45 protein-coding genes and 1 tRNA gene (2 of these 46 cut by a window edge) are annotated in these 57,671 nt (G+C 38.1%); 27 read left to right on the top strand and 19 right to left on the bottom strand.

Annotated features, from left to right (window positions below):
* Positions 1–1,145, top strand: the 3' portion of a protein-coding gene (locus MM214_RS09125; RefSeq protein WP_241294570.1) for a RagB/SusD family nutrient uptake outer membrane protein. It extends 799 nt beyond the left edge of the window; 1,145 of the gene's 1,944 nt are visible here — the last part of the coding sequence; the start codon falls outside the window, past its left edge; it ends in the stop codon at positions 1,143–1,145.
* A gap of 161 nt (positions 1,146–1,306) precedes the next feature.
* Positions 1,307–4,210 (top strand): glycosyl hydrolase 115 family protein, encoded by a 2,904-nt coding sequence (locus MM214_RS09120; protein WP_241294568.1) that lies wholly within the window; start codon positions 1,307–1,309, stop codon positions 4,208–4,210.
* Positions 4,211–4,343: 133 nt separating this feature from the next.
* Here the strand turns inward: MM214_RS09120 and MM214_RS09115 are convergent, their stop codons facing one another.
* On the bottom strand, positions 4,344–5,375 hold the full coding sequence (locus MM214_RS09115) for a LacI family DNA-binding transcriptional regulator (protein ID WP_241294565.1): 1,032 nt from the start codon (positions 5,373–5,375) through the stop codon (positions 4,344–4,346).
* A 573-nt stretch (positions 5,376–5,948) separates the two neighbouring features.
* Between MM214_RS09115 and uxuA the strand changes: the two genes are divergently transcribed.
* The 4 genes from uxuA to xylA all read left to right on the top strand — a co-directional run bounded on the left by uxuA (position 5,949) and on the right by xylA (position 13,180).
* Complete coding sequence (gene uxuA, locus MM214_RS09110) at positions 5,949–7,166, top strand: mannonate dehydratase (RefSeq protein ID WP_241294563.1); 1,218 nt, start codon at positions 5,949–5,951, stop codon at positions 7,164–7,166.
* Between the two features lie 185 nt (positions 7,167–7,351).
* Complete coding sequence (locus tag MM214_RS09105; RefSeq protein WP_241294561.1) at positions 7,352–10,156, top strand: glycosyl hydrolase 115 family protein; 2,805 nt, start codon at positions 7,352–7,354, stop codon at positions 10,154–10,156.
* A 17-nt stretch (positions 10,157–10,173) separates the two neighbouring features.
* Positions 10,174–11,670 carry a xylulokinase gene (locus MM214_RS09100; protein WP_241294559.1) on the top strand — a complete coding sequence of 499 codons (1,497 nt, stop codon included), beginning with the start codon at positions 10,174–10,176 and terminating at the stop codon, positions 11,668–11,670.
* 196 nt (positions 11,671–11,866) lie between these two features.
* Positions 11,867–13,180, top strand: coding sequence for a xylose isomerase (xylA, locus tag MM214_RS09095; protein WP_241294557.1), 1,314 nt, complete (start codon positions 11,867–11,869; stop codon positions 13,178–13,180).
* A gap of 83 nt (positions 13,181–13,263) precedes the next feature.
* Here the strand turns inward: xylA and MM214_RS09090 are convergent, their stop codons facing one another.
* From MM214_RS09090 to MM214_RS09075, 4 genes are all read right to left on the bottom strand, one after another.
* Complete coding sequence (locus tag MM214_RS09090; protein ID WP_241294555.1) at positions 13,264–13,446, bottom strand: hypothetical protein; 183 nt, start codon at positions 13,444–13,446, stop codon at positions 13,264–13,266.
* A gap of 294 nt (positions 13,447–13,740) precedes the next feature.
* Positions 13,741–14,613, bottom strand: a complete 873-nt coding sequence (locus MM214_RS09085) for a diacylglycerol/lipid kinase family protein (RefSeq protein ID WP_241294553.1) — start codon at positions 14,611–14,613, stop codon at positions 13,741–13,743.
* A gap of 65 nt (positions 14,614–14,678) precedes the next feature.
* Positions 14,679–15,704 (bottom strand): phosphatase domain-containing protein, encoded by a 1,026-nt coding sequence (locus tag MM214_RS09080; protein ID WP_241294551.1) that lies wholly within the window; start codon positions 15,702–15,704, stop codon positions 14,679–14,681.
* A gap of 93 nt (positions 15,705–15,797) precedes the next feature.
* Positions 15,798–16,823, bottom strand: coding sequence for a LacI family DNA-binding transcriptional regulator (locus MM214_RS09075; protein WP_241294549.1), 1,026 nt, complete (start codon positions 16,821–16,823; stop codon positions 15,798–15,800).
* Positions 16,824–17,066: 243 nt separating this feature from the next.
* Between MM214_RS09075 and MM214_RS09070 the strand changes: the two genes are divergently transcribed.
* The 8 genes from MM214_RS09070 (at position 17,067) to MM214_RS09035 (ending at position 30,007) form a co-directional block, all read left to right on the top strand.
* A complete protein-coding gene (locus tag MM214_RS09070; RefSeq protein WP_241294547.1) occupies positions 17,067–20,168 on the top strand; it encodes a SusC/RagA family TonB-linked outer membrane protein in 3,102 nt (1,033 codons plus the stop codon).
* A gap of 11 nt (positions 20,169–20,179) precedes the next feature.
* Positions 20,180–21,547, top strand: a complete 1,368-nt coding sequence (locus tag MM214_RS09065) for a RagB/SusD family nutrient uptake outer membrane protein (RefSeq protein WP_241294545.1) — start codon at positions 20,180–20,182, stop codon at positions 21,545–21,547.
* A 41-nt stretch (positions 21,548–21,588) separates the two neighbouring features.
* Complete coding sequence (locus MM214_RS09060) at positions 21,589–23,034, top strand: CBM96 family carbohydrate-binding protein (RefSeq protein WP_241294543.1); 1,446 nt, start codon at positions 21,589–21,591, stop codon at positions 23,032–23,034.
* A 96-nt stretch (positions 23,035–23,130) separates the two neighbouring features.
* Positions 23,131–23,898, top strand: coding sequence for a 6-phosphogluconolactonase (locus tag MM214_RS09055; RefSeq protein WP_241294541.1), 768 nt, complete (start codon positions 23,131–23,133; stop codon positions 23,896–23,898).
* Between the two features lie 147 nt (positions 23,899–24,045).
* Positions 24,046–25,602: a family 20 glycosylhydrolase gene (locus MM214_RS09050; RefSeq protein WP_241294539.1), complete on the top strand. Its 1,557-nt coding sequence runs from the start codon at positions 24,046–24,048 to the stop codon at positions 25,600–25,602.
* Position 25,603: 1 nt separating this feature from the next.
* Complete coding sequence (locus MM214_RS09045) at positions 25,604–27,103, top strand: sodium:solute symporter family protein (RefSeq protein ID WP_241294537.1); 1,500 nt, start codon at positions 25,604–25,606, stop codon at positions 27,101–27,103.
* 85 nt (positions 27,104–27,188) lie between these two features.
* Positions 27,189–28,340, top strand: a complete 1,152-nt coding sequence (locus MM214_RS09040; RefSeq protein ID WP_241294535.1) for an N-acetylglucosamine-6-phosphate deacetylase — start codon at positions 27,189–27,191, stop codon at positions 28,338–28,340.
* 56 nt (positions 28,341–28,396) lie between these two features.
* Positions 28,397–30,007, top strand: a complete 1,611-nt coding sequence (locus MM214_RS09035; protein WP_241294533.1) for a beta-N-acetylhexosaminidase — start codon at positions 28,397–28,399, stop codon at positions 30,005–30,007.
* Positions 30,008–30,015: 8 nt separating this feature from the next.
* Here the strand turns inward: MM214_RS09035 and MM214_RS09030 are convergent, their stop codons facing one another.
* The 7 genes from MM214_RS09030 to sucC form a co-directional block, all read right to left on the bottom strand.
* On the bottom strand, positions 30,016–30,717 hold the full coding sequence (locus MM214_RS09030; RefSeq protein ID WP_241294531.1) for a VIT1/CCC1 transporter family protein: 702 nt from the start codon (positions 30,715–30,717) through the stop codon (positions 30,016–30,018).
* A 230-nt stretch (positions 30,718–30,947) separates the two neighbouring features.
* Complete coding sequence (locus tag MM214_RS09025; RefSeq protein WP_241294529.1) at positions 30,948–32,165, bottom strand: hypothetical protein; 1,218 nt, start codon at positions 32,163–32,165, stop codon at positions 30,948–30,950.
* A gap of 325 nt (positions 32,166–32,490) precedes the next feature.
* Positions 32,491–32,892: a hypothetical protein gene (locus MM214_RS09020; protein ID WP_241294527.1), complete on the bottom strand. Its 402-nt coding sequence runs from the start codon at positions 32,890–32,892 to the stop codon at positions 32,491–32,493.
* Between the two features lie 142 nt (positions 32,893–33,034).
* Complete coding sequence (locus tag MM214_RS09015) at positions 33,035–33,448, bottom strand: hypothetical protein (RefSeq protein ID WP_241294525.1); 414 nt, start codon at positions 33,446–33,448, stop codon at positions 33,035–33,037.
* 187 nt (positions 33,449–33,635) lie between these two features.
* Complete coding sequence (locus MM214_RS09010) at positions 33,636–34,127, bottom strand: OsmC family protein (protein WP_241294523.1); 492 nt, start codon at positions 34,125–34,127, stop codon at positions 33,636–33,638.
* Positions 34,128–34,407: 280 nt separating this feature from the next.
* A tRNA-Arg gene (locus MM214_RS09005) sits at positions 34,408–34,481 on the bottom strand.
* A gap of 168 nt (positions 34,482–34,649) precedes the next feature.
* The gene (gene sucC, locus MM214_RS09000) at positions 34,650–35,861 is read right to left on the bottom strand and encodes an ADP-forming succinate--CoA ligase subunit beta (protein WP_241294521.1); all 1,212 of its coding nucleotides are present in this window, start codon (positions 35,859–35,861) and stop codon (positions 34,650–34,652) included.
* Positions 35,862–36,001: 140 nt separating this feature from the next.
* On the opposite strand from sucC, the gene MM214_RS08995 reads away from it, so the two are divergent.
* The 5 genes from MM214_RS08995 to MM214_RS08975 all read left to right on the top strand — a co-directional run bounded on the left by MM214_RS08995 (position 36,002) and on the right by MM214_RS08975 (position 41,849).
* A complete protein-coding gene (locus MM214_RS08995; protein ID WP_241294519.1) occupies positions 36,002–36,658 on the top strand; it encodes an ABC transporter ATP-binding protein in 657 nt (218 codons plus the stop codon).
* 211 nt (positions 36,659–36,869) lie between these two features.
* Positions 36,870–37,676 (top strand): DMT family transporter, encoded by an 807-nt coding sequence (locus MM214_RS08990; RefSeq protein WP_241294752.1) that lies wholly within the window; start codon positions 36,870–36,872, stop codon positions 37,674–37,676.
* 290 nt (positions 37,677–37,966) lie between these two features.
* Positions 37,967–39,544: a glycerol-3-phosphate dehydrogenase/oxidase gene (locus tag MM214_RS08985; protein WP_241294517.1), complete on the top strand. Its 1,578-nt coding sequence runs from the start codon at positions 37,967–37,969 to the stop codon at positions 39,542–39,544.
* A gap of 31 nt (positions 39,545–39,575) precedes the next feature.
* Positions 39,576–41,072, top strand: a complete 1,497-nt coding sequence (glpK, locus tag MM214_RS08980; RefSeq protein ID WP_241294515.1) for a glycerol kinase GlpK — start codon at positions 39,576–39,578, stop codon at positions 41,070–41,072.
* A 39-nt stretch (positions 41,073–41,111) separates the two neighbouring features.
* Positions 41,112–41,849 (top strand): MIP/aquaporin family protein, encoded by a 738-nt coding sequence (locus MM214_RS08975; protein ID WP_241294513.1) that lies wholly within the window; start codon positions 41,112–41,114, stop codon positions 41,847–41,849.
* A gap of 7 nt (positions 41,850–41,856) precedes the next feature.
* Here the strand turns inward: MM214_RS08975 and MM214_RS08970 are convergent, their stop codons facing one another.
* Positions 41,857–42,591 (bottom strand): hypothetical protein, encoded by a 735-nt coding sequence (locus MM214_RS08970; protein WP_241294511.1) that lies wholly within the window; start codon positions 42,589–42,591, stop codon positions 41,857–41,859.
* Positions 42,592–42,881: 290 nt separating this feature from the next.
* Between MM214_RS08970 and MM214_RS08965 the strand changes: the two genes are divergently transcribed.
* The 7 genes from MM214_RS08965 to MM214_RS08935 all read left to right on the top strand — a co-directional run bounded on the left by MM214_RS08965 (position 42,882) and on the right by MM214_RS08935 (position 51,626).
* Entirely contained in the window at positions 42,882–44,363 is a 1,482-nt protein-coding gene (locus MM214_RS08965; protein WP_241294509.1) for a nicotinate phosphoribosyltransferase, read from the top strand.
* A complete protein-coding gene (locus MM214_RS08960) occupies positions 44,356–45,270 on the top strand; it encodes a ribose-phosphate diphosphokinase (RefSeq protein ID WP_241294507.1) in 915 nt (304 codons plus the stop codon). Before MM214_RS08965 ends, MM214_RS08960 begins: the two co-directional genes overlap by 8 nt.
* Before the next feature lie 124 nt (positions 45,271–45,394).
* A complete protein-coding gene (locus tag MM214_RS08955) occupies positions 45,395–47,314 on the top strand; it encodes a nucleoside-diphosphate sugar epimerase/dehydratase (protein ID WP_241294505.1) in 1,920 nt (639 codons plus the stop codon).
* A gap of 234 nt (positions 47,315–47,548) precedes the next feature.
* Positions 47,549–50,323 carry an aconitate hydratase AcnA gene (gene acnA, locus MM214_RS08950; RefSeq protein WP_241294503.1) on the top strand — a complete coding sequence of 925 codons (2,775 nt, stop codon included), beginning with the start codon at positions 47,549–47,551 and terminating at the stop codon, positions 50,321–50,323.
* A gap of 105 nt (positions 50,324–50,428) precedes the next feature.
* Positions 50,429–50,944 (top strand): DUF4920 domain-containing protein, encoded by a 516-nt coding sequence (locus MM214_RS08945; RefSeq protein WP_241294500.1) that lies wholly within the window; start codon positions 50,429–50,431, stop codon positions 50,942–50,944.
* Positions 50,945–50,956: 12 nt separating this feature from the next.
* Positions 50,957–51,388 (top strand): hypothetical protein, encoded by a 432-nt coding sequence (locus tag MM214_RS08940; RefSeq protein WP_241294498.1) that lies wholly within the window; start codon positions 50,957–50,959, stop codon positions 51,386–51,388.
* A 1-nt stretch (position 51,389) separates the two neighbouring features.
* The gene (locus MM214_RS08935; RefSeq protein ID WP_241294496.1) at positions 51,390–51,626 is read left to right on the top strand and encodes a hypothetical protein; all 237 of its coding nucleotides are present in this window, start codon (positions 51,390–51,392) and stop codon (positions 51,624–51,626) included.
* Here MM214_RS08935 and MM214_RS08930 read toward each other — a convergent pair.
* The 3 genes from MM214_RS08930 to MM214_RS08920 all read right to left on the bottom strand — a co-directional run bounded on the left by MM214_RS08930 (position 51,623) and on the right by MM214_RS08920 (position 53,491).
* Positions 51,623–52,093 carry a GNAT family N-acetyltransferase gene (locus MM214_RS08930; RefSeq protein WP_241294494.1) on the bottom strand — a complete coding sequence of 157 codons (471 nt, stop codon included), beginning with the start codon at positions 52,091–52,093 and terminating at the stop codon, positions 51,623–51,625. The two genes, MM214_RS08935 and MM214_RS08930, sit on opposite strands and share 4 nt — an antisense overlap.
* The gene (locus MM214_RS08925; RefSeq protein WP_241294492.1) at positions 52,093–53,010 is read right to left on the bottom strand and encodes an HAEPLYID family protein; all 918 of its coding nucleotides are present in this window, start codon (positions 53,008–53,010) and stop codon (positions 52,093–52,095) included. Before MM214_RS08925 ends, MM214_RS08930 begins: the two co-directional genes overlap by 1 nt.
* Positions 53,011–53,113: 103 nt before the next feature.
* Complete coding sequence (locus MM214_RS08920; protein WP_241294491.1) at positions 53,114–53,491, bottom strand: hypothetical protein; 378 nt, start codon at positions 53,489–53,491, stop codon at positions 53,114–53,116.
* A gap of 119 nt (positions 53,492–53,610) precedes the next feature.
* On the opposite strand from MM214_RS08920, the gene MM214_RS08915 reads away from it, so the two are divergent.
* Complete coding sequence (locus MM214_RS08915; RefSeq protein WP_241294489.1) at positions 53,611–54,015, top strand: DUF983 domain-containing protein; 405 nt, start codon at positions 53,611–53,613, stop codon at positions 54,013–54,015.
* 266 nt (positions 54,016–54,281) lie between these two features.
* Here the strand turns inward: MM214_RS08915 and MM214_RS08910 are convergent, their stop codons facing one another.
* The 3 genes from MM214_RS08910 to corA form a co-directional block, all read right to left on the bottom strand.
* Positions 54,282–55,520, bottom strand: coding sequence for a glutamate-5-semialdehyde dehydrogenase (locus tag MM214_RS08910; protein WP_241294487.1), 1,239 nt, complete (start codon positions 55,518–55,520; stop codon positions 54,282–54,284).
* A gap of 1 nt (position 55,521) precedes the next feature.
* A complete protein-coding gene (gene proB / locus MM214_RS08905) occupies positions 55,522–56,595 on the bottom strand; it encodes a glutamate 5-kinase (RefSeq protein WP_241294485.1) in 1,074 nt (357 codons plus the stop codon).
* Between the two features lie 82 nt (positions 56,596–56,677).
* On the bottom strand, positions 56,678–57,671 hold the 3' portion of the coding sequence (corA, locus tag MM214_RS08900; RefSeq protein ID WP_241294483.1) for a magnesium/cobalt transporter CorA. 5 nt of this gene lie beyond the right edge of the window; the window shows 994 of its 999 coding nt (coding positions 6–999); its start codon lies off the right edge, out of view — the gene reads right to left on this strand; its stop codon occupies positions 56,678–56,680.

Below are 57,671 nucleotides of genomic sequence, written 5' to 3'. Positions count from 1 at the left end.
CCATTAATAACCCAGGACCATTTTCACTTCAGGAAACATTTTATGATGTAAATTTGGCTCAAAATGATAGAAATAGCGAATTGTTGCTCTATGCTGATCATACAGAAGATAGTGAATTTTATAATGGGGCCAGTCTTGTATGGGGTAATGGAGCAGCCCCTGAAAATTTTGCAGGATGGATGATGACATGGAATTATACTGTACTTAGAAGCAGTTCTTCGGCAAGTAATTGGGTAGGAAACATAGAATCCGTCAGGAGAGAAGCAATCCAAGCCACGGGTAGGCCATGGACAAGGATGGCTCCAACAATCGGTGTGATTACGAATACCTTTGCAGATAAAACCAATGACTCTAGGTATGATGGTACATTCACTACGGTATATAGGGCCAACACGGATAGGACACCAGTGATTAGTGGGCCGATGTATAATGCTAACTTGATCCAAGTACAGCCTGGTGATGCTATTTTGACCTTCTTAAATGATGAACCAGATCAGGCTATTGACTATCCTTCTCCTTCTAGTTTGGGTGGGAATATTGGTGCAGGAATACTACCCGATAGATCTGACTTTGTGATTTCACCTAGTGGAATCAGCAGAATAGTATACCCTGGTCTTTGGAAACTAGGGCCATACAGGACCGATAGTGGGATGGGACTAGGTGAGCCTAATGCTGGTAGCACAAGACCTTTCAATATTGCCAAGCTTTCAGAGCTCTATTTCATTGCTGCGGAAGCTGCTGTACAAGGTGCTACAGGCCCAATGAGTCCTCGTGATCTGATCAATGTGATCAGAGCAAGAGCTGGTGTATGGCGCTGGGATAACAATGGAAATGCTGAGAAAATCGAAGACAATAGTGCTGAGATGGTAGCTGCTACTCCTGCTGAAATTGATATCAACTATATCCTCGCAGAGAGATCTAGAGAATACTACGGTGAGGGATACAGGTGGTATGACTTGATCAGAACTCAAAAATGGGAAGAACTGGCAGGTACTTATCAAATTGGTGGGATGAGTTATAGCGATCGTACACCTCAAACCATTACAAGGAACATTCGTCCTTTCCATTATCTAAGACCGATTCCTCAAGTTCAAATTGATGCCATGACAGGTGATAGAACAACCTATCAGAATCCGGGCTATTAATGAATTTATTTAACAGATTAAATATCTAAAAATAAGCCAAAAACCAGCTATTCTATCAAAAGCTGATTTGACAAATTAATAAGGAAAGTGAGCTGAAGTAATTTAGCTCACTTTTTTTAGATTTGATTCATGGAATATGTCTTCAATAAACTCAACCTATTATGATTAAAAAATCTATAATTGTTTTATTGCTTCTTTTGCCTGAACTTTTGTTCTCTCAAGTTGATGTCAAGTTTAATGTCAGCGATACAGACCAGTATTTTGAAATCTTCAATAAAAATGAAGCCGCCAAAATATGGTTTGATGACAATGAAAATGTTCTTATAAAAAAAGCTAGTGAGTTTTTGAGTGAGGACATTGAAAGAGTAACAGGCGTTTTGCCAGCAGTTACAGGTATGGCTGCCATTTCTGATTTAGGGAAAATTCAAGCAAAAAATGTAATCATCGTCGGAACTGCTGAAAACAGTACCTTGATCAAAACATTGGTAAAGGACGGGAAAATACAGACCAAAGATCTTGATGGACAATGGGAGCGATTCAGAATACAGACCGTTGAAAATCCATTTCCCGGCATTGATCATGCTTTAGTGATCATAGGAAGTGATAGACGTGGTGCTGCTTATGGTGTATTTACGCTTTCGGAAAAAATCGGAGTATCGCCATGGTACTGGTGGTCAGATGTACCTGTGATCAAGCAGGATCAGATTTTTATTGAAAAAGTTGACTTTTTGTCTTCAAGTCCAAAGATAAAGTACAGGGGTATATTTATCAATGATGAGTCTCCGGCATTTAGGAATTGGGCTTTCGAAAAATTTGGTGGAATCAATCATCAATGCTATGAAAAAGTCTTTGAATTGCTTTTGCGAAATAAGGCAAACTTCTTATGGCCTTCGATGTGGTTACCCACTATGTTTTATGTAGATGATCCTCTGAACCCAAAGACAGCTAACGATTTTGGTATTGTGATGTCTACTAGTCACCATGAGCCTATGACCCGTGCTCACCAAGAGTGGGAGGAGTTTGGGGAAGGTGAGTGGAATTATGTTACCAATAGCGAGCGCTTGAAGGAGTTTTGGAAAGGTGGTTTAGAGAGAATCGGTGATTATGAAACTATGGTAACGGTGGGAATGAGAGGGGATGGAGATGATGCAATGTCTGAAGATACCGCTGTAGATCTATTGGAGACGATTATCAAAGACCAACGGGTGATCATCGAAGAAGTTACCCAGAAACCTGCTAATCATACTCCTCAAGTCTGGGCTATTTACAAAGAAGTTCAGGATTACTTTGATAAAGGAATGCGAGTCGATGATGATATTACTGTACTTTTCAGTGATGACAACTGGGGAAACATTAGGTATTTGCCCAAGAAGCAGACCGCTGCTCAAAAATCAAAATATGGGATGTATTATCATTTTGATTACGTAGGAGCACCTACATCTTACAGGTGGCAGAATGTCACTCAGATTGAAAGGGTGTGGGAACAGATGAAGCTTACCTATGAGCATGGAGTGGATGAGATTTGGATTGCTAATGTAGGAGACATCAAGCCAATGGAGCTACCTATTAGTTTCTTTTTGGACCTTGCTTGGGATCCTGATGCTATTCAAGCTTCAGATCTTCCAGTATACTATGAAAATTGGGCAAATCAACAATTTGGAGCGGGACATGCAGAAGAGATTGCTCAGCTTCTTGCGCTTTATACCAAATATAACTCGAGGCGAACGCCTGAAATGCTTACAGCCAGTACTTACAGCGTGGAAAATTATAGGGAAGCTGATAGGATTGTGAACGAGTTTAATGAACTGTTGGAAAGAAGTAGTGCTGTATATGATAAACTTTCGAGTGAATATCACTCAGCCTATTTTCAATTGGTTCATTCACCTATAGAAATGTGTGCAAATCTAAATGAAATGTATGTGGCTGCAGGAAAAAATCGATATTATGGCATTCGTGGTGCTGCGGCAACCAATTACTATGCAGAAAAAACTAAAGAGCATTTCGAAAACGCTGCTAGATTGACTCAAAAATACCACGAAATAGAAAATGGCAAATGGAATCACATGATGTCTCAAACATACATTGGATACACTTATTGGAATCATCCTCCTTTGAATCTGATGCCTGGGGTATCATATGTTCAATTGCAGGAAGCTGAGGTTTTAGGGTATTTGATAGAAAATGGAAGAGCACCTCGATGGGGATGGCTAGATGTGGAGGCAGATTGGGATTTCAGCAAGGAAATGCCTGTATTTGATCCCATCAATGATCAAAACTATTACATTGATGTTATCAACCGAGGGAAAAATGAATTAGCCTTTAATGTGGAAAGTAATGAGGATTGGATCATTCTTTCTTCTAATTCTGGTGTTACCCAATATCATGAGATGGTGTATGTGACAATCGATTGGGACCTGGCACCAGAAGGCAAGGCGGAGGGTGGAATTGTCTTGTCAGGGGCAGGAGAGAAATACCATATCAAAGTTCCGATCAATAACCATAAAATTGAAGCAATAGGTTTTGTCGAGAATGAAGGTGTGATTGCAATTGAAGCAGATAATTTTTCAAGAAAAAGTGATTCTGAAAATGCTAAATTGACTGTGGTGCCAAATTTGGGAAGGACTGGATCATCCATTGTTTTAGAACCTATGAATACAGAGAGACTTGATAACTTGGAGCGAGCTCCTTTTGTAGCGTATGATTTCACTTCATTCAAAGAGGGTGAGTTTACAGTAGAAGTTCACGTTTCTCCTACTCAGGACTTTAAAAGAGAGGGAGGATTGATGTATTTCATAGCCATAGATGATGAAGAACCGCAGCTGATCAATACCAATAGGGGAGAAGATGTGCCAGACTATAAGTACGCCGAATGGTGGTTGAGATCTGTGGGCGATAATATCAAAAAAGTAAATTCAAGACATAAAGTCGGAGGTGTGGGGCACCACACTTTGAAGGTTTGGCTTATAGATCCAGGAGTGGTGATACAGAGAATAGTGATAAATACTGGAGGACTCAAGCCAAGCTATCTTGGCCCAGACCAAAGTAATTTTATTGAACCAAAGTGAGGTAAAATATCGACAGTTTTTCCCTTTTGGGTGTGATAATGATCATTAAGAAGGTCTGAAATAGTTCTGATGAGTATATTGAGCACAAACAAAAAAAATAATAATCCAAAAAAGTGAGCTGGAATTAATCAGCTCACTTTTTTTTCAGTGAAGATTCTCTGATCAATAATTCTGACCTTAATGTGATTCGATTAGTATTGTGCAGGATAGCAGTTTCAGGTTCGTCAAGGTGATTGATGAGGTTTCTCATCGCTACTTCTCCCATTTCAAACCCAGGGTAATTGATTGTAGTGATTTTAGGTTCGACTAGCCTAGAGATCACTTCATTATTGAATCCTACGATAGACATATCTTCGGGTATTCGGATTCCACGTTGCTTGAGATGGTTCATACAGCTAGCAGCACAGGCATCGTTGGAGACGAAAACACCATCAGGCAAAGGTTTCATTTGCATTATCTGATCCACGACTTGTTCTGCTGCCAATTCATTTATTTCTGAAAGTACGATCACCAACTCATCTTCATATTGAAACCCCCTATCTATCAATGCATATTTGTATCCTTTGAGCCTATCAGCATATACACTGATTTTTGTACTCCCTAGTACATGCACGATTCGTCTACACCCTTGGTCTATCATGTGATTGGTAGCGACTTGAGCAGCTTGGATATTATCTATAGTCACACCCGTGCTATTTTCACTATTCGTGATTCTATCATAGAATAAGACTGGTATACCTTTTTTGTGAAAAGGTGAAAAGTGGTCCAAATGCTCTGCTTCACTTGCCAAGGAAACAATAAGTCCATCTACTCTACTTTTGAACATAGACCTGGTGTTTGCAATCTCTTTGTCTGCCGATTCAAGAGATTGGCTTATTACCAAATTGTAGCCAGATTCGTTTGCGATTTTTTCCATCCCGGCAAGCACTGAGGCTTGAAAACTACTGTTCAAACTTGGTACGATCACACCTATATTATTGGTTTTTTTACTCCTTAAGTTGGCTGCAAAAACATTAGACTGGTAGCCCATTTCCGCAGCTGCTTGAAAAATTTTCTTTTTGGTCTTTTCTTTGACCGCAGGGTGGTTATTCAAGGCCCTACTTACTGTAGTAGGAGATACGCCAATTCCTTTTGCTATATCATATATTGTTACTTCTTTATCCATATACCATACTTATAAAGCTTCAGGGAAGCTTGATGTTTTCAATTTTGAAGAAAATCAGATCAATCTACTATTTGATCAGACCCTTTCAAAAGTATAGTTTTTTCTTAGGATAACAAAATAGAATGAATGAAATCGATTTAATGATATTTATTTAAAATTTGATTTAAATAAACACTTTTTCAGCCCATATCTAAGTCTTTTGACCGAGCGTTTGAATAAGATTATGTCAAATTTAGCTTGGGTAGCTTAGCTTTAGAAAAAAAAATGTTTCTAATTTTGAAATAAAAATGAAATCGGTTGCATTTTTGTAAAAATTTGTTCAAGTTTAGCAGATAAATCAAATGATTTGGTTGAAATCGACTACAATAAATAGTTATTTAATTGATTTTCAATTGATTGTTTGTTTTTGAGTTGATATTGCATCAATGGTCGATTAGAAGTTGATTAAAAATCATAATAATTAATAGTTTAAATGAATTTAGGGTTTATTATTCAATACCGGGGTTCCCTGTGGGGACTTCCGGTTTCTTTTATCCCCTAATTGAGATAAATACGAGCAAATTGAACAATTGAATGAAGAATAACTTGATCCAATCTTGGCGTTGGTATGGCCCCAATGATCCTGTCAGTCTTAGTGACATCAAGCAAGCAGGTGCTACGGCGATTGTTTCAGCCCTTCACCATGTTCCTCATGGTGAAGTATGGACATATGAAGATATTATCAAAAGGAAAGACGAGATTGAGTCAGCTGGTTTGAGATGGGCAGTAGTGGAATCTGTACCTGTGCATGAAGCGATCAAAACCAACAGCAAAGATGCTCCAAAATACCTTGAAAATTACAATAAAAGTTTGGTCAACTTAGCCAAAGCTGGATTGAGGACAGTTTGCTACAACTTTATGCCAGTATTAGATTGGACAAGAACTGACATAGCTTTTAGCCTAAAAAATGGCGCCAAAGCACTTTACCTAGATTGGGCAGATTTGGCATATTTTGACATCCACATGCTACAAAGAGCCAATGCTGCGGATGATTATTCTCCTCATGTGATCTCTATTTTGAACAACAGGTTGGAAAGCTATACACCAGATAAGATTCAGCAGCTAGAAGAGATCATATGCATGGGTGTCCCTACAGAGGGTATGATCACCATTCCTCAGCTGAGAGATAGCTTGGATATTTATAAGCATATTGGAAAGCAAGGTCTTAGGGATAATTTAGCCTTGTTTTTGAACGCCATTGCAGATACATGTGAGTCTTATGGCATTCAAATGACCATACATCCTGATGATCCACCTTATGCTATTTTGGGTCTTCCTCGGATCACTTCCAATGCAGAAGACCTTCAGTGGATATTCGACGCTGTGAAGCAGCCTTTCAATGGACTTTGTTTTTGTACTGGATCACTCGGTGCAGGTCCATTCAATAACCTACCAGAGATCCTCAAAACCTTCGGTGAAAGGGTTCATTTTGTGCATTTGAGAAATGTCAAAAGAGACCAATTCGGGAATTTTCATGAATCAGACCATTTGGATGGAGATGTAGATATGTTTGAAGTGATGAAAGTACTGGTAGAACTTAACAATCAGCGGAAGTCTCCAATCCCTTTTAGACCAGATCATGGGCATCAAATGCTAGATGATCTTCAGAAGGAGACCAATCCAGGGTATTCAGCTATTGGAAGATTGAAGGGTTTGGCTGAATTGAGAGGATTGGAGCTTGGTATAGCCAGGATGTCGAATTCAAATCATTCAGTCTACACAAATGATAACATTGCAACCTTTGAAAATTGATTTTTCAAGGGTTTTATCCAAAAAAGGCTTTAATGAAGCACTGATTCATGTCACTATTTACTGATCTAAGATTTAGAAGTTTCTTTAGAAATTATCTCGAAGATTAAAAAATTGAACCTATTAAACCTTTACCCAAAATGCACCATTTATCTAGATTTATCCTTATTTTTTGCTTTGCCATAATCGTGAGTTTTCAAGCAGCATCCCAAATAGGTACTGCTAGTTTTGTGTCTCCTACATCAAAACTAAAAAGCTTTCCACTTGTGGATGAAGAATTGGCGGACTTAGTGTTTGATGGAAAAGACGAGGGCATTGCGATAGCTGTAGAAAATCTACAAAAGGACATTAACCGGGTCACTGGTAAGCAACCAAAGATTCAAAGTGAGCTACTAGCTGGCAAGCCTCAAGTGATCATAGGACAGCTAGGAGAGAGTAAGTTAATAGATCACTTGGTCAAGGAAGGGAAAATCAAAGCTGCGAGTTTGTCAGGAAAGTGGGAGACATTTCAGGTTTTGACTGTGGAGCATCCTTTCGAAGGTGTAGATCAAGCTTTGGTAATCGTTGGAAGCGATAAGCGTGGGACTATTTTCGGGATTTACGAACTGTCAGAGCAGATTGGTGTATCGCCTTGGTATTGGTGGGCTGATGTCCCTGTGAAGAAGCATTCAAAACTTTTTGTAGATCATGGTGTGCATACCAAAGGTACACCTGCCGTAAAGTACAGAGGTATTTTCATCAATGATGAGGCTCCCGCTTTGGCTGGTTGGGCTACAAAGCAATTTGGTGGATTCAATCACAAATTTTATGAAAACGTATTTGAACTTATCCTTAGGCTGAGAGGAAATTACCTGTGGCCAGCGATGTGGGGTAGGGCATTCTATGATGATGATAAGCTCAATGGTCCCATGGCTGATAAGTATGGGGTAGTGATCGGTACTTCTCACCACGAGCCATTGATGAGGGCACATGCAGAATGGTCTAGGTATGGCAAGGGTGACTGGGATTATCAGACGAACAAGGAAGAGCTTCAGGATTTTTGGAGAAAAGGAATGGAGAGACAAGGTAGCATGGAATCTACAGTCTCTCTCGGTATGAGAGGTGATGGGGATGAACCCATGAGTGAAGAAAACAACATTGCACTTCTAGAACAAATCATCGAAGACCAGAGAAGGATTATCGAAGAGGTGACCGGGAAGCCCGCATCAGAAACGCCACAATTCTGGGCTTTGTACAAGGAGGTTCAGGAGTATTACGACAAGGGAATGCGAGTCCCTGATGATGTGACATTGCTACTATGTGATGATAACTGGGGCAATGTGCGCAAACTGCCCACAATAGGAGCTCCAGCTCGCAAAGGAGGTTATGGTATGTATTACCATTTTGACTATGTAGGAGGGCCTCGAAACTACAAATGGATCAATACCAATCCAATTCCTAAAATCTGGGAGCAGATGGACAGGACTTACAGACATGGTGTAGATGAACTTTGGGTAGTCAATGTGGGGGATATTAAGCCTATGGAGTTTCCGATATCTTTCTTTTTGGACTTTGCATGGAATCCAAATGCAATACCTGCGGTGGGTATTGATGCATACACCAAATCTTGGTCAGCTTCCCAGTTTGGTCAGACTTACGCCAATCAAATCGCTGATTTGATAGCAGGATTTGGAAAGTTGAGTGGTAGAAGAAAACCAGAATTACTGGATCAAAATACCTACAGTGTCCATTATTATGGGGAAATGAGTAGGGTGTCAGCTGAGTGGCAAGCACTAGAAGAGCTGTGTGCTGATATCAAAGAAAAACTTGATCCAAGCTATCATGATGCCTATTTTCAACTTGTAGAGCATCCGATTATAGCTTCGGCAAACCTTCACCGGCTATATGAAAGCACAGCTTTGAATCAGCTTTATGCCAAACAAGGCCGTAACCTGACCAACAAAAAAGCAGAAGAAGTACATGCTTTTTTCAAAAGAGATGCTGAAATTTCAGCATTTTACAACAATGAATTGGCTGGAGGAAAGTGGCCTCATATGATGGATCAGACACATATTGGCTATACCTATTGGCAACAACCTAACAGAGACAAAATCCCTGATCTGAATACCATTGAAATAGCTTCAAAAGGAGCTCTAGGAGTAGCAATCTCTGATAGTCCAGAATTTTTCCCTGAAAATAAAATACTAAAATCTGTCGTCCTATCTCCATATGACCCATACCACCTGGAAGTGACACTTTTCAACAAAGGAAATGATCCTATCACTGTGAAATCCAAAAGCTTCAGTAAATGGCTTAGCTTCGAAGTAGGAAATGAAACTATAGCCACAGAGAGAGCCATACCAGTGAAAATCGATTGGAACCTTGCTCCAAAAGGCAAGCACGTCGCCAAATTAGAAATCAGCAGTGGGAAAGAAAAGGTACTCGTAGAAATCCCAATCTATAATTATTTGATTGAGGAGTCCTTTACAGGTTTTGTCCCATATTATGGTGTAGTGGCTATGGAAGCCGATCATTTTACTTCAAAACATGAAGAGAACCCGATCAAGTGGGAAATTTTAGATGACATGGGCAAAACAGGAAATGCAGTAATGGCAACTCCTATGATCAGCCATACCGAGTCGACCGAAGTCCAAGGAAGTTACATTTCATACGATGTTTGGATGGAAGAAGCAGGAACTTATGAAGTGCAAGTGTATACAAGTCCTACTTTAAACTATCTGAATGCCAGTGAAGGGTTGCAATATGGTATTGCGGCTAACGAATCTACTCCTACCTTAGTCTCAATACATGAGAATGAAAGACCACATCATTGGAACAATTGGGTTGCCAACAGCATCAATATTTCTAGGAAAAAAGTGGAGTTTCAAAAAGGGAAAAATGAATTGAAAATATACTTGGTAAATCCTGGTATCATCTTCCAACGCATCATTATTGACACAGGAAACCTCAAGTCAAGCTATTTGGGACCAAAAGAAAGTGTCTTTGTACATTGATTTATATTTGAATGACAATGAGAAAATTATTATTAGGCTTTGATATTGGAAGCTCATCGGTAAAGGCCACACTGCTAGATGCAGATACTGGGAAAGCAGTTTCTTCAGAAGGTCTTCCTAAAGTAGAGATGCCCATAGACTCACCAAAGAAAGATTGGGCAGAGCAAGATCCCATGATGTGGTGGAATTATGCAGTGCAGTGTACACAGACATTGGTTCAAAAAGCGCAGGTGAAATCAGGAGAGATCAAAGCGATTGGTATCTCTTACCAGATGCATGGGCTTGTTGTCGTAGACGCCCAGCAGCAGGTTCTTCGTCCAGCCATCATCTGGTGCGACAGTAGAGCTGTTGAGATAGGGAATGCGGCATTTGATCAATTGGGGGCGGATTATTGTCTTCCTCATTTATTAAATTCACCGGGGAATTTCACAGCATCTAAGCTTCGCTGGGTCCAAGAAAACGAACCAGCATTGTATGAAAAGATTCATAAGATTATGCTTCCGGGTGATTTTATTGCGATGAAGCTAAGTGGTGAAATCTTGACATCGGAGTCAGGACTTTCTGAAGGGATCTTTTGGGATTTCAAGTCCAATGGAATCAGCCAAAAAGTACTAGATGTTTACCAGATAGATCGTTCGTTGATCCCAGAGGTCGTACCTTCATTCTCTATACAAAGCAAAGTCAATGAGGTAGCAGCAGCAGAACTTGGTATAGATGCAGGTATTCCGATTTGCTACAGGGCTGGAGATCAACCAAATAATGCCCTTTCACTAAATGTGCTGAAAGCAGGTGAGCTTGCGACAACAGCTGGTACCTCAGGCACTGTGTATGGTGTCACCGAAGAGCCACTCTATGATCCAAAATCTAGGGTAAATACCTTTGTCCATGTCAATCATACAGCCGAGTCTCCAAGATATGGAGTACTTCTTTGTGTGAATGGTACCGGGATTTTGAATTCATGGGTAAAAAGGCTTTTTGGTGGTGAACAGATTTCCTACCCAGAGATGAATAACCTTGCTGCGCAAGTTCCAGTAGGAGCTGAGGGCTTGACTTTCATACCATTTGGAAATGGTGTGGAGCGTATCATGGAAAATAGACCAGTCGATGCTAGCTTGCAAGGACTCAATTTGCTCAAACATGACAGAAGGCATGTCTTGAAAGCTGCCCAGGAAGGAATAGTCTCCTCTTTGACTTATGGGTTTGATATCATGAAGGCCATGGGTTTGGATCTTAAGACAGTCAAAGCAGGACATGCTAACATGTTTCTAAGTCCAATTTTCAGAGAAGCCTTTGTCAATATGAATCAAGTTTCGCTAGAGCTTTATGATACAGACGGATCTCAAGGTGCTGCCAGAGGTGCTGGCATTGGTCTAGGGCTATTCACAAATCATGATGATGCATTTGCAGGCTTGGAAAAAATCGCTTCCCTAGAACCAGATCAAAAGCTGACTGTTGCATACCAAGAGGTATATGAAAACTGGAAAAGCTATTTGAATAGAGTTAAAAACAAGTAGATAAAAATATATGGATATACGGAACTTTGCCAATAACATTACAAAATTCCGATTTATCTAACTTCCGATATAAATTGATATTGGATACTTATGGATATTGACCATTAACAACCTGTTGAGCTAATGAATTGAAGTTACTGGCAAAAAAGCGTATAATCAGATAAAAATATAAAACAAACAATTAAAATTTATAATCATGTCAAAAACCTATTTCCCTAACATTGATAAGATCAAATTTGAAGGAAGAGAATCACAAAATCCTCTAGCTTTCAAATTTTATGATGAGCAAAGAGTCGTAGCTGGCAAGACGATGAAGGAACACTTCAAGTTTGCTATAGCTTATTGGCATTCATTCTGTGCTACAGGTGCAGATCCTTTTGGTCCAGGGACGATGGTACATCCTTGGGATGCCAGTGAGGACGCCGTGCAGAGAGCTAAAGATAAAATGGATGCTGCATTTGAATTTTTTGTAAAAATAGGGGCTCCTTATTATTGTTTTCATGACATAGACTTAATCGACGAGGGAGCTTCTATCGAAGAGTATGAAGAGCGAATGAAAATCATCACCGATTATGCATTAGAAAAGCAAAAGGAAACTGGAGTGAAACTACTTTGGGGAACTGCAAATGTGTTTTCTAATCCTAGATACATGAATGGCGCTTCTACCAACCCTGATTTTGATGTAGTTGCTTGGGCTGGTACACAGGTGAAAAACTCCATCGACGCGACGATCAAGCTAGGTGGTGAAAACTATGTGTTCTGGGGTGGTCGTGAAGGTTATATGTCTTTGTTGAACACAGATATGAAGAGAGAGACTTCTCACTTAGCCCAATTCTTGACTATGGCGAGAGATTATGCAAGGTCTAAAGGTTTCAAAGGTAACTTCCTGATTGAGCCTAAGCCTATGGAGCCTACCAAGCATCAGTATGATTATGATGCAGCTACTGTAGTTGGGTTTTTGAGACACCATGGATTGGACAAGGATTTTAAATTGAACCTAGAGGTGAACCATGCTACACTCGCTGGACATACTTTTCAGCATGAACTTCAAGTGGCTGTAGATGCTGGTATGCTAGGAAGTATCGATGCGAATAGAGGTGATTATCAGAATGGTTGGGATACTGATCAATTTGCTATCAACCTTCAAGAACTTACAGAATGTCAATTGGTAATCCTTGAAGGCGGAGGTATCGATGGGGGTGGTGTGAACTTTGACGCCAAAATCAGAAGAAACTCCACAGATATGGAGGATCTTTTCCATGCACACATTGGAAGTATGGATGCTTTCGCAAGATCATTGATCATTGCAGAAGAGATCTTAGAAAAATCAGCTTATAAATCTTTGCGTCAGAAGCGTTATGCTTCATTTGACGAAGGAAAAGGAAGTGAGTTTGAAGCTGGTAAGTTGACACTTGAAGACCTTAGAGCTCACGCGCTGGCAACAGGCGAGCCTAAGCAAACTAGCGGCAAGCAAGAATTGTATGAGAATATTCTCAATCAGTTCATTTAAGAGAAGATAAAATTCTAATTGACCTTTGGGGTTCTTGTAACCTCAAAGGTTTTTTATTGATTATTCTTTTCATATTTGGGTTTTTACTTTAATCGAACCTGTTCTTTTTTTAGTTGAATCAATTTAATTTTAACTTGTGGGGTTGATGTGGTGTCTATCAATAATAGGTACTCTTCATTTTGCTCATATTTCAATATGGCTACAGGAACTCCAAATCCACCATTTGTATGAAAATTTATGCCTTGAAGAAATGTGATTGTCAGCATTCAGTGACAGAGTTTGCACAAGATTCGGTGGTGAATTGGTAGCGTATTTTATACTTTTTCGAGATCAATATTTATGTCAATTTTCATTTATATCCAGTTTTGACCCATTGATTATGTTAAAGAAAGAGCTGATTTTGGTTTCAAAACCTGATTTTTAATTTTAAAATTGGCTCTAATGGCCTGAGGCATGATGTAGTGTTTAGCTGATCTCAGATTTCATACAAATTATGTCAGGTGAAAATTAAAGTATTGATCAAACTGCTTATTAACGATCTAACACAAATTTTAAGTCAATTAGACATTGGAAAAGAAATTTACGCTTTTATCCATTAACTCTATCAATACTGTTTTTTGATCATCAATTACTTCTCCATCTACATGACAGACAGCATCCTTTAAATTTGTTATGTGAACTCTTTTTGTCTGAAAAACTTCGACAAAATCAAGACCCGATAGGTCTTCTTTTAGGAATGCTAAGGTCAATGCTGTCCAATCCTGAATGCTATCAGGGTTCAAAACAACAACTTCAAATTTTCTATCATTCAATTTTCCTAGAGGATTGATCTTGACTCCAGTACCATACCGATCTCCATTGGCAATGACAAGCATCTTTGCATCTACTAGAACAGTCTCTCCGTTTATATCCAGACCAAAGCTAAATTTATTGTTCTCAAACGCTTGTGTCAAGGAGCTTTTAAAATAACTGATCATTCCTCTTTCTTCACTTTCTTCGAATTTTTTAACCAATGCTGCATTGAATCCGAAATCACATAGATGCAAACATATTGTTTCATTTACACTTAAAATATCCATTTGAATTGTATTTCCAATCTTTAGTGCATTGATGCTATCATCCAGATTTTGGATTCCAAGACATGCACAGAGTCCATTGGCAGAGCCTAGTGGAATTGGAAGCAAAGGAGTGTCTGAGCCGAGCATTTGTGATGCTACAAGGCTGATAGTTCCATCTCCTCCAGCAACCATAACTATGTCATGATTCTCTGTATCAAGTAAATGGCCGATCTTATATGCATCATTTTCACCCGTAGTATTCCATTGGGTTACTTTATAGCCAGAAGTATTTTTTGTAATATTATCAATCAAGTCGATTTTGTTATCGTGATTACCAGAAGCTGGATTTATGATCAATAGGGCATGTTTTAGCATGATATTCAATAGGTTGTATATGTTAGGGTTGAGGTGAGATTTAAGCTCATGGGTTTTGAAAATAGCTACAGAAATGATTTGGCATGGGTCAAAGCTTCTTCAGAATTTTTTACCCATGCAATTGGGATAGTATGATTATAGCTATTGAGTCTATCCTCTCTTTCTTTATCTACTTTTTTGATCCTTCTGATGTACACAGCTTTCACTTGGTTTGGGAATGTTTCAATGATCCTGGTATAGAGTTCTGGATCATGCTGACCACTATCTCCAATCAGTATGAATTTTGTTTTGGGAAATAAGGTCATAAGCTGTGAAATTTTTTCTAGCTTGTGTTCATGACTTCCTCCTCCAGATTTCCAAATATTTCTCAAAGTGACATGAGGGTCTTTCAATAACAATGGACCTTTTGGGATTCTTCGGTATTCTAGAAAATCCTGAATAAGATGAAAGAGATTCCAATCACTGCTAGAAACGTAAAACACGGGGTTTTGGCCATCGTTTGATAAGTAATTGTAAAATGTACTTACGCCTGGGAATGGTCTTCTGGTATAGGCATTTTTAGAAATAGAAAGCCACAGCTTCTTACCTAGTGAGGTAGCATGCGATATGATGATGGTGTCATCAATATCAGAAATAATGCCCAGCGGGGTATTGGTAGAATAGCGAGAGATAATGAACCTGACTGTTTTTATTTCAGCTACTATCCCTTCATCTTCGATCAAGGTTAGTTGAGCACATTCTACTGATTTATTCTCTGTGACATTTAGTGGGAGTTTTACTTCGAATAAGCCTTCTTCATTGCTCACAAGGAGCTTTTCTGCATCTTGAAATTGAAGTTTTACTTGTACATCAGAGACACTATTGCCTGCATATCTTCTCAAGGTAGCTATAAAGTTTTGCAGAGCTGATTTTTTGGGAGAGGGATTGCTTTGCTTATAAGCTTCCACGAGTCTACCCTTGATGAAAATCTCATGCTCATTTCCAAAAGCAAGTAACACTTCCATCCTTACAAGATCCAGTTTGCCAAACTTTCTTTTGAGTTTTGAAAATGAATACTTGATGGGGAAAGTCAGCCAGTTTATGAATTTCATAGGGATTTTTTACGGAAAACGAGTGCAAATCCCACGCCAAGCATAGCAAATAAAATACTTTCTTGAAAAATGGTTAGTAAATTCAATTTTCTATTATGAAGATCTCATAGTTGATTCTCTGACGATTAGTTCTGTTTTGATAGTAACTATTTCGGATTGAATGATATCTTCCTCTTCCTCAATCTGCCTAATCAACAACCTTGCCGCAGCCATTCCCATTTCAAAAGCCCTATCATTGACTGTGGTCAAGTGCGGTTCGATGATTTTGGAAATGGGGTAATTACTGAATCCCACAATGGAGATTTCATTGGGGATTTTGATATTATTCTTTTGGAATACTTGTATAGCACTGACTGCTGTATAATCATTTGAGCAAAAAATACCATCAGGTCGGTTTTCCAGATTTAGAAGCTTTTTGGCTACTAATGCACCCTCCTCATAGCTTAATTCTCTAGTAAAATGCACCAATTTTTTATCCATTGGGAAGCCATGCTTTGTAAGTGCAGCTTTGAAGCCTTCATATCGATCTTTGAATATTCCTGTGGATTGACTTCCCCCTATATGACCTATGCGCTTACATCCAATCTCAATAAGATGCTCAGTAGCTTTGAAAGCAGATTCATAATCATTAATGATGATTTTATTCGCTTCATAATCACTAGGCACTCTGTCATAAAACACCAACGGTATCTTTAGCCTATTGAGTTTTTCGAAATGCTCATAAGAGTCTGTCTCAGTCCCCAAACAAATGATGACCCCTTCAGACATTTTATTTTGAAGAATTTTGGTGATTTTAGTCTCTCTTTTGATAGAGTCTCTTGATTGAAAAATCGTCACATTGTATCCAGCTTTATATGCAAACTCTTCTATACCGCTGATGACAAGGGAATGGAAATGAATATCTATCCTCGGCACAATCACACCAATGGTCAGGGTTTTATTCTTCCTAAAGCTTGATGCGATTGAATTCCGTGTAAAACCAAGCTCCTCAGCTTTGTTCAACACTTTCTCTTTAGTCTCAGGACTTATCCCAGGATGATCATCTAATGCCCTTGATATGGTAGAGGCTGCCAAATTCAATTCTTTGGCCAGATCTTTTAGAGTCGTTCTCCTTTTCATTATCTTTTATTAGCAAACGTTTGCAATATAAGAAAAAATTTAGAAAAATTTATTTATTTGAAAAAATGCTTTAAATACCCATTTTTGGCCTGTTTTTACAATTTTTTAAAAATAATTTGATCTCCTAATTTCTAAAAAATTGACCTAAATTCATGCAAACGTTTGCATATTGTGTCCTAATATTTTACATTTGGAACAGGTACATAATTAAAATTCTATTGAAACACATTTAACTGTAATTCTATGAGTCAAATAAACATAAATGCCCTATTTAAATTTGCGGGTAGTCAGTTAGTATTCAGAATTAGGCTATTGCTTCTTTTTATCTTTATCGGATCTCTTTCTGCTAGTGCTCAAGAAAGCAGTATCAAGGGTAGGGTAACAGATAGCAAAACTGGGGAGCCTATTTTTGGAGCTATTGTAATGGTGAAGGGAACTTCTAAAGGAACATCCGCCGACATTGACGGATTTTATTCTCTCGGGAATGTATCGGAGCAAGATATTTTAAGATTTTCTTATCTAGGTTTTGAGACAAAAGAGTTGCGTGTTGGTAACCTTAGTGAGTTAAATGTTTCCTTAGAGTCTTCCACAAGTGATTTGAATGAATTTGTTGTGGTGGGCTATGGGGTGCAAGAAAAGAGGAACCTTACAGGTTCAATTGCCTCTGTCAGCAGCAAGGAGATTGCACAGACAAATTTTCAAGATCCTATTTCAGTCTTACAAGGTAGAGCCCCAGGCGTACAGGTTACTTCCAATTCAGGTGCTCCAGGAGGTGGAATGACCATCAATATTCGAGGAAATTCTTCTTTGAATGCAGGAAATTCCCCATTGTTTGTCGTAGATGGAGTGCCTATAGAAACCAATGTAACTTCTTCATTAAATGGTACAGAGAATTTTGGTTTGAATCCACTTGCTGATATCAATCCTACAGATATAGAGTCAATTGAAGTATTGAAGGATGCTGCTTCCACAGCAATATATGGCTCTAGGGCAGCCAATGGCGTAGTGATGATCACCACCAAAAGAGGCAAGTCTGGAAAACCTCAAGTTGATCTCAATATTCACTCTGGAATTAGTACCGTTTCTAGGAGATTGAGTGTCTTGAATGCTAGTCAGTATAGAAGTGCCGTGATTGACTCTTACAGAAATGCAAATAGCAATGAGGCCATTATCCCAGCTGTGTTAGATTCTCTAAGTGCTGTGAACAATGGTGATTTTGACTGGCAAAGTGAGTTGTTTAGAGTTGCTAGACAAAACAATGTTGATTTTTCCATTAGAGGTGGCTCTGATAATGTGAGATATGCTTGGAGTTCTTCATTTTTTGATCAAGACGGAATCATTTTAAATTCCAATTACAAAAGAATCACTTCAAGATTGAATGTAGATTTTGATGTTTCCGATAGATTGACCATAGGTCAGAGTGTTTCCTATACCAATGCTGTAAACAACAGGTCTAACGCTGCTGGATCAGGAAACTTGAGTATAGTCAGAGAACTTTTGATACGACCTCCGACTTTCGCCATGTACTTACCAGATGGATCACTCAATGGGTATCAATTGGGTAGGAGAAATCCAGTTGGATTGGCTGAGCTTTCTACCAATATCAACAAAAGCAATAGAGTCATTGCAAGTCAATATGCAGAATACCGAATAGCAGAAGGCTTGAAATTCCGAAGCAGTATCAATGTGGATTTCGTCTCGATGAAGGAGGATACCTTTATCCCAACAATATTAGATTTTAGAGAAGGGTACAATACAGGCTCGGTAAGGTCATCAAACAATATCACTTGGGCCAACGAAAACATTTTGACTTACCAAAAGCAGTTTGGGACAAGCCATAACTTTGGCGCATTGGCAGGTTTCAGTTATCAAGATTGGAAGTATGAAAGGGCAGGTTTAGATGGACTGTTTTTCACAAGTGACAATATCCGCACACTCAACGGAGCAGGGACAATCTCCAATCAAGATGTGAATATTGCCACAGAGCATTCGATGTTGTCCTATTTTGGTAGAGTTTCATATGATTATGAGAGAAAGTACTTGTTTGAGGCAAATATAAGAGCTGATGGTTCATCCAGATTCGGAAGAGACAATAGGTTTGGTTATTTTCCTTCAGCAGCTGTCGGATGGAGATTCTCTGATGAAGGTGTATTTAGTAATGCAAATTTCATGGACGATGGAAAGCTAAGGTTTAGTGCTGGAAAAACAGGAAATGAAGCCATCGGTAATTATACCTCTCAAGGAGAATTTATGGTGGGGACCAATTACCTAGATTTCTCAGGAGCTTCACCTTCTGTAATGCCTAACTCAGGCCTAACATGGGAAACTACCACACAATACAATGCTGGTGTGGACTTATCATTTTGGCAAAGCAAATTAATTATCAATTTCGATGCCTATATAAAGAACACAAATGATCTCCTTTACAATGTGCCTATACCAAGAGAAACTGGATTTGATTTTATCACCCAAAACATTGGTAGTATACAAAACAAAGGCCTAGAGTTGCTAATCTCTACGCGAAATTTGGAAACGAAAGATTTTAGTTGGACCACTAATTTTAATATCAGTTCGAACAGGAATATGGTTAAAAGTCTACCTGAAAATGTTTTGACAAATGGTTTTATTCAAAATGGTGCTTATCATATCCTTAAAGAAGGATATCCAATAGGAACTTTCTTTGGGTGGAGGTTTGATGGTGTATATGCAAGTGATGAAGACAATGTCAATGGAATAACCAATGGCGCTCAAGGTCCAGTATATAGAGGAGGAGATCCAATATGGCATGATCTGAATGGTGATGGATACATAGATCAGAATGATAGGCAGATCATAGGGAATGCCACTCCAGATTTTTTTGGAGGAATCAATAACGATTTTACTTATAAAAATTTCAGTCTAAGTCTTTTCTTTCAGTTTTCTTATGGAAATGATATTTATAGTGAAATCAACCACCAAAGAAACTCCATAGTAAGGTATAATAACCTCTCAGCCGATGCACTGAACAGGTGGAGGCAACAAGGAGATATTACAAATTATCCTAAGCCAGTCAGGGATGATCCTTTGCAATCGATGAGCAGAGTACAAAGCCGATGGGTGGAAGATGGATCATATATCAAGCTCAAAAATGTCCATTTCAGATACAGTCTACCAAGTGCTATCTTAAATAGATGGAAGATATCCAAACTTGATGCTCACATCACGGCTACAAATCTTATCACTTGGACCAACTATACTGGCTATGATCCTGATGTGAATTCTTTCAGTGGCTTGAGAGTAGGAGTAGACGAAGGATCTTATCCTCAAAGTCGTACCATTATCCTTGGTTTAAATATTGGTTTATAATGATGAAAGCTATGAAAAATTCAATAAAAATATTTCTAGGTGCTACATTGATGATACTATTTTCATGCTCTGAGGACCTATTGCAAAGAGATCCGATCAGTAGCTTCTCTGCTCAGGGTTTTTATCAGACCTCTAGTGACGCACAGGCAGGGGTTTATGGGATTTATGATGCCGTTCAAGCTACATTTTCCATCAATTTCGCCTATTGGGGAGAGGGTAGAGCTGATGCTGTAAACACCAATCAAGCCGGAGATCCATTCCTTTTACAACAGAATACGCTCAATTCAATCTTGGCTTCTGCAAGATGGAATAATATTTACGAGACAATCAGTAGGGCCAATTATGCGATCAAATATGTGCCGACTGTTTTTGAAGGAGACAGTGAATTTGGAATACAGTTAGTTGCTCAAGCCAGGGCACTTAGAGCTTTATCGTATTTCTACGCAGTGAGAGTGTGGGGGGATGTACCTTTGATTTTGGAACCATATGAAAGTATTCAGCAAGACATATTTCCTACTCGAACAAGCAAAGAGCTTGTATTGAATCAAATAGAGGCAGACTTATTATTTGCATCAGCAAATTGCCGTGCCAATTTCGGTGGACAGAGAGACAGAATTCTTATCACCAAGGGTGGGGCAGACGCTATGCTTACCCATCTCTACATGTGGAAAAAGGATTATGCTAGTGCCATACAGTCTGCGGAAAGAGTCATGAATAATAACCTCTATTCATTGGTCACCATTAATGACTGGTCTAGAATTTTTACGCAGGGTTATACCAACGAGAGCATTTTTGAAATAGGATATAACGAGGTACAGAGAAACTCACTCAGGATACTATATGCGCTGGGCTCTGATAGTAATTTCTTCCCAAGCGTATCTTTTAGAAATGCTTTTGAAGAAGGAGACCTCAGAAGAGACTTGATATATGATGTGACAGAGACACAACCAAGAAAAATATGGAAATACTTTGGGCAAGGATTCAGTGATGAAAGTCCAGAGCCATCGGATAAGAATATCGTGATGTTTAGATTAGCTGATATTATTTTACTCAAAGCCGAGGCCCATCATCAGCTGGGTGAAACTATCGAAGCCTTACAGTTATTGAACATCATTAGGACAAGAGCTGGATTGCCAAATTTGGATATCCAAGGTGCTATCGATCTCTATGGAGATGTTGAATCCGCCATTTTACACGAAAGACTTATCGAACTTTCTTTTGAGGGACATAGGTGGTTTGATCTTGTGAGGACAGGGAAAGCAATAGAAGTAATGAACCCAATCAATGGATTGAATGATGAAGCTAACCTATTATGGCCTATTCATGAAGATGCATTAAATAGAAACCCAAGCTTGGTCCAAAATTCATTCTATCAATAATAATAAGATCCTAGTATTGTCTAATTAAAAATTATATCAAGATGAAAAATATTAAATTTACCAAAATCCTAATCCGATTAGCCTGTTTTTGGCTCGGGATTGGTATGTTTTTCAGTTGTGTCATTCAAGAGAACTTTGACTATGAAAAATCTGGCGTAACAGGTAGTCTAGGTGTTTCGGCATTGGAGTTTTTCCGGACGAATGATTCCTTTTCAATGCTGAGAGAAGCTATAGAATTGACAGGCTTGGAGGATATATATGGAGGTCAGGATATCAGGACTTTTATAGCTCCGACAAATCAAGCCTTTAGTAACTACCTCCAAAGTAATGGTTACAGCAGTCTTTCTCAAGTTCCTGCACCAATCCTAAGAAACGTATTGAGGTATCATATCGTGAGGGCAAGGGTCATCTTTACAGATCCTGAATTATTTGAAAGCAATAGACCTCTTCCCTATGAGACTGAAAGTGGGCAGACGATGTTTTTGTCTCATAATGCCAATTTCATAGGTTTGATCAATCAAAGTACTAGTAGGCAATGGGAAATAGCAACTTCTAACTTAGAGCCCACTAACGGTGTCATTCATGTAGTCAATGCTATAGTTTTCTTCTCTGCTCAAACCGTCAATTTGGATGCTTTAGACCCTTCAGTAAAGACTGATACGATCTTTCCTATCTACGATTCATTTGTGAATGGTGGTTCATTTGCAAATACCAATTATGGAACGAATCCACTTTTGAGAGTGAAAAATGTGACTGGCGCTGGAGATTTTGACAGAAGGGCATATTTGATGTTTGATTTGAATGAATTGAATAGTGAAGGAGTGATTACAGACCTAAGGTTTCAAATTGGTGTTGTATTTACACATGCTAGAAATGATGATTTGGATGTGTACAATGTCAATGATACCACTTGGACAGAGATGGGGATCAATTGGAACAATGCCCCTCTGCCTGATGCAGGACCCATAGCCACTTTGAAAACAACAAGAATTCCAGCGTTCAATTATGATCTCACTGATTTCTATGAGTCTAGAGAATCCCTTGGAAAGATCACACTTATGCTTGATGGTGAAGCTACCAAAGATGAGACCAATGACTTGGCTTCAAAAGAACACCCTACATTTCCTCCACCGATGTTGATCGCAACCATAGCCACTGGAAATAGTGTACTCGAATTTGTGACCAATACAGGTTTCTCTGTCGAAAGAGGAAGCTCAACAGCTTTGAGCAGAAGCATGTTAGAGATATCTGGAGCAGGAGTCAATGACATCATTTATACAGTAGAAGAAGTTCCACAAAGGGGCTGGCTAGTGAGTGGTGCGAGTATTTTACAAGCTGGAAATCGATTTACCCAAAATGATATCAATGTCTTGAACCTGTCTTATATCAATGACGGAAATGGAAGTAGTGACAAGATAGTATTGTCAGCAAGAGATCGAGCGGGCGCCAGGTTAGATGCTTTTGAAGTATCGATTACCATTCAATAATTCAAAATTCTTTTTTTAAAAATGATACCGATAGGACGTGTCCAAAACAATGATTCTAGAACTATCTGGTGATATTTTAATAAAACTTTAAAAACAATGATAGATTTTCAAAAAGATGTAAATGTCTTTACTGATCCATATTTAGTAGGTGTAGCAGCAGGAGAAGCTGTGGAAAAATGCATAGTTGAATTGCAGGAAAGACAAGATGAAATCAGGATAATCTTTGCTGCGGCACCTTCACAAAATGGTTTGCTAGCATATTTGTCCAATTCTAAGAAAATCAAATGGCATAAAATTGTAGCTATGAATATGGATGAGTACATCGGATTACCTAGTGATGCTGACCAGCTGTTTTCTAGATTTCTAGATGAAAAACTATTTTCCAAAGTTTACCTCAAAGATGTCAATGTGATTGATACTCAAAATGAAATCGAAAATGAAATTAAGAGGTATACGGATTTGATCAATGAAGGCGAAATAGACATCGTATGTCTTGGTATCGGGGAAAATGGTCATATTGCATTTAATGACCCGCCCGTTGCTGATTTCGAGGATTCGGAGATTATCAAAAAAGTGACTTTGGATGATGCCTGCAAAATTCAGCAAGTAAATGATGGTTGTTTTGAGTCCATAGATGAGGTCCCCAAGACTGCCCTCACACTTACTGTGCCCATCTTGATGAAAGGGAAGCATTTGTTCTGTGTGGTATTAGGCTCCAGCAAAAGTCAGGCAGTGAAAAATACATTGGCAGGACCAATCTCCATTTCATGTCCAGCATCCATATTGACTACTCATCCGGATTGTAAGTTTTATTTCGATGAAGCTGCTGTCAAAGATCTGCCAGACGCACATATTAAGGATTGATCCCGCAATGCTTTCACGGGCATCCTTTGAATGCTATCTTGTGGATGCCCTGATCGCTTGATTATCCAGACTATACCGATTCTTAGGTTTTCAAAATTCAGGAATCAATCTTTCAAAATATAAAATTACGTACTTTCACCCCATTCTATGCCTCAATACATTCGCTACTTTCTCACATTAGTTTTGCTATCTATATGTTACGCTAGTTCTCTAGCCAGCGATCTAGTAGAAGCCAAAGAGGATGATTTCAAGATTAAAGGCTTTCATCTTGATTTACGCATTCAAGTAATGACTCCCGATGCACTCAAATCTTTTGCGGAAGAAATGAAAAGCTTTGGACTAAATACCCTAGTGGTAGAATGGGAGGGTACTTTTCCTTTTGAAAAACACGCAACAATTTCTAACAAGTACTCTTATTCAAAGCTAGAGATTGAGGATTTTATAAATCATTGTGAAAAACTTGATATTAAAGTAATCCCATTGCAGCAGAGTCTAGGTCATGTGGAATATATTTTGAGAAACCCTCGATACAGCCACCTGAAAGAGGACAGAAAGGATATCTCTCAGATTTGCCCCTTGAAAACCGAGGAAAGCAAGGAGCTTTTTACCGATTTGTTTCAAGAGCTTGTTGAAACTCATAATTCGGAATTTATCCATATAGGAGGAGATGAGACTTACTTACTTGGTCATTGTGAACTGTGCAGCCAAAAGGCTAGGGAAGTAGGTAAATCGAAACTTTTTGTCGATCACATGAAAATGGTGACCAACATAGTCATAGAAATGGGAAAAATTCCTTTGATGTGGGCAGATATAATTTTGAAATATCCTGAAGCTGCTGCTGAGCTACCCAAGGAAACCATATTTGTGGATTGGAATTATGGATGGAAGATCAATCATTTTGGCGATATCCCCAAGCTTCAAAAATTAGGTTTTTCTTTCTGGGGCTCACCATCTATCAGAAGTCATCCGGACAACTGGTATGTGACAGATTGGTCTACTCATTTCAAAAATCAAAGAGATTTTATTCCTCACGCGAGGGCTAATAATTATAAAGGTATCGTTATGACGTCTTGGTCAACCACCGGCTTGTACGGGTTCACTTGGGATGTAGGATATGATGTGGTGGATATGGTTCAAATCCGCAATACTTATCCCATGTCAGGTTTTAGGATCTTGATATCCAGTTATGCAGAATCACTAAAAAATGATAAGCCAATCGATCCCAAAATTTATGTACTTAAATATGCAAATGAAAGATTTGGCTTAAATGATGATGATGCATTGAAATTATGGTCATTTCTTCACTTCCCTCCAGAGCTAATTGTAAATGGGAAACCTGAAAGAAGTAAAGATATAGAAGAGATGAGAATCAATTTTGGGAAAGTGAGAAATGAATTGGCCCTGGTAGCACCTAGATACAATGAAAAAGAGTTTGATCATTTTAAATTGATGGCTGATTTGAGGATGCACTATTTAGAGTACAAGGAAATTGAAGCTTTCTATAATTCAGAGGCATATAGTCCCGATATGAATCACACCTTGTCGAGTAAATTAGAAACTCTGCTTGAGGATTCTAAGAAACTCAGCGAAAGATTTACTTCACTCAACAAGGGGTTTCTATATGATGCTGAGTTGGATGAGCAAAATATTTTAAGAGCTCAGCAGATCCAAGTGCTTTATAGTCGTATTTCCAAAAAGAAGTAAAATGGGTTTACTAGATTGGATAGTTCTCTTTGTCTATTTTCTAATGCTTTTATCCATTGGACTTTGGGCATATTTTAAAGTTAAAGATTCCGCAGATTTCTATACTGCTGGTGGTAAATTGCCTTGGTGGCTTTCTGGGATTTCCCATCATGTGTCAGGATATAGTGGGGCTGTATTCGTGGCTTATGCAGGGATTGCTTATACGCATGGGTTTACTCTTTATGTCTGGTGGGCATTCACAGTGGGTCTATCTACCTTGATAGCAGCATGTTATATAGCCCCGAGATGGTCACGATTAAGGTTGTATGCAGGTATTCAGTCACCTACAGAATATTTATTGATGAGGTATGATTTACCAACTCAGCAACTTATCGCATGGATAGGTACTATTATCAAAATTTTTGATACTGGTGGAAAGCTTGCTGCTATTGCAGTCTTGTTGAATGTGTTCAGTGGTACATCTATTACTACTGGTATCTTGTTGGTTGGGGTGGTCTCTTTGATCTACATTACTATAGGGGGACTGTGGGCAGATGTGTGGAATGATTTTGGCCAATTCATCGTCCAGATACTTGCAGGCATTACCATGTTTGTGATGATATTATTCAAGCTAGGAGATGGTGCCTCTGGGGTATTTACCCTTTGGGAAAAGCTACCGCCAGCTAATTCTGGGTTCTTTCATGAACCATACACCATTATGTTTGCTTTGGTGATGCTCATGATTAATTTTTTTAGCTATAGTGGAGGGACTTGGAATCTGGCTACGAGATTTATTTCTACTTCATCTGGAGAGACTGCTAGAAAAGCAGCCATACTTTCTTCCATTTTGTATTTCACATGGCCTTTGATACTGCTATATCCGATGTTTGCTACACCAATTTTCTTTGAGAATTTAGCTGATCCTAGTGTGTCTTATGGAATGATGGTGTTGGAGTTTTTACCAAGTGGACTGGTGGGTTTGGTTCTTGCTTCTCTTTTTGCCAATACCCTATCGATGACAGCTTCTGATTCCAACACTGTATCAGCAGTGATCAGTCGAGATATTTTACCTGTGGTATTTCCTTTTCTCAAAACTTATTCAAAGGCCAAATTATTGAAAATAGCTCGAATTACGACTTTGACATTTACAGTGTTGACCATTTTTACTGGGTTGAATTCAACTTATTTTGGTGGAGTCTTCGGCTTGATTATTTCTTGGTTTGCAGCATTGCTAGGACCCATTGCTATCCCTATGATTTTGGGCTTGCTTCCTACTTTTGCGAAAAGTAACGGTAAAGTTGCCATAATTTCTATAGTTTCTGGTTTGTTGACTTTTGCCATTTTGAAAGTATTCCCTACTCAATCATTGGCCTTGGAAATAGGAATGCCTACCATGGTCTCTTTTGTCATGTTTGTCTCCGGTGGATATCTGCTTAATGAAAAAGTGCCTAGTAAAGTAAATGATTTACTTAGTAATATTAGTAAAATAACAATATCTAACGAGCATGATGTTTTGAATTAGAAAATGTCGAAGCCTTACCTAATGTATCCTTTCCTAGAGATACTTCAAATGTTATCAGTAGTATGAAAAAGTTAATCAACGAAAAATGAAGCAGCATATTGAAGCCATTCATTACCAGACATTAAAGCCTGTCAGAATCGAGGTAGTGGAAGAGCTAATCTCTAATGTAGTAGATATCGAAGATGAAAAATCTGAATATTTTGTAGCTCCTGGCATGATTGATCTTCAAATCAACGGGTTCAATGGTATGGATTTCAATACTAAATCATTGAAAGTGGAAGATGTTATTGAAGTCACCAAAAGTCTATGGAAGATAGGGGTGACTTCTTACTTGCCTACGATAATTACGAACAGTGATGCTAACATTGAAAAATCAATTCAGACAATTCTCAATGCCATAAATAATAAAGAAAACAAAGAATCGATAGCGGGGATTCATCTTGAAGGTCCTTTTTTATCTAAAGAAGATGGGCCTAGGGGGGCTCATCCTATTGAGTTTATCAGGGCTCCTGATTGGGATCTTTTCTGCAAATGGCAGGATATAGCGGAAGGGAATTTGAAAATTATTACACTTTCACCAGAATGGGATAATGCAGTAGATTTTATCAAGAAATGTGTTGCAAGTGGAGTGAAAGTAGCCATCGGTCATACCGCTTCCTCAGTCATCCAAATTAGGGACGCAATTGATGCTGGGGCAACCATTTCTACACACTTAGGAAATGCGACTCACGCCATGATGCCTAGACATTCTAACTATCTGTGGGAACAACTGGCTTCTGAGCAATTATGGTCAACTGTGATTGCTGATGGCTTTCATTTGCCTAAATCGATGCTTTCGGTTTTTCTAAAAGTAAAGCCAAAAAAAAGTATTTTGGTGAGTGATACCACAAAATTTGCAGGAATGAAACCTGGAGTGTACCAGAGCATCATAGGTGGAAATGTAGAACTAGATGAACATGGTAGGTTATTTATGAAGGATTCACCATCATTTTTGGCAGGTTCTGCCAGTTCAATTCTTGACTGTATTAATCACCTGGTTAAGCATGGGGTTTCGAGTCTGGAAAGAGCCATTGATATGGCATCAATATACCCTAGCATGGCATTAGATGAGCATCTTTCTTATGGAATAAAGAAAGGGGCAGCTGCTGATTTGATAATTTTCAAAAAAGCAGCAGGAAAAATGGAGGTTTGTCAGACGATCAAATCAGGAGAGGTTGTATATCAATGTATGCAATAAATTCCTTCCAAATTTACTTACATGTTGAACAGTTGAGCCATAAGAATATCATAATCATGAAAAAAGACCTTTCATTAATCACAATGAGCATAGCTGCTTTAGTACTAACTATGCCTTTCTGTCGAGCACAAATAATTCCTCATCCCCAATCTATTGAATATGGATCTGATTTATTTGAGATTAAGTCAGGAATCGAAATCATCGCTGACTTGGGATTGCATCATGAAGCAGCTTACCTTGCCGAATTTCTAGAAAAAGGTTTTGGTGAAAAATCTAATATTTCAAAAATTGGCAATGGTATCATCCTTAGCATGGAAGAAGGTTTATATGAGTTATATGGAAAAGAAGGCTATCAACTTATTATCAATGATCAAAGTCTTAGCATTATGGCAGCTACTTCTACTGGAGTTTTTTATGGTATTCAATCTTTGAAGCAATTATTTCCTACAGATTTTGAATGTGGATATGCAGATAAGTTTGTAGCAATCTCAAGTGTTGAAATCATTGATAAACCAAGATTTTCTTGGCGTGCATTTATGCTAGATGAGTCAAGGCATTTCATGGGTATTGAGCAAGTTAAAAAAATGCTGGATCAAATGGCTGCTTTAAAAATGAATACTTTCCACTGGCACCTCACAGACGATCAAGGTTGGCGTATCGAGATCAAAAAGTATCCCAAGCTCACTTCAAAAGGGTCAGTTCGAAACGATACCCAGGTAGAAAGGAACAGTGAGAAGCGATTTGGTAAACCACACGAAGGTTTCTATACCCAAGTAGAAATCAAAGAGATCATTACTTACGCAAAAGACAGACATATCACCATAGTACCTGAGATAGAAATGCCAGGTCACGCCATGGCAGCAATTGCCGCTTATCCTTGGCTTGGATCTTTAGGCACTACAACTCAAGTCCCTGAAACCTTCGGTAAAATGCCTGATTCATTTAACGTGGCTGATGCCAAGGTTGTCTCATTTCTCTTGGATGTATTGGATGAAGTGATAGCCTTATTTCCTGGTCAAACCATTCACATAGGAGGGGATGAAGTAAATTATCAACCATGGGAAAATGATGAAACCGTCAAGGAATTTATGGCTAAGCAGAATTTGAATTCACCTGTTGATTTACAGATTTATTTTACAAACCAAGTTTCAAATTATTTGGAAAGTGCTGGTAAGCGTATGATGGGGTGGAATGAGATCATGGGTGATGATATTCATGAAGAGAGAGAGGCTTCTGATCAAGCTGTGGAGCAGAAACTAGCAGCTTCTTCTATTGTTCATTTTTGGAAAGGCGACCTTTCACTTATTCAGAAAGCAGTTATGGATGGATATCAAGTTGTGAATTCCAATCATTGGGATACCTACCTTGACTATACCTACGAAAGATTACCTATTTCAAAATCCTATGCATTCAATCCTATTCCTGAGGGATTGGAAGAGAAATACCACAGTAAAATCCTCGGGACAGGCACTCAAATCTGGACTGAATATACTCCAACTATCGAAACCCTAGAGAGACAAGTATTCCCAAGGTTAATTGCATATGCTGAGGTAGGATGGACGTTTTTGGAAAACAAGGACTTCGAAAGGTTTCAGAAAAACTTATCGAAATATAAAGAGCGATTACAAGCAAATCAGATTCAATTTCATGAAGAAATGGATCAATAACTTATCTACTAAAGATTCACCCCAAAGAGGTAGCCAACCAATGCAGAGAGGACCATTGCAATTGTTCCCCAAATGGTGATTCTCAACACAGCTTTTCCGATACTCGATCCTCCTGTTTTTGCAGAAATAATACCTAAGATAACTAGAGAAATGATAGTGAAAGTATAAAGCCAATATTCCATGCCGCTGACTGGTGCAAAGAAAACCACCAATAAAGGTAATATTCCCCCAGCTATAAATGATGCTCCAGAAGCTAAAGCTGCTTGGATTGGATTCGCTTGGCTTATTTCATTGATACCCAATTCATCTCTGACATGTGCGGCCAAGACATCATGCTCAGTAAGTTCTAATGCCACTTGCATAGCGGTTTCTTTTTTCAATCCACGCTTTTCATAGATTTGAGCTAAGATTTTTAGCTCCTCATCAGGCATTTCCCTTAATTCTTCTATTTCTCTCTTGATGTCTGCTTGCTCAGTGTCAGTTTGAGAACTAACAGAAACATATTCACCAGCAGCCATGGATAATGCTCCAGCCACAAGTCCAGCTACTGTTGCTAGAACAATCGGTTCTCTGCTTGCACTTGCTGCTGCCACACCTATCGCAAGACTTGATATGGATATGATTCCGTCATTCGCACCAAGCACGGCAGCTCTCAGCCAATTACTCCTATGGATGTAATGGCTGTCTAGGTAATTTTCAATTGTTAACATGGTGATCTTATTTTTCCCTTAAAATAAATCCTTTTTAATAGATATTTAAGATCAAAAAAATAATTTAAAGTATTGAGTGGGGGTGATGATTTAATAGTCTCTCACAGATTTTCAAAACTGTAATTTTTGATCTGGTTATGAATGTTCCCTATTTCAATAAAATTGCATAAGGAACATCCTAAACTGTATTTTATGATGTAGAGCAGTGTTTTTTGATCACATGAAGTGACTTAAAAATAAACGATTGTTCTTTCTTTTCTGATGGTATGAAGTGTTTCATTATTTTTTGAATCAAGCACTTTGGTTTCAAGTATTATCCAGTTACCAACTTCATCATAGACTTGGCCTTCAATCTCAATTCTTTCTTTCTTTGGCTCTTCTAAAATTTGCTCTATGACTTTGAATTCACTGTCGTATTTGTAAGTTTCTTTTAGGTGAATTTCACCGTTTGCATCAACAATGATTCGTTCTAGCATATTGTCATGGCTATCAAATTTTCTCTTGGTCTCCTCAATGATGTTTCCGTCTGTGTTTTTGATGATATAATGAGTCTCATTACCCTTTTCATCAAAGGAAAACTCAAAAGTTTCCTTCTTTATCAGTTCGCCTGAGTATTTATGTATGGAAAAAGAAATCAGATCCCCTGCATCGTCATAGGAATATGATTTTATGATAGATGACTCTTTATCCAAAAAGTAGCCTTTTGTCTGATCTTCCAAATGTCCTTTTTCATTCATTTTAGAAGAGCTTTTTGGCATGTAGTGTAAAGAAGTTTCCTGAATGATCCTATTATCTTGGTCATATTTATACTCGAAAATCCATTCCAAGCTATTTTCAGGGCCTTTATATTTTTTGAACTTGACTAGATTACCTAGAGTGTCATAATCCCAAGTATTTTGATAACCAAACGAATCAGAGTGAGGGTATATGGTTTTGAATTTTACTATTCGTGATTTTTCATCTTTAAATTCATTGATGAAATATTCTACTTGACCATCTTCTTCATAGATTGTTACACTCTCGTTTCCTTTTTCATCAATGATGCGATTCGTACGAAGATAAAGACCTTCATGAGGGAGGTTTGGAATGTTGGCCCTATGGCTTTGCCATTCTTCTTCTGTTGAGAATACCTTTCCTTCGTAGCGGATTTTGTTTAGCAACTTCCCATCGGCTGCATAGTTGTATAGAGTTTTCGAGATTGGATTTCCCGACATGTATTCTCTGGTTTCAATGATGTTTCCATTAGTATCATATTCATATTCAAATACATGCCCCTCAAAGTCACTAAACGAGAAATTGCCATTTTCATTAAAGACTGATTTTGAAAAACTCTCCTTTGGTTTTTCGCCATCATATTCAATGGTTGATTTTTCTTCAATAGACTTTACACGACCTAATAAATTTGCTTTTTTCCAATCTGATTTTTCATAGTCAATAGCGTTATTCATTATCGAAGTTTTGTGACTATCGTCATGCTTTGATAAGGATGAATTTTTTTTAATCAGCTGACACCCGAATACGAGGTTGATGTTTATTATCAATAAAATGAATGTAGAAAACAGGTGATTTTTATTCATTATGCTTTGAGGAATCAATAAACTATCAATCATATTGATAAATTATTAATTCTTTGGTTTCAATTATTAATCTCAATCTTTTTGCCATAAGATTTGGTCTTCACTACTTGATAAACTAAAAGCATGCCATCTACAATTTTTTTTAAATCATATTTCGTGTTGTAAAAACTTGAATCTTTTGAACATTTGCTTAAACTTAACCCTCCACCCTTATATACTTCATAGGAGTCGGTTCTGCACAACTTGATAGGCCTCCTGTGATGATATCATGACATTCGTAGAAAAAGAGAATCATAGCATTGAAATTATTTTCAAATGAAAATTTGGCTCTTACTGTACGCTTTAAAAAGTCATCACTATCTATTAAGTCTTCAATTGTAGAGGGCAGATTTTCATAGACTTCGGCATGGAATGCTGTTTGAGTTGATACTACAAGTTCACCATTTTCAAAGGCGTAAATCCCTGTAGAAATAGACAATATTCCAGTTTCAAAATCACCTTCTCCTTGAGTTCTTCTATGTTCTTGCTCAAAAGTTCCATTGGAGTGAAAGATAAATGTCGATTCAATACTTTGATCTATAAGTTCGGATTTATGCACCTAAGTTCCTTTGATACTTTCCATTTCTAATTTGTCTGAGTCTTCTACACAAGAGAATATTAGGAAAGGCAGGAGAAGTAAATATATTTTTTCATGTAAATATGTTTTAGGATGAGATGATTGATTGTCATGAAGTATGGGATTAATCAATCACAGTTTCAGCGTTAAGTATTTCAATTCTGACGACGTTACCAGAGTCGTTCGAGGAGATAATTTTCCATTCCTGGATATTTCTGCCACCCCAAAAACCCATGTTTAACTTTAAAGTAGTCCCTCCAATCGACCAAGTTCCTGAATAGTCTGAATAGGCAACAGGCGGAGTGCCACACCAGCCGGAGATTCTCCTGGAAGTCATTTCCCCATTTTCAAAAAATGAAAAGCCAAAAGTATTATCAGGCAAATTTTCTGTTCTTATTAAGCTAAAACCGTTTTCATGATTTTCACCGATTGTCCAGTTACCAACAGGGAATTGACCTTTTTCTTGAATATCGCCTTCGTTTTCAATGCAGGAAGCAAGAAGCGTAAAAATCGAAAAAACTAGTAAGATATTTCTCATAAGATAAATGACTTGTGGTTATATCAATTAGACGAGATTTAGTTCAAAAATGTCTCAAGTCAGATAAACTTTTTTTAGTTTAAAATAATTCAGAGGTACGATTGTGATCTTTCTCAAATAATTTAACCGAATCAAAATGTTTACTTAATTAAGTTTTGCTCATTCATGCACTTGTTCTTGAACTGATCTATATCTTACTTATTATTACTGTTGGTTTATGATACACAGGGAAGTTTACTGAATTAGCGATAAAGCAGAGTTTGTTTGCTTTTTTATGAAGTTCATTGGCTTTTTCTACCATGTTCTCATCAGTGACAGTCACTATTGGCTGTAAGGTTACTGCTGTAAAATGTCCACTTCCATTTTCCTTCTCAATCATTATACCTGTAGCATTGTCAACATAATCTGTGACTACTATACCCGCTTGTGAGCATAAATGTAAATACCAAAGCATATGGCAAGCAGAAAGTGAAGAAACTAAAAGCTCTTCTGGATTATGCTTTGTCCTATCCCCACGAAAGGAAGGGTCTGCGGATCCCGAAATATTATTTTTGTTGTCTATGCTGATCAAGTGCTCCCTTTCATAAGCTTGATAATGGCTTGTACCTAAGCCACTATTACCAGTCCATTTAATAGTTGCCTTATAGGTGTGTTTTTTGTCTACCGCCATATTACTCATATACTCAATTATCCAAATTCTATAGATCAAAATATTATTAGTTGAATAACTTTTCCAGAGGGATTTAAAATTAAGGTTATTCAACCGATACTTAGGCTAAAATAAAACAAAAAACCTACTTGGTAAACCAAGTAGGTCATTGAAAGCGTTAGGTCGAGAATATAATCAAAGATCAATCATTAGGATTACATAGTTACACTTAATACTTTTAATAAAATTTTTGAATCTTTCAAAATTGATCTGCAGAAATCAATTTTGAAAAACTTAATGGCAACTTTAGTGCGCTCGGAAGGATTCGAACCCTCAACCCTCGGAGCCGAAATCCGATATTCTATCCAGTTGAACTACGAGCGCTTATCAAAAAAGACTACCTACTTGCAAATGACCTTATCTAGCAACACATTCCGTGATTATTTAAGGTCAAAATAGGTAGCCTTTTATTTGTATTGTTTGTGACAGCTAGTCTGTGGTGAATTTATCAATTGTTAAATCACAAGTAGAATAGTTGACAGTATTTTTTGTTTAGGCAATAGCTTCTTTCACCTTGTCCGCAGCTTCTTTCAAAGTGATGGCAGAAGATACTTTCAATCCTGACTCGTCGATGATCTTTGCACCTTCTTCAGCATTAGTACCTTGAAGTCTGACAATGATTGGCACTTGAATGTCTCCGATAGATTTATAAGCTTCTACTACGCCATTAGCGATCCTATCACACCTTACGATTCCACCAAATACGTTGATCAAAATAGCTTTTACATTTGGATCTTTCAAGATGATTCTGAATCCTGCCTCTACTGTAGTTGCATTGGCTCCGCCACCTACGTCTAGGAAGTTAGCAGGCTCTCCACCAGAAAGCTTGATCATGTCCATAGTCGCCATAGCTAGACCAGCACCGTTTACCATACAGCCTACATTACCGTCAAGCTTCACATAGTTTAGTCCAGATTCAGCTGCTTCAACTTCCAAAGGATCCTCTTCCTCCAAATCTCTGAGTGCCGCAAGATCTTTGTGTCTGTATAGGGCATTGTCATCCAAGTTTACCTTAGCATCCACTGCCAAAATCTTATTGTCAGATGTTTTTAAAACTGGGTTGATTTCAAACTGTGAAGAATCTGTTCCTTCATACGCTGCATAGAGTGCAGTGATGAATTTTACCATTTCCTTGAAGGCATTCCCTTCTAATCCCAATTTGAAAGCTACTTTTCTAGCTTGGAATCCTTGAAGACCTACTTTAGGATCGATCCATTCTTTGATGATTTTTTCTGGAGTTTTTTCTGCCACCTCTTCGATGTCCATTCCTCCTTCTGTAGATGCCATGATGACATTACATCCTTTGGCTCTGTCTAAAAGTATAGAAAGATAATACTCCTTTGGTTCTGAATCACCTGGATAGTATACATCTTCTGCGATCAATACCTTGTTTACCTTCTTTCCTTCAGGGCCTGTTTGGTGTGTTACCAAAGTACCACCAAGGATGTTTTTGGCCTTTTCAGCTACATCTTCAAGTTTTTTGGCCAAAACTACACCATTTGAATCTGTTTCCTGAACTTTACCTTTTCCACGTCCACCTGCATGGATTTGTGCTTTGATCACATACCATGAAGTGCCAGTCTCTGCATTGAGTTTTTTGGCTGCTTCAAGTGCTGCTTCAGGGGTTTCTGCTACGATGCCTTCCTGAATTTTTACACCATAACTTTTTAAAACTTCTTTTGCTTGATATTCGTGTATATTCATCCTTGAGAAAATTTTTGCACGAAGTTAAGTCCTTCGTCTTGATTTTTCAAGCTAAGTCGATCTCTTTTTGGTAAAAATATGGCATTTTTGATTCCTTGATAGATTTTGATTTAACTTTGTCATTCATAAAAACCGATACCATGCTACAAGCCAAAGGAATACAAAAATACTACGGAGACTTACATGTTCTTAAGGGTGTGGATGTTATGATCAATCCCGCTGAGGTAGTATCCATTGTTGGAGCTTCTGGAGCTGGAAAGAGCACGCTGCTTCATATCCTTGGTACCCTAGATGAAGCTGACATGGGGGAGGTATTTGTTGGAGATATCAACGTAACCAAACTAACAGGAGATAAGCTGGCTGCTTTTAGAAATAGAGAGATTGGTTTTATTTTTCAGTTTCACAATTTACTTCCTGAATTTACGGGTGAAGAAAATATTATTATTCCAGGATTGATAGCAGGCAGGTCTGAAGTAGAATTAAAAAAACGAGCTCACGAGTTGGCAACAATTCTGGGTGTAGCAGGAAGACTTCAGCATAAGCCTTCGGAGCTCTCTGGAGGTGAACAGCAGCGAATCGCAGTCGCAAGGGCACTGATCAATGATCCGAAAATTATCTTCGCAGATGAACCAAGTGGTAATCTAGACTCTAAAAGTGCAGAAGATTTGCACCATCTTTTTTTTAAGTTAAGGGATGAATTCAAGCAGTCCTTTGTGATTGTCACGCATAATCAAGAGCTTGCTGAGATGGCTGATAGGATGCTGACTATGCAAGATGGTAGGATAATAATGAACTAATCAAAGAAAAGAATCATTTAATTGTTGTCTATTGTCTAGCACCAAGAGGCTGTGTGAAAGCCTTTTAAAATTTAAAAGATTCGATCTAGTTATTTGTCTCTAAATTTGGAGAAGATTTGAAAGCAGAATTAATTAAGGTGTATCTAATAAACTTTATGTGATCATACAAATAATTAAGTAAATAGCTTTGAGTAAAAAGAGTGTTCAGCACATGTTATTGGCGGGGTTTTTATTTGCCTTGATGAATGTGTCAGTAAAATTGATCCCCCATATCCCCGCTATTGAGATAATTCTATTTCGATCAGTGCTGAGTTTTTTCATGACTTTTATAGTTCTAAAACGCCTAAAAGTACCATTGTTTGGCAATAATCGTAGCTTGCTGATTACTAGAGGTATTGCAGGATCGGTAGGATTGATTGCTTTTTTTTACAATCTCCAGACTATTCCCCTTGCTAGTGCTGTGACGATCAACTATCTAGCGCCAATTTTTACGACTATTCTTGGGATTTTTATAGTAGGAGAAAAAGTAGCAAAGCGAAAATACCTTTATTTTGGAGTATCATTCCTTGGTGTATTGATCATCAAAGGTTTTGATCCGAGAATTTCAGTCTTTGATTTGTCTATTGGTTTGGTAGCTTCTTTAGCTATGGGGGTGGCGTACAATGTGATCAGAAAGCTAAAAAACAGTGAACATCCTTTGGTTATTATGTTCTATTTCCCTCTGATCACCACTCCCATAGCAGCATTGATTTCCTATTTTGTATGGGTGATGCCTGTAGGGTGGGATTGGGTGGTCTTACTCGTGGTAGGTGTATTGACTCAGGCTGCTCAATATTTCATGACTTTGGCCTACCAAAACGCCAACCTTTCCAAAATTTCAAGTTTGAGTTATATAGGGATAGTTTATGCTCTGGGATTTGGCTTTTTTGTTTTTGATGAGACTTACACTTTGATGACTTACTTGGGTATGTTATTGGTTTTGGGTGGGGTATTGTTGAATGTGACATCTAAGAAATGACGACCATGTAAATGCCTCTATTCCTTCAAAGTTTAATTTACAGTTTTAACTTTTTGGATAACAACGATTTTTAAGATACATTTAAGATTATCAAGGATTGAATGGTTTGATTTATAGTTTAATCTAATAGCCTAAATTTACAAAGTAGTACACGCTTATATTCTAAATCATTTCCGATAAGAAAATTGAGAAAATTTAGTTTTCCTTTCACATGAAAGAGAGATCAAATTTTGGGACAAAAGTCAATTCAAAAAATAAACCCTAAAACCCAATTTAAAGGATATTCAACGATGAAATTTGATAGATCTTTAGCAATTGAGCAAATTAAAAAGAAATTAAATTGGGATGTCATTATCATTGGTGGAGGAGCTACAGGCTTAGGCGTAGCTGTGGATGCTGCAAGCCGTGGATTCAAGACTTTGTTGTTGGAATCCCATGATTTTGCCAAAGGAACATCAAGCAGAAGTACCAAGTTGGTTCACGGAGGAGTGAGGTACATGGCCAATGGAGACATAAGTTTGGTCCGTGAAGCTTTGAAGGAAAGAGGAGTCTTGGCAAAAAATGCCGCTCACCTATTCAAAAATCAAAAGTTTGTGATTCCAAATTATACTTGGTGGGGTGGAATGTATTATAAGTTTGGTCTTTCCATCTATGATTTTTTGTCTGGTAAATTGAGCTTGGGAAAGACAAGTTATATTTCAAAGAGTAAAACTATAGAAGCCATTCCTACTATCAATCAAGACAAACTAAGCAGTGGGGTAGTTTATTATGATGGACAGTTTGATGATGCACGGCTAGCACTTAACCTGGCACAGACAGCAGTAGAACAAGGAGCCTATGTGGTTAATTATTTTCCTGTCACGGGTTTTCAAAAGGATAAGACTGGAAAAGTAGTGGGGGTAAAGGCCACAGATATGGAGAAAGGTGAAGAGTTTATTCTGAACACAAAAACCGTCGTCAATGCCACAGGGGTATTCACCAATGATGTCATGAGTATGGATGAACCTGACGCTGGGAAGATGATTGTCCCGAGTCAAGGTATTCATTTGGTATTGGACAGGAAGTTTTTACCATCTGAACAAGCTCTGATGATACCCAAAACTTCCGATGGCAGGGTCTTATTTGCCGTTCCATGGCACAACAAAGTGATAGTGGGGACTACAGATACATTGATAGATTCTACCTCTTACGAGCCAAAGCCTCTAAATGAAGAAATTGATTTTATCTTGGAAACAGCAAGGAGATTTCTTACGATTCCTCCTACAAAGGAAGATGTGAGGTCAGTTTTTTCAGGACTCAGACCACTTGCTGCGCCTTCAGATAAAAATCAGAAAACAAAGGAGATTTCCAGAAGCCACAAAATAGTGATGTCTGAATCTGGGATTTTGACAATGATAGGGGGGAAGTGGACCACTTATAGAAAAATGGCTGAAGACATTATTGATAAGTTGATTTCGTTGAAAAAACTACCACCAAAACCTTGTAAAAGTGAGGAGATTGCCATTCATGGGAATGAAAAATCTACAGATATAGACTTCAATAATCCATATTATGTGTACGGGAGTGACCTAAAGCATATAGAAGACCTGAGGTTAACAGACGAACGATTTCAGCAAAAAATTCATCCTAATTATGATTACTGCATGGAAACGGTAGTCTTTGCAGTTCAAAACGAGATGGCTCTTCACGTGGAAGATGTTCTTGCCCGTAGGACTAGGTTATTGTTTTTGGATGCAAAAGCTGCCAAGGATTCAGCTTTGAAAGTAGCAGAAATGATGGCTGAACTGCTGCATAAAGATCAGCAATGGATAGATCGAGAGGTTGATAATTTCTCCAAACTAGCCGATGGATACATTTTAACCAAGTAAGAATTACATAGCCCATTTTAACCTTGATAGCATGAATAAATTTGTAATGGCTATGGATCAAGGAACGACAAGCTCCAGATCCATTATTTTTGATCATAAAGGAAATATAATCTCTTCAGGTCAGAAAGAATTCAAACAGCATTTTCCAAAATCTGGATGGGTAGAGCATGATCCCTTGGAAATATGGGAAACTCAAGCTGAAGTTACTAAGCAAGCTATCAGTGAAGCGAATCTGACAGCGAAAGATTTGGTAGCTATAGGTATCACCAATCAAAGGGAAACTGTAATAGTTTGGGATAAAAAAACGGGAGAACCAATTTATAATGCCATCGTTTGGCAAGACAAAAGAACTTCTGATTATTGTGAAGCATTGAAAAAGGATGGAAAAGATGAAGTGGTAAGAGAGAAGACTGGTTTACTTTTAGATCCATATTTTTCAGGAACAAAAATCAAATGGATACTAGACCATGTCGAAGGATCTCGTGATAAGGCAAAGAAGGGAGAGCTGATATGTGGAACGATAGATACTTGGCTGGTATGGAAGCTTACAAATGGAGAAGTTCATGTCACTGATGTAAGCAATGCTTCAAGAACGTTATTGTATAACATCAACACTTTGGAGTGGGATGAAGAATTACTTGAATTGTTTGAAATACCCAAAGAAATTTTACCAGAAGTAAGGGACAGCAGCGAAGTCTATGGTAAGACAAAATGTGATTTTTTAGACCAAGAAGTCCCCATAGCTGGAATAGCTGGTGATCAGCAAGCAGCTTTGTTCGGTCAGCAATGTACCAAAAAAGGCATGGTCAAAAACACCTATGGCACGGGTTGTTTTATGTTGATGAACATTGGGAGAAAACCAATAATTTCTGAACATGGTCTATTAACAACTATAGCCTGGAAAATAGGAGAAAAAACGACGTATGCACTTGAGGGGAGTATTTTTATAGGAGGGGCAGTAGTACAATGGTTAAGGGACAAGCTAGGAGTAATTCTCACTTCCAAGCAAGTCGAGGAACTAGCGGGAAAAGTAGAAGATACAGAGGGAGTGGTTTTTGTTCCAACATTTGCCGGTTTGGGAGCGCCATACTGGAATTCTTATGCCAGAGGTACTTTATTTGGATTGACAAGAAATACCTCAGACGCTCACATCGCAAGAGCAGCCCTCAACGCTATTGCCTATCAGACTATGGATGTATTGGAAGCTATGCAGGCAGATAGTGATCTTGATATCAAAGAGCTTCGAGTAGATGGTGGGGCTACGATTAATGATATTTTGATGCAGTTCCAATCTGATGTATTGGATGTGAATGTGATTCGACCTGATATCACAGAGACCACGGCTCTTGGTGCAGCATTTTTGGCTGGTTTGGCAGTAGGGTATTGGGAAAATACCAAGGAGATCAGTAAGTTTTGGAAAAAAGATAAAACTTACAAGCCAAATTCTGATAGATCAAAAGTAGAGAGTGGTATAGCTGATTGGAATCATGCCATCAAGACGATTCAGTTTTGGACAAAAAGAGATTGATGATTACTTATTGAAACAATAAACCCTAAGTCATAATTGATGCAAGCGTATATTTTTGAATTCATTGCTACAGCCATATTGCTTTTAATGGGCTGTTCTGTTGTCGCCAATGTGATCTTGAAGGATACCAAAGGCCATGGAAGTGGTTGGATAGTGATCACTACGGGATGGGCTTTGGCTGTATATTTAGGAGTAGTGGTAGCTGGTCCATACAGTGGTGCTCATTTGAACCCCGCAGTGACTATTTCTCTGGCTGTTCATGGGTCATTTGATTGGAGTTTAGTTATAGGATATATTTTAGCTCAAGTTTGTGGGGCATTTATCGGGGCATTTATCACATGGATTATCTATAAAGATCATTTTGATCGCACCCAGGATACAAGTACAAAGCTTGCAGTTTTTGCGACTAGTCCAGCGATCAAAAATTTGCCTATCAATTTCTTCGCAGAAATGACTGGTACATTTATACTGCTTTTTGTAATATATTTTATCACCGATGCTGAATTACAGACTGAGGAAGGTGGTACACCAATAGGGCTTGGGGCTGTAGGAGCGATACCAGTGGCATTTTTGGTTTGGGTGATAGGGCTCAGTTTAGGTGGAACTACTGGCTATGCTATCAATCCAGCAAGAGATTTAGGGCCAAGGCTTTTTCATGCCTTGGCACCAATTTTTCAAAAAGGTTCTAGTGAATGGGGTTATGCTTGGATTCCTATACTCGGTCCCCTCTTAGGTGGTGTATTGGCAGCAATTCTAGCAGGATTTCTGATCAGTTAGGGAGCAATCAATTCCTCAATTTAATTTCGATATCTGAGTTTGCAGATATCCTATTGATTATCTTTCTATAGATTTCTTTGTTTTGATTGTTGCTAATGACAATTGCTCCATCGGTTAATGTAGCGTTTTCTAGTTCTTGATTTGAAACATTGGAAAACCAGTTGTTTACCTTGATTTCCAAGAGAGCAAGTGGGTTATTTGTTCGATCTATGGAAAAATAACCTCCGTCTTTTCCTTCTATTTCTACTTCAAAATCTATATCATCACCAAAATGCTCAAATCTTAACAAAACAGAATTCCCGTTTTCTTTGGTGAATGTACCAGAGAGAAAGATAGAGGGCTCATTTCTAAAATCTATTAGGTCTAATTCTACTTCTATTTCTCTGTATTCACCTTCAGGGATATTGATAAAAAAATCAGCATCTGGATTGAATTTATCTAATGATATCTTTCTGATTTCTTTGAATTTGATCTCTATTTCTCTTTCGAACCGACCATTTTCATTTCTACCCTCTACTTCGAGTTCTAATTCTTTGACTTGAATGAAACCATCGATGATGTTCAATCTTGAGGCTTGGGTTCTAGCTTCGGTATTTGGAGTACTTTCATCTTTTAGTTTTAGCGCAAAGCCTAGCTTTCCTTCTCCGATTCCAGGAATCTCTTCCTCATTGGAACATGACGAAGTAGACAAGGTAAATGTAGCAATCAACAAAACAGTGAGGAGGCCAAATAGTTTTTTCATAATGAGTTGGTTATAATCCATTCGCTTATCAAAATATTAGCCAATTTTTTTATTTGAGAAGAAAAGAATTTAAAATAGGTTGTTACGCCACAATTTTATCAAATTCTAGCTTGTCCAAATGGAGCTTTGTCATCAATCATTAAAATTATTTGATTAGATTTTAATGGGAATCGTCATGGAGACACAGATATAAAACGAATGGACAATCAGATTTAAAATGACCAAAAAATTACAATTTCCTGCTGTTTTCGCCATTTTCCACTACATTTGAATTGCTAGTATGTTTGCCAATGAAAATCACGAAAGATCTTTACCAAGGTTCCCTTGCATTATTGACCGATTTCTATCAATTGACCATGTCATATGCCTATTGGAAGTCAGGAAAAGCGGAGCAAGAAGCTGTTTTTAATCTGTTTTTTAGAAAGCATCCTTTTCAGAGTGGGTTTACTATAGCAGCAGGACTTGAATATGTAATTGATTTCTGTAATAATTTTCATTTTCATGAAGATGATCTAGGATACCTTCGAGAGATGAAAAATACTGATGGGACATCTGTTTTTGAGGAAGGTTTTATTGATTATTTGAAAAGAATGCGCTTCACTTGCGATCTTGAGGCAGTAGCAGAAGGAACAGTGATTTTTCCTCATACTCCGATGATCAAGGTGAAAGGACCATTGATTCAGTGTCAATTATTAGAGACTGCCCTATTAAATATCATCAATTTTCAGACACTTATAGCCACCAAATCTGCAAGGGTTGTCTTGGCCGCAAAAGGTGATTCCGTCTTAGAGTTTGGACTTCGAAGAGCACAGGGAATCGATGGTGCATTAGCAGCAAGTAGAGCTTCATATATAGGAGGATGTGCCGCTACGAGCAATGTGATGGCTGGTAAGCTATTTGGCATACCAGTATCTGGTACACATGCGCACAGTTGGATCATGTCTTTTGACTCAGAAGTCGAGGCATTTCAAGCTTATGCAGATGCTTTTCCTGACAAATGCATTTTTCTTGTAGATACATACGACACTGAGACAGGTATCAGGCATGCCATTGAGGTAGGAAAAATACTGAGATCAAAAGGTAAGGAATTGCTAGGAGTGCGGATTGACTCTGGGGATTTGGCATATTTCAGCAACTTAGCGAGGCAAATGCTGGATGAAGCGGATTTTCCAGATGCCAAAGTTGTAGCAAGCAATGACCTTGACGAGCATATCATTAGTTCTCTAAAATTTCAAGAAGCATCAATAGACACGTGGGGAGTAGGTACCAAGCTTGTAACAGCCTATGACCAGCCAGCCTTGGGGGCTGTCTACAAATTGGCTGCTTTGAAAAACATGAATGGCAAGTGGGAGCCAAAAGTAAAAGTATCCCAGCAATCCATCAAAATCAATATTCCTGGAGACCATCAAGTGAAGCGGTTTTTGAAAAATGGCAAAGCTGTAGCGGACATGTTGTACTTGAAGGATACCGTTCAAGGGAAATCCAAAATTGTCATCATCGATCCAACAGATCCCACCAAGAGAAAAAAATTAAATGTGGAGGATTTGGAAGAGGTGAATTTGTTAAAACAAGTTTTCAAAGAAGGCATACAGGTCTATACCAGCCCTTCTATTCAAGAAATAAAGGAATATACCAAATCAAGTTTATCTTGTTTTGACAAAGCGCATAAGCGATTGATCAATCCCCATATCTATCCAGTAGGCTTAGAAGAGCAGCTGTATGACTTGAGGACGGATTTGGTATTTAAGATGAAAAATTATGAACATGAGTAATACAAATAAGATTATCTTTTCTACTCAGGCTTACTGCTATTTGAGAGATGAAGTGATTCGATTGGGAGGTTTTGAAAAGGGAGAAATTGAAGTCAAGCATTTTCCAGATGGAGAAAGGTATCAGAGGATTTTGACTTCAGTTTATGAAAGAGATGTAGTACTCATCGGGGGCACTATTTCGGATGGAGATACTTTGGAGTTATACGATTTGGCCTATGCACTCATTAAGTATGGAGCCAAATCCATATTTATAATATTTCCGTATTTTGGTTATTCTACCATGGAAAGAGCGGTGAAACAAGGAGAGGTGGTGACTGCCAAATCACGAGCTGTGATGTTCTCTTCGTTACCTCGTACCAGCCAAGGTAATCATTTTATGTTTTTTGACCTTCATTCAGAAGGTATACCTCATTATTTCGAAGGACAGGTTTTGATCAATCATATTTATTGCAAATCAATTGTGATCAAGATAGCGCAAGAATTAGCTTCTCCTGGATTTGTGATGGCATGTACAGATGCTGGACGGGCCAAATGGGTAGAGTCTTTGGCCAATGATATGGGGGTGAATGCAGCTTTTGTATTCAAGAGAAGAATATCAGGAGATGAGACTTTAGTGACGAGCATATCGGCTGATGTTGAGGGAAAAGATGTGGTTATATATGATGACATGATCCGTACTGGCGGCTCTTTGATCAGTGCTGCCAAGGCATATAAGGAAGCAGGTGCAAATAAGATTTACACCATCACAACTCATGGGCTCTTTACCAATGAGGCCCTAGAGAAAATAGAAGCTTCTGGAGTGATTGAAAAAGTTATAGCTACAGATACCCACGTCAATTGCCATACCTTAAGGTCGAAGATCCTTCGGGTAGAAACGGTGGCTGATTTGATCGTAGAAGCACTCTGATGAATTTATGTATTCTTAGTTCATTTACCTTGTTTCTTAATTTTTTTGTTTTAATATTACAATTTATAACCGTACAGATACTTATCACCCCAGAAGTATTTAGAGTGAATAATCGCATGAACATATGTTAGGGAATATTAGAAATGTTAGGATCATGCCTAAGTCGATGGTGGCCTTTCTAGATTTCATCGTTTTTGGCATATCTGGCTTTTTAGGCTATATCATTCGATTCAATTTTGAATTTTATTTAAATGATTTTAATAAAAATATCTTAGGTGTCTTTACCTTTCCAATCTTTGGAATTATGGCCATGAGCATTACCAAAAGCTATGATGGCATAGTTCGGTTGACAGGTCTTAAAGATATCTTAAAACTTTTTCAGACTGTTTTGATTTCTATTCTCTTCTTAGAACTAGCACGTCTTTTTGATAATTATAGTTCTTTGAATTTACAGCTTATGCCTACCTCAGTAGCTGTCATATCTTCGCTTATTGCAATGGTGACGTTGGTTCTTTATAGATTCATAGTAAAAGAGGTGTTTATATTTGCAAAGACTCAAGATCAGACAAAAGCATCAAAAGAAAAAGTTGCATTGATTTTCGGAGCTGGTGAGGCAGGAATGATTACCAATGAAGTGATCAAAAGAGATAGTGGTACTCAGTTGAGTATTGTGGGATTTTTGGATGATGATCCAAAAAAGGAGGGGAAGCAAATAGACGGAAAGAGTGTATACAGAGGCTTGGAAGATTTACGATACTTGGTAGAGAAACATAAAATCACTGACCTAATCATTGCCATTCAAAATTTATCAACATCTCGCAAAAGAGAAATTACAGAGACCTGTCTGAAGTATGATCTTCATATAAGTATAGTCCCACCTGTGAGTCAATGGGTCAATGGTGGGCTTGAAGCAAATGCGATCAGAGAAGTCAAGATAGAGGATTTGCTAGGTAGGGATCAGATATCATTGCATAGACCTATTATTAGAAATGAGCTTGAGGGCAAAGTTGTTTTAGTCACTGGAGCTGCTGGGACTATAGGAAGAGAACTATGTATGCAGATCTCAAATTATCAGCCGGCCCTGTTGATACTTCTTGACCAATCCGAGGCAAGTTTATATGAGCTAGAACAAAACTTTAAATCCCTTGACTCTCATGTTCCATTGAAATTTGTCTTAGCTGATATCAAAAACAAAAGCAAAATTCAACAAGTCCTCAAAAGCTTCAAGCCTAATTTGATTTTTCATGCAGCTGCCTACAAGCATGTGCCTATGATGGAACATCATCCGGAGGAGTCTATCAACAATAATATTATAGGTACGAAAATTTTAGCAGATTTGGCGGTTTTGAACAAAGTTGAAAAGTTTGTGCTAGTAAGTACAGATAAGGCTGTAAATCCAACAAATGTCATGGGTGCTACCAAGAGAGCTGCTGAGATATATGTGCAAGCACTGAATGAGTTTTTGGAAAAGAATCATCAAGAAAATTATACCAGATTCGTTACAACAAGATTTGGTAATGTACTTGGCTCAAGTGGCTCAGTAATTCCACTTTTCAAAAGCCAAATATTCAAAGGAGGGCCAGTCACCGTAACTCATCCAGAGATTACCAGGTACTTTATGACTATCCCAGAAGCTTGTCAGTTAGTATTGGAGGCAGGAATCATTGGCAATGGAGGGGAAGTTTTTGTTTTTGACATGGGAGAAGCTGTCAAAATAGTCGATTTGGCAAAGAAAATGATTCAGCTAAGTGGAAGAAAGGTAGATGAAGATATTCAAATTGTATTCACAGGATTACGTGATGGGGAGAAACTCTACGAGGAATTGCTCAATGATTCAGAATCAGTAGGACTCACTCATCATCCCAAAATTCTGATTGCAAGGGTTCAATCTTTCAATTATTCCAAGATCAATACTCAGATAGAAATGTTTTCACCCTTACTTGAAAAAGCCAATGAAAGTGAAATCGTGGCTCATTTAAAAGCAATTGTTCCAGAATTTATCAGCAATGCTTCCAGATTTCAGATACTGGATCGTATGAATTGAGAAGGGTTGAAGCTTATTTTAAAAAGATTTTTCAAGCAAATAAACAGAGAAAGGCAAACTTTTTTCAAATCGTTCAAGTTGAATTATATGTCAAATGAATTCAAATCACCCAATATTAATTGAATGATCTTGACACAAATGAATGCATAATTGATTTTTCATTTTGACGAAAAATCACCATATTACGTAAAACCCTTTTTTTTATTTTCTTTAACCAATTTAAAACTAACCTACATGTCACTCGATCCTTTTAAAGTAAAAAGTAGTTTGAAATCAGCAAAGGGAGAATTCACCTATTGGAGTTTGAAAAAATTACAAGATTCTGGTTTTAAAATTGACCACCTTCCATTTTCTATCAGAATATTATTAGAAAATGCACTTCGAAATTTTGACGACTTTGCGATCACCCAAGACCATGTCGACACATTAGCCAAATGGTCACCAAAGGCTTCTGATAAAGATATTCCATTCAAACCTGCAAGGGTATTGATGCAGGATTTTACAGGTGTACCAGCTGTAGTAGATATTGCGTCATTGCGTGCAGAAGCAGTGAGAAAGGGAAAAGATCCAAATAAAATCAATCCTTTGATTCCTGTAGACCTTGTCATTGATCACTCTGTCCAAGTAGATTATTTTGGGACAAATTATGCTTTCCAAAAGAATGTAGATGTGGAGTACGAAAGGAATGGTGAACGATATCAATTCTTAAAGTGGGCACAAAAGGCTTTTGACAACTTTTCTGTAGTCCCTCCAGGCATGGGTATTTGTCATCAGGTAAATTTAGAGTATTTAGCACAAGGTGTAATTGCAAGAGATGGTTCAGTGTTTCCAGATACCTTAGTAGGCACTGATTCACATACACCAATGGTCAATGGTATCGGTGTAGTAGCTTGGGGTGTAGGTGGAATCGAAGCAGAAGCAGCTATTTTGGGTCAGCCAATTTACTTTATCATGCCTGAAGTAGTAGGGTTGGAGTTGACAGGTGAATTGCCTCTCGGTACTACAGCTACAGATATGGTACTGACTATCACGGAGATTTTAAGAAAGCATGGTGTTGTTGGGAAGTTTGTGGAGGTTTTTGGTTCTGGATTAGATAGTTTGACTGTTCCAGATAGGGCCACAATCTCCAACATGTCACCAGAGTTTGGCTGTACTGTCACATATTTTCCCATAGATGATAGGACATTGGATTACATGAGAAAAACCAATAGAGCTGATGAGCAGATTTCTTTGGTAGAAGAGTACACCAAAGCGAATATGCTTTGGCGGGAAAACGAAGGGAAAATTGAGTATAGCTCTGTAGTATCTCTTGATCTGAGTACAGTAGAACCTACTGTTTCTGGGCCAAAGCGACCTCAGGATAAAATTCTCGTAAGAGAATTCAAAGAAAAATTCGGCGAGCTACTTCAAGAAGTCCATGGACGTGAATATATTCCAATTGACAAACGAGAAGAAGGAAGATGGTATGGAGAAGGAGGTAGTCAACCTTCAGAAAATAAAGGAAATAGTCCCAATGAAGTGGAGTATGAAACGAAAGTGAAGAATGGGCTAAAAACCGTCGTAGTGAAGTTGAATAACGAAAAGTTTGCCCTTCATGATGGCTCAATAGTGATTGCAGCAATTACTTCATGTACCAATACTTCTAATCCTTCCGTGATGATAGGTGCTGGATTGGTAGCAAAAAAAGCTCGTGAAAGAGGTTTGGACGTAAAGCCTTGGGTCAAAACCTCCTTAGCTCCAGGTTCAAAAGTAGTGACAGATTATCTTAGTTCAGCAGGATTGTTAGATGATCTAGAGGCCTTGCGTTTTCATGTAGTGGGCTATGGGTGCACTTCCTGTATTGGTAATTCAGGACCACTACCAGTACATATTGCGAAGGCAGTAGAAGAGAATGATCTAGTAGTCAGCTCAGTATTGTCAGGCAATAGGAACTTCGAAGCTCGTGTACATCCTCAAGTGAAGATGAACTACCTGATGTCCCCAATGCTCGTAGTAGCCTATGCTCTCGCTGGAAGAGTAGATGTAGATTTGCAAAATGAACCTATCGGCTATGATCCTAATCTTGAACCAGTTTATTTGAAAGATATATGGCCGAGTAATGAGGAGATTTTTGAAGTGATGGGTAAAGTACTATCGCCAGCAGATTTCCAAAAAAGTTATGGTGAAATATTTGAAGGAAACGAACAATGGAAGCAACTGAACGCACCTCAAGATGAAATCTACCAATGGTCAACTGAAAGTACCTATATCAAAGAGGTTCCATTCTTTGAAGGTCTTGCAGAAGAAGTGTCCGAGCCAAAAGATATAGAAAATGCACATGTTCTACTCAAACTCGGCGATTCCATTACAACTGATCATATTTCTCCAGCTGGATCATTTGCGATCAATAGTCCAGCTGGTCAATATCTAATCGAAAGGGGAGTAGAAAGAAAAGATTTTAACTCTTATGGTTCAAGAAGAGGAAATGATGAGGTAATGGTAAGAGGTACATTCGCCAATGTTAGGATAAAGAATCAACTCACTTCTAAAGAAGGAGGCTATACTGTCCATATCCCTTCTGGCCAAGAAATGAGCGTCTACGATGCTTCTAAAAAATACAAAGAGAATAATACGCCGCTTATAGTATTAGCAGGGAAAGAATATGGCAGTGGCTCCTCGAGAGATTGGGCTGCCAAAGGAACAAACCTCCTTGGTATAAAGGCAGTAATTGCAGAAAGCTATGAGCGAATTCATAGAAGTAATTTGGTAGGCATGGGTGTCCTTCCATTGCAATATGAAGCTGGAGATACAGCCCAAAGTCTAGGACTTGAGGGCACTGAAGAATTCTCCATATCTGGAATCGCTGATGATTTGACTCCACTTAAAACCCTTCAAGTAAAAGCTAAAAAGGCAAATGGAGATGAAGTGTCTTTTGCTGTATCGTGTAGGCTAGATTCAGCAATTGAAGTTGAATATTATAAGAATGGAGGTATTTTACATTATGTTTTGAGAGATTTTCTAAAAAAATAGTGGGTCTATAGAAATTCCTTTGGTCTAGCAATCTTTAAGTCAATTTATTGTCATATAAAAATGATATCAAATTTCTGATTAAATTTGGGCTTTAAAACTCATGTTATGAAAAAAGTATCCATTCTTATTTTGGCACTATTGCCACTACTATTTGCTTGTAATAAAAGTAAACAAGATGAAGTTAGCGAGGAGGTTGTAACCGAAAGTGATGTGGAATCACAAGTTCCAGGGAACTATGGTGAATTTGTTTCTGAACAAGGCGTGGTATCTTTAGATCAGTTGTACAAAGAATTGCTGGCTGACGGTGAATTTGAAGGTAAAGTCGTGGGGCAGATCAAAGAAGTGTGTACAAAAAAAGGATGTTGGATGACCTTAGATTTGCCAAATGGTGAGACCATGAGGGTGACATTTAAAGACTACGGCTTTTTTGTACCTCTGAATGCCCATGGATATCCTGTAATCATAGAGGGTGTAGCGACCAGGTCAGTGACTGATGTAGCCACCCTGAAGCACTACGCAGAAGATGCTGGCAAGTCTAAAGAAGAAATCGACGAGATCACTGCTCCCAAAGAAGAGTATGCTTTCGAGGCAATTGGTGTAGTAATCAAAGAGAACGCATAATCTCAGACAATCATGTTGAAATCTTTTCCTGCTATTGTTTTTTGTCTGATCCTCATTTTTGCTTGCTCAAAAAAAGAAAAAAATGAAAATGAAAGTGAAACAAAACGTTACCCCAATCAAGATGCACCACTAGCATTATTGATGAGAGAAATGTTTGAGGATATGGAAAAAATCAAGATTGCAGTAGCAGAAGGTGAGGAGATAAAATCTTATATTGAAAAACACAAACAGTTACTCACTGCAACTCCCACTGATGCGGCAGTAAAGACAGAACAATTCAATTCAATGGCTATGGCATACTTGGCAAATTTAAAGCAACTTGAGCAAAGCAATGAATCCAATCAATTGGAAAATTACAAATCTCTGGTAAGCACTTGCTTAGCATGCCATAGCAATTACTGTCCTGGACCAATCAAAAGAATCAACTTACTGAAATTAGATTAAAATGCCTATTGCTTTAGACAATTTAAGGGTAGGGAGAGTATATGCTTTTAAGAATATGGGAGAAGTCAGAAAGCTTGAAATTTTAGCAAGACTTTCTGGCTCCAATTTCAAAGTAAAAGACATAGAGACTACAGAAATTTACACTATAGAGGAATTGCTTCGATGGGGTAAAGGTCATGATTATGAACTTGACGAATGCCTAGAAACAGGCAAAGGAATAGTTCCAAAGCAATTCTAGCTATATTCCATTCTTACAATGGGATATGGCTTCCCTTGATCATCTTTTTCACTGCGATCAAAAGCTCTAAATCCCAGTTTTTGATAGAAATTCAGAGCTTTTTGATTTTGCTCATTTACATCAACTTTATTTACATTATGTTTTTGTATAGCATATAGAACAAGTTGCCTGCCTTGACCCTTTCCGATATGTTCAGGTGATAGGAACAGCATCTCTATTTTTTGTCCAACTATCCCCATAAAACCAACTATTTCTAGGTTTTGCTCTAGGCAATATACTTCAAGCTGATGAAAATTAATGGTTTGAACGAGGGCTTTTAATTCTACGAAATCCTCATGAAGAAGAAAATCATGGGTCGCAAGAACGGACTTTTCCCATACTTTTATGATTTGCTCTTGATCAGCATTTTCAAAAGGCTTGATATTGTAAGGATTCATTTGTTGTTGGTAATAAGTATCCACTTCCATCAATGGAATGTTTTGAATCCAGGCTCATAAATGATTCTCACAAATGAGCTCATGCTTTTTTCAGTGCCACTGACAGGGATTCCAGTAACGATACCAACCATTAAGTTTTCTGCTAGACCAACCCTCATTTGAGGTCGAAGCACACCTATGAACTCATTGTGATGGAACTCTTTGTTGAATTCTATTCCGATGAAGTTTCGTGTACCTGGGATCATGTAATGGAAATTTGAGTGAACTTCATAGGAAATTTCTCTACGCTCATTGAAGATTTTTTCAACCCTTGGCCCTGTATATACCAAAGTATGATAGTTCCTACCCCATCTCTTTGCAGCTACAAAAAATGGATTGTAAATATTGCCTTTAAAAACTTCACCTTGACCGATTCTGTTAAGATCCACAAATTCAAACTCATGAATGTACCCAAGGGCAAGGGTAGTTTTTGCTTTTTCAGATACTAGAAATGACCATTGAGTGGCTAGTTTTAGCGATTCTACGCGATTTTCTGGTCTATCAATTCTTGAAGAAATGTCTCCTCTTGCTGAATACAGCGTAACAGGAACTTCAATTTCAAACCCTAATCGGTCGATGGGTGCCCACTCATATTCTACCAAAGCTTCATATTCGTCAAAGCCTCTCTTGTCGGTCATTCCCATGCCAAGGTTCCATTCTTTTTCTCCTTTCCTCGCACCCAAATCTCTGATCAAGTCAATGTAAAGTGGCTCTGCGTGTAGTACTTTCGGTTTTTGAGTGGGAGTTTGGATTTCTATCTCAGCTATGAAGATGCTATCTAGCTGGATTCGTTCTTGTCTTATGCTGTCTTGTTCTACCTCTTGTCCAAAAACACAAGTATTAAATGCTGTACATATGCATAGTATGCCATAAGCTATCCAAAGCTTATAGTGTGTGGTGTATTTCATGTTGGTTTTTAATCTTAAATTATGATAACTAAATAGGGTTCTTTTTTGCAATCATTCAATTGCAATCGCAAGTTAGAAAACCTGCAAGGCTTAGCTTCAAAATTTAGACTTCTGGAGGAGGGCCAGTGATATCATCCCAATTGGATAAGTGCAGGACTTCATTGATCAAAGGCCAGGATTTCAATTTGACAACAAATTCAATTTTTTCTTTTCCAAAGGGTTGATTACAGAATAATTTGAAGTCCTTGAATTTCCTTTCATTTTGGGAACTTTCAGTGTCTGGAATGATGTGATTATCAAAGTCAAAAATAAACTCAACAATGATCTCTGCAAGTGTGTCAATCGGATCATGAACTTTGACCCCATGGGAGAACATGCTGTCAGAGTTGTAAAAATTTGCTGACAGGTTGATGAAATTAATTACCAAGAGAACATTGATCCACTGGATTAGCTGATTTTTTCTGGTCGATTTAGTCAACATACCTGCAAATATAGAAAATATGGATAAAGAATCTCTAATTTCATGTTTTACTAAATCTATAACATTTTGTTTAGTGTCTTTTCGATTGATCTATTGTACCTTTGTGAAAAGAAAAAGAAATGAGTCAAAAAAGTTTAGGTGGAGCAATACTAAGTGGAAACTGTCCTAGATGTAGGGAAGGTAATATTTTTCCAGTCTCCATGATTAGTTATAGAAGGTTATCCGATGTTCATAATAGATGTTCAAAATGCCAAGCTGTACTTACGCCTGAGCCAGATTTCTTTTATGGTGCAATGTACATCAGTTATGCATTCTCAGTAGCGCTGGTTGTCAATGTACTCATCATTCTCAACTATGTGTTTGATGACCCCGATGTGTGGACTTATGTATCAACTGTCCTTGTGGTGAATATCATCTTAATACCTGTCATGCTTAGGTATTCAAAGGTGCTTTACCTTTATGCAGTCGGAAAGCTATCCTATGATCCAAATTGGAAAAATAAGTCACCAGAGCTCGACGAATAAATGTGTGTCGTCTAGCATTACCTAGATGGACAGCATTTTTTACTTACAGTTTTCGCATTAGGGTAAGAAATTTCAGTTGTCTTTGTTTCAAAAAGTTTGACCATCTGAGACATTTTTATGAAAATTTATTTAAAACTAATAATTCGTAGTCCTTTCCAATTTTTATTGAATACCAATCAGTTATCAGAGATCATTAAGTAATACCTGGAAGGTGTTTTGTTTCTATATATCAATCGATTATAACATTACCTTCCAGATTTAAAAATTTATCTGATCTGACCATTTCCTCTAATTACCCATTTGTAACTGGTCAGTTCTGGAAGAGCCATAGGCCCCCTTGCGTGTAGTTTCTGAGTACTTATACCTATTTCAGCGCCCATACCAAATTGATTGCCGTCGGTAAAAGCTGTAGAAGCATTGACATATACTGCTGCGGCGTCTACTACTTGAAGAAATATCTCTTTGTTTTCTGCTGAATTTGTTACTATAGATTCACTGTGTTTTGAACTAAACTGATCAATATGCGTCAAAGCTTCATCGATATTTTGTACTGTTTTGATGGCCATTTTCAGGGCAAGAAATTCAGTTCCAAAGTGTGATTCGTTTGCAGCTTTGATTTGGTCATGCTCAGGTAGAACAGATAATGCAGCCCGATCAGCGAAAATCTCTACTTCTGCGTCAAGCAAATCAGTGATTAGTGCCAGAAGATCATGTAGCCTATTTTCATGAATAATAAGGCAGTCTAAGCTATTGCAAACGCTTGGTCGTCTGGTTTTTGCATTGAATATTATAGACTTACCCATCTCTAGGTCAGCTGATTCATCGAAAAAACAATGTACTATTCCAGCTCCAGTTTCTATTACTGGGACCTTAGCATGATCTCTGACATAATTGATGAGACTTTGACTTCCTCTAGGAATTATGATATCTACAAAACCAACTGCTTCAAGTAGCGCTTGGGTAGCGGATCTTTCAGGAGGAAGGAGGATAAATGCCTCCGTTGGTAAAGAGAGTTGTGAGAGTGTATCATGTATCACCTTGATGATGGCTTGATTTGAATCTGCGGCATCAGAACTTCCCTTGAGCACTAGTCCATTACCAGATTTCAATGCAATACAGAATACATCGAAAGTTACATTTGGACGAGCTTCATAGATCACACCGAGTACACCCAGTGGCACAGATATTTTGTTCAGTTCGAGTCCATTGTCCAATGTTCTATTTTCTATGGATTTTCCTAAAGGAGTTGGCAATGATTTGATTTGACGGATTTCAGATACTATTGCCTGAATACGATCTTCATTCAGTAATAGCCTGTCATACTTCGGATCGCTCTTGTCCATTTTGGCTAAATCCTTTTGATTAGCTTCAAGAATGACCTCAACAGAAGTCAAGGTGTTGACTGCAAGTTTTTCTAAAGCTTGATTGATGAGTTCTGGATGAATCCTTGAAAGAGACTTTGATGCTACTTTGAGTTTTGAAAATGTTTCATGAAATTGATCCATACTAGAAAATATATAAATAGTTGTAGTGAATAATTGGTTTTTGATTTTTTAGGCCAATTTTTTCTTGTGTTGCCTTAGAGCCATATTCTGCTCTACCTAATCCAAGCCTTTGGCCTTCTTGATCTATGATTCTCAAGATGTCGCCTTTTTCAAACTCACCTTTTACATCGATCACACCTATAGGTAGTAAGCTGCTGATTTTTTGACTGGTAAGGGCATTCTTAGCACCATCATTGATGGTTACTTCACCTTTGTAGTATTGTTCACCATGGGCAAGCCATTTTTTTGTTGCATGTTTGATTTTGCTAGGTTCAAAATAGGTGAATGAACCTTGATTATTTTGTATTTTACTCAGAATATGGTCTTTTTTGCCATTAGCAATGATTACTTGAATTCCAAGACTTGCAGACCTTTTAGCCATATTTAACTTGGTCAACATTCCACCTCTTCCAAATGAAGACTTGGTAGCGGAGATATAGCTGGACAAATTATCAGAAAAGGCATCCACTCTCTCGATAAGTTCAGAAGAAGGCTCTGATGGTGGGCCTGTGTAGATGCCATCTACATTAGTCAGAAGAATCAGGGAGTCTGCATCCACCATGGCAGCAGTGAGGCTAGCCAGTTCATCATTATCTGTAAACATCAATTCAGTAATAGCGACAGTATCATTCTCGTTGACTATAGGGATGATGTTTTGATCAAGAAGCCCTAGTAGACAGTTTTTCATGTTTAGAAAATGCTTCCGATCTCTAAAGTCTTCTTTTGTAACTAAAATTTGAGAAATGGCTATTTGATGTTCACTAAACAGGGATTTGTAGGTTTTTATCAGTTCGATTTGACCCATCGATGCCCAAATTTGCTTCCTAATCACTGGGTTGATTTTATCTGATAGCTTTAGTTCTTGTCTGCCAAATGCGACTGCTCCTGAACTCACAAGAATCACTTTGGTACCCCCTTGAATCAGAGTGGCCACTTGAGCTGATAGATGACTCATCCTTCCAAAATCAGGCTTCCCTTCGGCTGTGGTCAATACATTGGATCCGATTTTGATTACACAAAAATTTAGCTTATTCATATCCGAAATATCAAATTGATGCAATATTACTCGGATACGGGTAAAAATACTACTTTTAAATGCTTTTGATCTTAGAGAATTGCTAAAACCAGCGTTTTCTTTTGAAATAAAACACCATGAGCAAAGATACTACTATGAAGAAGATCCAGCTGGTCAAGTATCCATATTTCCAACCTAGCTCGGGCATGTATTCGAAATTCATCCCGTAAACTCCCGCTATGAAAGTAAGAGGTATAAAAATCGTTGCTATGATCGTCAGGGTCTTCATGACTTCATTTTGCTTCAAACTTATGTTTGACATGAAGATTTCGACCAGAGTAGTTATGGATTCCCTCTGCATCTCCAGATTTTCAATGATTTCTACTGCACTTTCATAGATGTCATTGATGAAGGGTATGGCTTTTTTGGTCACAAATAGACTGTCAGATTTTCTCCATGAGGATATCAATTCTCTGGTAGGCCACACTATCTTTTTTATTTCCTGAAGGTTTTTTCTCTGTCTATAAATATCTGCAAGATGAACCTTTTTTTGATCATGTATGATGTCATCTTCGAGTTTTTCGGTCTGATCGCTAATCAGTTCTAAAATCACGTAATACTGATCTAAGATGGCATCAAGTAAAGTATAGGAAAAATAATCAGTACCCAGTTTTCGCATTTTCCCTTGAGGATTTTCGAGTCTTATCCTTATTGGGTCAAAAATATCATAAGCATGCTCCTGAAATGTTATGATCAGATTCTTATTGAAAACGATGCTTAACTGTTCTACTTCAAGCTCTTCTATCGAGCTCTTGGTGTATAGCATCTTCGTGACTATGAGAATGAAATTATCAAAGTCTTCTAACTTTGGTCTTTGATCAGTATTTTGAATATCTTCTAATGCTACTGGATGAATTTCAAAAAAATCACACACCTCTTTAAATACCGATTCATCAGATCCTTTGTAGATATTAAGCCAAAATTTCTTATCTGTAGAGATAGTCTCAGCTATCTCCTGAATACTCTTGAGGTGATACTTTTCAAAATGATTTTCTGAGAAGGCATAAAGCTCAAAACTTCTTTTCAAGGTATTGTTT

This window comes from Belliella kenyensis (assembly GCF_022549675.1).
GTDB classification, from domain to species: Bacteria; Bacteroidota; Bacteroidia; order Cytophagales; family Cyclobacteriaceae; genus Belliella; species Belliella kenyensis.
Note: the sequence above shows the minus strand (reverse complement) of the source record. Positions and strands in the feature narration are given on the sequence as shown.

Coding starts and splice junctions, on each gene's coding strand:
- MM214_RS09120 (WP_241294568.1), top strand. CDS start 1,307: ATGATTAAAAAATCTATAATTGTTTTATTGCTTCTTTTGCCTGAACTT.
- MM214_RS09115 (WP_241294565.1), bottom strand. CDS start 5,375: ATGGATAAAGAAGTAACAATATATGATATAGCAAAAGGAATTGGCGTA.
- uxuA (WP_241294563.1), top strand. CDS start 5,949: ATGAAGAATAACTTGATCCAATCTTGGCGTTGGTATGGCCCCAATGAT.
- MM214_RS09100 (WP_241294559.1), top strand. CDS start 10,174: ATGAGAAAATTATTATTAGGCTTTGATATTGGAAGCTCATCGGTAAAG.
- xylA (WP_241294557.1), top strand. CDS start 11,867: ATGTCAAAAACCTATTTCCCTAACATTGATAAGATCAAATTTGAAGGA.
- MM214_RS09090 (WP_241294555.1), bottom strand. CDS start 13,446: ATGCTGACAATCACATTTCTTCAAGGCATAAATTTTCATACAAATGGT.
- MM214_RS09085 (WP_241294553.1), bottom strand. CDS start 14,613: ATGCTAAAACATGCCCTATTGATCATAAATCCAGCTTCTGGTAATCAC.
- MM214_RS09080 (WP_241294551.1), bottom strand. CDS start 15,704: ATGAAATTCATAAACTGGCTGACTTTCCCCATCAAGTATTCATTTTCA.
- MM214_RS09075 (WP_241294549.1), bottom strand. CDS start 16,823: ATGAAAAGGAGAACGACTCTAAAAGATCTGGCCAAAGAATTGAATTTG.
- MM214_RS09070 (WP_241294547.1), top strand. CDS start 17,067: ATGAGTCAAATAAACATAAATGCCCTATTTAAATTTGCGGGTAGTCAG.
- MM214_RS09065 (WP_241294545.1), top strand. CDS start 20,180: ATGAAAAATTCAATAAAAATATTTCTAGGTGCTACATTGATGATACTA.
- MM214_RS09060 (WP_241294543.1), top strand. CDS start 21,589: ATGAAAAATATTAAATTTACCAAAATCCTAATCCGATTAGCCTGTTTT.
- MM214_RS09055 (WP_241294541.1), top strand. CDS start 23,131: ATGATAGATTTTCAAAAAGATGTAAATGTCTTTACTGATCCATATTTA.
- MM214_RS09050 (WP_241294539.1), top strand. CDS start 24,046: ATGCCTCAATACATTCGCTACTTTCTCACATTAGTTTTGCTATCTATA.
- MM214_RS09045 (WP_241294537.1), top strand. CDS start 25,604: ATGGGTTTACTAGATTGGATAGTTCTCTTTGTCTATTTTCTAATGCTT.
- MM214_RS09040 (WP_241294535.1), top strand. CDS start 27,189: ATGAAGCAGCATATTGAAGCCATTCATTACCAGACATTAAAGCCTGTC.
- MM214_RS09035 (WP_241294533.1), top strand. CDS start 28,397: ATGAAAAAAGACCTTTCATTAATCACAATGAGCATAGCTGCTTTAGTA.
- MM214_RS09030 (WP_241294531.1), bottom strand. CDS start 30,717: ATGTTAACAATTGAAAATTACCTAGACAGCCATTACATCCATAGGAGT.
- MM214_RS09025 (WP_241294529.1), bottom strand. CDS start 32,165: ATGAATAACGCTATTGACTATGAAAAATCAGATTGGAAAAAAGCAAAT.
- MM214_RS09015 (WP_241294525.1), bottom strand. CDS start 33,448: ATGAGAAATATCTTACTAGTTTTTTCGATTTTTACGCTTCTTGCTTCC.
- MM214_RS09010 (WP_241294523.1), bottom strand. CDS start 34,127: ATGAGTAATATGGCGGTAGACAAAAAACACACCTATAAGGCAACTATT.
- sucC (WP_241294521.1), bottom strand. CDS start 35,861: ATGAATATACACGAATATCAAGCAAAAGAAGTTTTAAAAAGTTATGGT.
- MM214_RS08995 (WP_241294519.1), top strand. CDS start 36,002: ATGCTACAAGCCAAAGGAATACAAAAATACTACGGAGACTTACATGTT.
- MM214_RS08990 (WP_241294752.1), top strand. CDS start 36,870: ATGTTATTGGCGGGGTTTTTATTTGCCTTGATGAATGTGTCAGTAAAA.
- MM214_RS08985 (WP_241294517.1), top strand. CDS start 37,967: ATGAAATTTGATAGATCTTTAGCAATTGAGCAAATTAAAAAGAAATTA.
- glpK (WP_241294515.1), top strand. CDS start 39,576: ATGAATAAATTTGTAATGGCTATGGATCAAGGAACGACAAGCTCCAGA.
- MM214_RS08975 (WP_241294513.1), top strand. CDS start 41,112: ATGCAAGCGTATATTTTTGAATTCATTGCTACAGCCATATTGCTTTTA.
- MM214_RS08970 (WP_241294511.1), bottom strand. CDS start 42,591: ATGAAAAAACTATTTGGCCTCCTCACTGTTTTGTTGATTGCTACATTT.
- MM214_RS08965 (WP_241294509.1), top strand. CDS start 42,882: ATGAAAATCACGAAAGATCTTTACCAAGGTTCCCTTGCATTATTGACC.
- MM214_RS08960 (WP_241294507.1), top strand. CDS start 44,356: ATGAGTAATACAAATAAGATTATCTTTTCTACTCAGGCTTACTGCTAT.
- MM214_RS08955 (WP_241294505.1), top strand. CDS start 45,395: ATGTTAGGGAATATTAGAAATGTTAGGATCATGCCTAAGTCGATGGTG.
- acnA (WP_241294503.1), top strand. CDS start 47,549: ATGTCACTCGATCCTTTTAAAGTAAAAAGTAGTTTGAAATCAGCAAAG.
- MM214_RS08945 (WP_241294500.1), top strand. CDS start 50,429: ATGAAAAAAGTATCCATTCTTATTTTGGCACTATTGCCACTACTATTT.
- MM214_RS08940 (WP_241294498.1), top strand. CDS start 50,957: ATGTTGAAATCTTTTCCTGCTATTGTTTTTTGTCTGATCCTCATTTTT.
- MM214_RS08935 (WP_241294496.1), top strand. CDS start 51,390: ATGCCTATTGCTTTAGACAATTTAAGGGTAGGGAGAGTATATGCTTTT.
- MM214_RS08930 (WP_241294494.1), bottom strand. CDS start 52,093: ATGGAAGTGGATACTTATTACCAACAACAAATGAATCCTTACAATATC.
- MM214_RS08925 (WP_241294492.1), bottom strand. CDS start 53,010: ATGAAATACACCACACACTATAAGCTTTGGATAGCTTATGGCATACTA.
- MM214_RS08920 (WP_241294491.1), bottom strand. CDS start 53,491: ATGTTGACTAAATCGACCAGAAAAAATCAGCTAATCCAGTGGATCAAT.
- MM214_RS08915 (WP_241294489.1), top strand. CDS start 53,611: ATGAGTCAAAAAAGTTTAGGTGGAGCAATACTAAGTGGAAACTGTCCT.
- MM214_RS08910 (WP_241294487.1), bottom strand. CDS start 55,520: ATGGATCAATTTCATGAAACATTTTCAAAACTCAAAGTAGCATCAAAG.
- proB (WP_241294485.1), bottom strand. CDS start 56,595: ATGAATAAGCTAAATTTTTGTGTAATCAAAATCGGATCCAATGTATTG.